The sequence below is a fragment of the Streptomyces blattellae genome (genome assembly GCF_009709555.1).
GTDB classification, from domain to species: domain Bacteria; phylum Actinomycetota; class Actinomycetes; order Streptomycetales; family Streptomycetaceae; genus Streptomyces; species Streptomyces blattellae.
The window spans coordinates 1-47,506 of sequence record NZ_WJBG01000240.1; the positions used below are offsets into that span (position 1 = coordinate 1).

Consider the following 47,506-nt stretch of genomic DNA (forward strand, 5'->3'; position numbering starts at 1 on the left):
GTAAGCATTCAGCAGGTCGTGATCGGCTTCGCTGTCTGACGATGTGACAGGTTGCGGGTGGGTGCGGCAGGATCCGTGGTCATGTCGTCGGGGTGGGAGTCTGCGTCGCGTGAGGACCTCCTCACGGTGATCGGGCTGCTCCAGCGACAGAACGAGGAGCTGGCCGCGGCGAATGAGCGGTTGACGGCGCGGGTGGCAGAGCTGGAGCGGCGGCTTGGCCGGAACTCGGGGAACTCCTCGATGCCACCGTCCTCGGACACCTTCGGTCGGCCGGAGAAGAAGCCGGTACCGAAGAGCGGCCGCAAGCGGGGACGCCAGCCGGGTGCCGACGGATCTGGGCTGTGCATGGTCGCTGATCCCGATGTCACCGAGGACCACCTTCCAGCGGCCTGCACCGGGTGCGGCCGGGCGCTGGGCGAGGACGACAGCATCGGCTTCGAGCGCCGTCAGGTCCGTGACATCCCGCTGACCACGGTGAAGGTGACCGAGCACCGGGCCCATCGCTGCCGGTGCGCGTGCGGGACGGTGACCGCCTCGCCGATGCCCGGCCAGGTCGCCCGATCGCCCTCCTCCTATGGCCCCAACCTGCGTGCCCTGGCCGTCTACCTGCTGGTCTTCCAGCACATCCCCGTCGAGCGGACCACGATCCTGATCCGGGACGTGACCGGGGCCGAGGTCTCCACCGGCTGGGTCGCCTCTCTGCTCCCCGAGGCCGCCGGCCTGGTCGAGGACTGTCTGAACCTGATCCGTGCCCTGCTGATCATGGGACACGTGCTCCACGCGGATGAGACCACCACCCGCATCGGCACCACCCGGCGCTGGCTCCACGTGGCCTGCACCGACTTCCTCACCCTGCTCCACCTCGCCCCGCGCTCGCGCGCCGGAGCAGATGCCGGCAAGGTGCTCCCGCACTACCGGGGCGTCCTGGTCCACGACTCACTGTCCCTGTATGCCGGCTACGACTCCTGCACCCATCAGCTGTGCGGAGCCCACCTGATCCGCGAACTGACCGCCGCCGAAGAGGACTTTCCCGACCAGAAGTGGCACCAGCAGATCCGCTGGGCCCTGGCCGGACTGAACACCCAGGCCGTACGCGTCCGGAACCAGGAGACCGCCGAGATCACCCCCGGTGCGCTCCTGCTGCACTGCGAAGCGTTCCACCAGGGCATCAAGGTCGGGCTCAGTCTCCATCCCAAAGTGCCGGGCCGGAAGCAGAGCCCGGCCCACAACCTCCTGACCCGGCTTCGCGATCAGGCCCACGACGTCCTGCGCTTCGCCGACGATCCCCGGCACGTGCCGTTCACCAACAACTGCGGCGAACGGGCCCTGCGTCCGGTCAAGACCCAGCTGAAGATCTCCGGCTGCCATCAGTCCGACACGGGCGCGACGGCCTGGCTCGCCGTGCGCTCCTACCTCGACTCCGCCCGCAAGCACGGCCTGACCACCTTCGAGGCCATCCACCGCGCCTTCACCGGCAAACTCTGGATGCCACCCATCGCACAGACCACCTGACCAGCCACTCTCACCGACCGTCACCGATCAGGCCCATTCCTTCTGAATGCGTACGACCTGACACCGCCGTATGGCTGTCTCTGCGGTGACCGTGGAGCGGGCTGGGCGGTTGCTCGTACGGACAGCCGAACCGTACGAGGAGTGAGCGATGACCGTCAGTGCCGGCGGGGTGTCGGTGGGCGCCCCGCTGAGGAGCGTGTCGGCGAGGCGGACGCGGCGGGAGGTGGCGCGGGGACTGTTTGCTTCCGCCGTCGTCGCGCTTGCCCCGTTCGTCGTCGCATCCCGGCGCGCGTGGTCGGCGGACGGGCCGGAGGAGACCGGTACCGCCTTCGACGAGATCTATCAAGGCCGCCGTATCCAGGGCTTCCTGATGCCACTCGGCGGCCTCAGCGGCATCGACGTCGCATGGCACGTCACCGTCGACGGCCACCCGCTGCACCTCATGCGCCGGGCCGACGGCAGCTGGCTGAGCATGCTCGACCACTACAGCTGGTTCCGGACCCCGCTGGAGGCGACCCGCGCGGCCGTCGACGAACTCGGGCCCCGCCGACGGCTGCGCGACCTCGCCCCCGGGCCATTGGGCGGCGGGCATCCGCATCAGGGGGCAGAGCATGACGTACACGCGTAAGAACGTCAGCAAGCTGACGCGGACCGAGCGGCGGCGGTTCGTGGAGGCGTTGCTGGAGCTCAAACAGAGCGGCGAGTACGACGAGTTCGTACGGCTCCATGTCGCGCACTTCGTCGGGGACGGCCACCGCGGTCTGCGTGCCGCCCATATGACGCCCTCCTTCCTGCCCTGGCACCGCCGGTTCGTGCTGGACCTGGAGCGTGCCCTGCGCCGTGTCGACTCCTCGGTGACGGTGCCGTACTGGGACTGGACCCGGGACCGTACGACCACCTCGGTGCCGTGGACCGACGATCTGCTCGGCGGCAACGGGCGGCGCTTCGACCGGCAGGTGATGACCGGGCCGTTCGCCTACCGGGCGGGCTACTGGACCATCCGGGTGGGCATCACCGACGACGAGTTCCTGACCCGCGACCTGGGCCGCCCCCGGAAACCGATCGCCTTGCCCACCAAGGACGATCTGGACCGGGCGCTGGACGACCCCGTCTACGACGTCTCCCCGTGGGACTCGACCGTGACCAGAGGTTTCCGCAACCAGCTGGAGGGGTGGGGCGGCGGCAGCAACCCATGGCTCAACCACAACCGGGTGCACCGCTGGGTCGGGGGCGCCATGCTCGGCGGCGCCTCCGTCAACGACCCCGTCTTCTGGCTGGTCCACGCCTTCGTGGACCTGCAGTGGCAGCGCTGGCAGCGGCGTCACCGCAATCACCGCTACCTGCCGGACCGGCCGCCCGGCGAGGACAGTCCCCAGTACGGTCGTATCGTCGCCCGGCACGAGAGGCTGCCGCCGTGGGATGTCACTCCGGACGAGCTTGAGGACGTGTCGCGGATCTACCGATATGCATGAGGTGCGTATGAGGTACGTATGTGGACGGGCTGCCCGACTCGCACCGGAAGAGTCCCGGCGCGCGGGGGGAAATTCGCTCGGTCCCGTGCCTGGCGCCCATTAGCCTCCGGGCATGGCAACCGAAGCAACGGAGCAACTGGTCCAACTGTTCGCCGAGGAGAGCCGGGTGCGTGCCTTCGCCGCCGTGGCGCTGGGCGCCGGGAGCGCCGAGCAGGTCGCCCGCGCGGCGGGTCTGTCCCCCAAGGAGACGGCCGTGGCGCTGCGGCGGCTGCGGGAACAGGGCGTCGTGACAGCGGGGGATGACGGCCAACTGGGTGTCGCTTACGGCCTGTTGAAGGAATACGCGCGAGCGGCGGCGCAGCGGGCGGACGACTCCGGGGCCGCCGAGAGCCCCTCCTCCGGCAGCGACGGGACCGATGTCGTCCTGCGGACGTTCGTCCGGGACGGGCGGCTGGTCCGGCTTCCCGCGCAGTGGACCCGCAAGAAGCTGGTGCTGCGGCACATCGCCGAGCAGACCTTCGAGCCGGGCGTCGAGTACCCGGAGCGGGCCGTCAACGACAAGCTGCGTGCCTGGTGCCAGGACAGCGACGACATCGACCATGTGACGCTACGGCGCCATCTGGTGGACCTGCGCCATCTCCGCCGGAGCGAGGGGATCTACCGTCGGCCGGCCGAGGCGGCGCAGGCCGAGGGGCAGGCCGAGATGGGGCAGGCCGAGGGGCAGGCCGAGACGGGGCAGGCCGAGGCCGTCGACAGCGTGTGATCGCGACCTCGCCTGTCCGGCAAGGCAGCGCCTGTCCGGCGGCATCGCTCGACCACCGGGGTCAGGGCAGCCGTCGTACCGGAGAACCCGCCAGGAACGCCTGGATGTCCTCCACCGCCTGGCCGTAGTACGTCGCGTAATTGGCCTGCGAGACATAGCCCAGGTGGGGTGTGGCGAGGAGGCGGGGAGCCGTGCGCATCGGGTGGTCGGCGGGCAGGGGCTCGATGTCGAAGACGTCGATGCCGGCGCCGGCGATGCGTCCCTCGCGCAGGGCGGTGAGCAGGGCGTCCTGGTCGACGATCGCCGCGCGCGAGGTGTTGATCAGGTACGCCGTCGGCTTGAGCAGGGCGATTTCGGCGGCGCCGAGGAGACCGCGGGTGCGGTCGCTCAGAGCGAGGTGGATCGACACGAAGTCGCTCTCGGCGAGCAACTCGTCCTTGGAGGCGGCCAGTCGCACGCCGAACTCGTCGGCGCGTTCCTCGGTGAGGTGCCGGCTCCAGGCGCCGACCTGCATGCCGAAGGCGAGAGCGACCTGCGCCACGCGGCTGCCGATCTTCCCGAGGCCGAGCAGCCCGAGGCGGCGGCCGTGCAGGTCGGCACCGACGGTGGACTGCCACGGGCCCCCGGAACGCAGGGCGTTGCTCTCCGCCACGATGCCGCGGGCGAGGCCCAGCAGCAGGGCCCAGGTCAGTTCGACCGGCGGGGTGGAGGAGCTGCCGGTGCCGCACACGGTGACGCCGTGCGCCCCGGCGGCGGCGTAGTCGATGACGGTGTTGCGCATGCCGGAGGCGATCAGCAGCCTCAGGCGGGGGAGCCGGGCGAGCAGCGAGGCGGGGAAGGGGACGCGTTCGCGGAGGGTGACCACGATGTCGAACCCGGCGAGAGCTTCGGCGAGGGCGTCTTCGTCCGGGAAGTGGATGGCGAAGGGGACCACCTCCACGTCGTCCGCGAGCGGCGACCAGTCGGCGACCTCCGTCGCCACCCTCTGAAAGTCGTCGAGCACAGCGCAGCGCAGCCGCACGGCGGCTCCTTTCCGTGGCCGGGGCCCAGCGTCTGGTGCACCTTACGTGACCGGGCCCAGACATCGGCAGGCTCAGTCGGCCGGGCGCGGAAGGGGGGAGGTAGGGGGCAGCAGGCCGCCCCTCCTGGCGGAACTGGGCTACGGTCCGGCTGAGCCCTCTGACGCCGGTCTCATCCTCTTCTGGGAGCAACGCAGTATGAGCACTCTCGACATCCTGTCCGAGGACGAGCAGTTCATGGTCCGTACCGTGCGCGACTTCGTGGACAGCGACGTCAGGCCGGTCGCCCGGGAGCTGGAGCACACCGACACCTACCCCGACGCCCTCATCGAGCGGATGAAGCAGCTCGGCGTCTTCGGCCTGGCCGTCCCGGAGGAGTACGGCGGCACACCCGTTTCCATGCCTTGCTATGTGCTGATCACCGAGGAACTGGCCCGCGGCTGGATGAGCCTGGCCGGGGCGATGGGCGGGCACACCGTGGTCGCCAAGCTGCTGCTGCACTTCGGGACCGACGAGCAGAAGCGGCGCTGTCTGCCGGGGATGGCCGGCGGCGAGATCCGCGCGACCATGGCGCTGACCGAACCGGGCGGCGGCTCGGATCTGCAGGCGATGCGTACGGTCGCCCGCGAGGACGCCGGCGGCTACGTGATCAACGGGGCCAAGACGTGGATCACCAATTCCCGCCGCTCGCAGCTGATCGCCCTGCTGTGCAAGACCGACCCGGAGGCGAGTCCCGCGCACAAGGGCATCTCGATCCTGCTCGTCGAGCAGCGGCAGGTGCTCGCCTCGGGCGGCGACGACGGTGCCGCCCACGTGTGGAACACCCACGAGGGCGAGATCGTACGCAGCGTGCGCGGGCACCGCGAGTGGGTGTTGTCGGTGGCGTTGACGCAGCTTCCGAGCGGGGCTGTCCTCCTGGCCACCGGCGGGAAGGACGGCATCGCCCGGATCTGGGGCGCGAAGACGGGCGCCGCGCTACGGACGGTGACCGGGCGCGGCCGCGCGGTCAACTCGGTCGCCTGGGCAAGCCCGCCAGGCCGGGAACCGTGGCTGGTCACCGGGAGCGACGATGCGACCGTGCGGGTCTGGGACGCGAACAGCGGGGCGGCAGAGCGCGTCTTCCCGGCTGGGACGGCGGGCGTGGATCTGGTCTGATCCGTCGCAACGGCCGTCTCGCCCGCCGGCGAAGTGCACCTCGCCGCAGCCACTGACGACAGTCAGGCGACCACCGTGCATCAGTCGATACAGAACTCGTTGCCCTCGATGTCCAGCATCGGGATGCACGAATCATTGCCGTCATACAGCGTGCGCACGTGCACCGCACCGAGCGGGACCAGCCGTGCGCATTCCGCCTCAAGTGCGGCGAGGCGCTCTTTGCCCACGAGCCCGGTGCCGACCCGCACATCAAGATGCACCCGGTTCTTGGCGGCCTTCCCCTCGGGGACACGCTGGAAGTACAGCCGCGGGCCCACACCTGAGGGATCGACGCAGGCGAACCAGGAATCCCGCTGCTCAGGTGGCTGCAAGCGCTTGAAATCGTCCCAAGTGGCAAACCCCGCCGGTGGCGGCGGTATGACGTACCCCAGCACCTCGCACCAGAAACGAGCGAGCCGCTCAGGTTCCGCGCAGTCGAAGGTGACTTGGAACTTCTTGATCGGCGTCATCGGGTAACTGTATGGGCGCGTGCCGACACCGAGGCTCCGGGCGCCAACTCCGTGCAGATCGAGGTCTCGCGTGACGTGAGTCGGTGAGGGGTGGGTGCCCGCGACCGGGAGTGGAACCACCTTGGACTCCGGCGCAGGGCAGGGCAGACGGGGCACTACCGGTCGTGCAGGATCTCGGGCCGGGTGACGGGCACGATGGTGATCAAATCGTCGAAACCCTTGAAGTCGTCGGGGTTGGTGGTGAAGAGGGGGAGTCCCTCGGCGGCCGCGACGGCGGCGATCATCAGGTCGGCCACACGGCGACGGGGCTTGCGGCCTGCGGAGACGACGGCGGCGCAGATCCTGCCGTAGATGCGGGCCGCCTCCACGTCGAAGGGGATGGGGTCGAATTCGTTTTCGGCGCGCTGCAGGACGTCCATTCGGCGGGCCCGCTCGGCGTGTTCGTCGTAGTCGCGCTGCTCGACACCGCGCACCTGGTGGGGGCCTGCGGAGAGTTCCGCGAGGGTGATGGCGCTGATGGCCATCTCGGCAGGTAGCTCGTCGGTGTCGATCCACTTGCGCAGGATCATGATGTTGGTGTCGAGCAGGCCTTGCTCGTGCTCAACGGGCATACGGGTCGTCCAACTCCTGCTCGACGACGGCGTCCTGGTCGTCGCGGAAGGCGTCCAGCGAGATGTCAGGGGCGGTACGTGACATGGCCGCGAACTCGGCGCGGGGAACGAAGCGGCGACGGCGGCGGAGCGGGATCAACTCGCCGACACGATGCCCGTCGCGGGTGACGGTGAACGCCTGTCCTCCCTGGACGGCGTCCATGATCTCTTTGGAGCGGGTGCGCAGATCGCGCTGAGTGATCTCCGGCTGCCCTGTCATGCTGTCCACGATAGCGAAGGTGTGCTACCTGGTGCTACACCGTTACCCGCGATTGTGATTAGGTGAAGGCGCCTGCTCGTAGAGCGATGTGCATCTGGACACGAAAAAGCCCCTCACGCGTTTCCGCAGGTGAGAGGCTATATGCGCCCCCGGCAGGACTCGAACCTGCGGCCAAGCGCTTAGAAGGCGCTCAGTCTAATCGTACCTCTATCCGTCTGACCTGCACTTTTGTGGTGTAGTGACGCATCGTCAGCTGTTTTGGGGGACGCATGTGGGACGATCTTGCTCGGTCGCGCTGACTGATCGGGGCCGGGGTGAGGCGTCGGCGAGTGGGATTCCAGTGACGCCCGCTGCTGGTGGGATCATGGAGGTAGAGCTCGTAGTAGCCCGGAAGCGTCGGCCCTCGTGAGGCGGGCACCGTAGGCAGGGGCGGATCGAGGTGCAGGCGATGGACACCACCTTCGACGTCAGGGTCTGGCAAATCGAGAGAGGCGCCGGGCGGCTTCGCGAGTCCTATGGGGTGCGCTGGTCCGTCGCCGGGAAACGTCATCGCAAGTCGTTCCAGACATTCGCGCTGGCCGACGGTTTCCGAGCAGAGCTGGTGACTGCGACGCACGCTGGCGAGCCGTTCAACGTGTCGACTGGCCTGCCGGAGCGGCATGAGCCGAGAGCGCCCTCGGTTGGGTGGTATGACTTCGCCGTACAGTTCGCGGACGCTCAGTGGCCCCGAGTTTCGGCGAATCACCGGAGGAACACTGCGCGCACATTGATGATCGTCACCACCGCGCTGATGGACCGGGATCCGCCCGGTGTCCCGTCTCGCCGTGTCCGTACGGCGCTGAGCGATTGGGCTTTCAACACCAACCGCCGTGGCGGTGCGCCGGAGGACATCGTCTCGCTACTTGGTTGGGTGCGACGTCACACTCCGACCATGGACGCCTGGACCGATCCGCTCGTGGTGCAGGACGTGCTGCTGGTGCTGGGTACGTTGCTTGACGGTAGACGAGCGGCGGCCTCATCCGTGAAGCGGCATCGAAGGGTTCTGCATCTGGTGATGAAGTATGCGATCGCGCGCGGAATTCTGCTGTCCGATCCGGTTCCCGAAGGGCGGAACCTCACTCCGCAGCCTGCTGGCGCGATCGATCGACGCCGTCTGCTCAATGCGCAGCAAGCGGCGCGGCTGCTCGACTGGATACGCGATCAGCCGCGGAGCGGGCGAAGACTGCATGCGTTCTTCGCCACGCTGTACTTCACGGGGCTGCGACCGGAAGAGGCTGTTGCGCTGCATGTCTCAGACTTTGTCATGCCTGCGTCGGTCGAGAGTCGGTGGGCAGAGATCGTGGTGCACACCGCCGAGCCTGAGATCGGACGCACGTGGACTGACAGCGGAACCCGACACGATCAGAGGTATTTGAAGGGGAGGGCAGAAGGCGAGACGCGCATAGTTCCGTGCCCTCCCGCGCTTGTCCATGTCCTGCGGGCGCGCATCAAGGACGCGGGCCTGCTCCCTGACGACCGCCTCTTCCCTGGGGAGTATGGCGGAGTTCTCGCGGGCTCCGTCTACCGCCGCATGTGGGACCACGCCCGCAGGGCAACCCTGCCACCCCACGTATATGCATCACCGACAGGACGACGCGTATACGACCTTCGGCACACCCGACTGACGATGTGGCTGAACAGCGGCATCCCGCCTGCTGAGGTGGCCGCGTGGGCCGGCACCAGTGTCGCCGTGTTGTTCGCCACGTACGCGCAATGCATCAGTGGCCAGGAGCAAGATCTGCGGCGGCGGCTCGACGAGGTGCAGAACACCTCGGCCACCCTGGCGGCATAACCATCGAGAATGGGTGGGTCACCGCTCCCGCCGGTAGGGATCCGTGTACGGCTCCATGGACTGGCGGACCTCGTCCCGGACCGGGTCCATGAGGGGCCCGGGGGCGTAGTAGCGGGCGCGGGCCTTGCCATGGGGGATGAGCCAGCCGCGGGCGACGAGCTCGCGGATGTCGCGGATGGCCTGTTGGTCGCTGAGGTCGGCGTCCTGCTGGTAGACGGTGCGGCGGACCTTCGCGTCCGAGAAGGCGGGCAGCAGGGCGTAGACGACGCGCTCGTCCAGGCCGGTTGCTTCGACGGATTCGACCAGACGGGTCCAGGCGCGGGACATCACGTCGAAGCGTCGCTGGGCCTGCTGCGCCTGGCGGTGGTGGGCGGTCAGGCAGAATCGGATCCAGGGGCGGGTGTCCCGCTCGGGACTCCAGTGCGGGCCGCCCACATCCTCCAGCACTTGGTAGTAGGCGTAGGTGTTCTGTCCCCGGCCGAGCCACTCCTCGATGGAGGAGAACTCGGGTGGCATCAGGGCCTCGCGGGAGAACACCAGGGTGGACAGGGCGCGGGACATGCGCCCGTTGCCGTCCTTCCACGGGTGGATCTTGACGAGGTTGAGGTGGGCCATCGACGCGCGCACGTGGACCGGAGCGTCGACGTCGCCTTCGTTGAGCCAGTCGATGAACTCCGACATCAGAGCAGGAACGTCTGCCTGGTCCGGAGCGGTGTAGGCGGGGACCAGGGGATCGTCGGGGCTGGTGACGTAGACGGGGCCATCGCGCCAGCGGCCGGGGCGCTTGTCGAGGTGGTGGCCTTGCAGCATGAAGTGCAGGCCGTTGAGCAGGCCGGCGTCGTACCGGAAGTCGTCCCCGGCGTCGGCGAGAGCCTGGATGTAGGTCATGCCGCGCTGGTAGCCCTCCAGCTCGGCGCGGGTCCGTTCACCGGTCTCCAGGGGCTCCTCGCCGGACATGAGGGCTTCCACGTCGTCGACCGTCGCAGCGTATCCCTCGATGGTGTTCGATCCGGCGATCGCGCGGGCGGTGAGGTTGCGGCGCAGCTGGCGGGTCCAGCGAGGAGTGGCGCGGAGCATGTGGCGCAGGGAGCGGCGCATGCTCTCGATCTCGTCGAGGGCTCGCTGGTCGTCGGCGTCCAGGGAGGGAGTCACGTACAGCATGGCTCCATGACATGATAATTGTGTCATCAAGTCAAGCATGTGTGTCTGGATCGGTTCCTCGCTCCAGTCGTTCCCTCCGGCGTTGGCAGGCTTTCGGTGCCGGGCCTGTGGAGCACCGCTGTGGGCCCGAGCCGAATCTGGCGCAGGGCTGAGAAACGGGGAACCGTAAATCCCTGCCGGGCGGGTGCTGGCGCGGCAACCGGTCAGGGCGCTCGGAATCCGCGCCCTGTGCCTCGCGGGGGAGGCGTTCCACCGCGTGGCGGATGCTGGATGGGCGCTTGTGTCAGCCCGGTCGGCTGGCCTGTGGGGACCTCGCCCATGAGCGCACCGGGCGCGCTTCCGGCCCCATCGGGTGCCGGAAGGGCCGCAGCGGATCGACCTCGGCCCAGGGTGTGAGTGCGGCTGCCGGGTCGCCGCGTTCGGGGAGCCAGGCGGCCAGTCGCCGCCAGACCTCGCCGGCGTGGGGCGGGCGGTCGTTCGGTGTCTTGGAGAGGAGCTCGAGTACGAGGGCTTCCAGGTCCTCGGGGGTGTCGGGGCGCAGGTCGCGCAGAGGGATCGGCGAGTGGTCGAGGATCAGGCCGGGGAGCATGAGTTCCGACCGGTGCTCGAAGACGGGTTCGCCGGTCAGCATCTTGTGGAGCAGGCAGCCGAGGGCGTACAGGTCGGTGCGGTGGTCGACCGGTTTGCCCAGGATCTGTTCGGGCGCCATGCACTCCAGGCTGCCCGGCCGCTCGCCGGTGGTGGTGAGCTTGGCGGTGCCGGGTTCGAGGAAAGCGGCGACGCCGAAGTCGAGGACCTTGACCACGCCGTCGGTGCGGATGATGACGTTGCGTCCCTTGAGGTCGCGGTGGACGACGTCGCGGGCGTGCACGGAGCCGAGGACGGAGGCGATCTGCACCCCGACCGAAGCGGCTTCCTCGATGCTCAGTCGTTCCTGTTCGGCGATCCGGTCTTCAAGGTCGATGCCGGTCACATACTGCATGACCAGGAACCGCGTGCCGCGCTCCTCGCCGAGGTCGTAGACCGTCGCGATACCGGTGTGGTCGAGGCGGGCGGCGGCGCGGGCCTCGCGGCGGAAGCGTTCGGCGTCCCGGGTGCGCTGGTCCTGGGTCAAGCCAGGGGGCATGTTCATGGTCTTGAGGGCGACGTCGCGGCCGAGGTGTTCGTCGTGGGCGAGCCACACGACGCCCATGCCGCCGGATCCGATCTCCCGCTTGATCCGGTAGCGCTTGGCGATCACAGGTCCGATGTCCATGTGCGGGGCGACTCCGTCCGCGTCCGTCTTCGTGGCCCGGCGCGTCCGCCGGGCGGGCGCCTCGGACAGAGTGTGGCATGAACACGTTGTTCCGTGAACCAACCCCTCCACCTTTGACGTCTATTGACTTAGTTCACAATCGCATGCTGTGATGTGCGACGTACGATCAAGGGGAGTATGGCGCACCGCGGCCGGCGGGTGGCTACCGTTGCTCCGGACTGTCTCGGGAACAAGTGGGGAACACGTGGACGTCTTCAAGGTGCACCAGCGGCTCATCCGGGACTACAAGGAGTACACATCCGGGTCGGTGGTGATCGACGACCGGCGCATCGACGCCAAGGTGTCGAAGTCGCTCGCCGACGGAGACCAGTGGCCCGACCCCTATCTCTCTCTCAACCCGAGTTTCGAGCCGGGCGGTTCGGTCGAGGACCTCGCGCGGCCGGGAGGACTGCTTCACCCGGCGTGCGCGGACATCTTCCGTACGGGCAAGGACGAGCGAGGCGCCACCGTCCGCCCGATCCGCTTCCACCAGCACCAGCTGGAGGCGATCAAGGCCGCCGACTCCAGGGACTCCTACGTCCTGACGACCGGCACCGGTTCCGGCAAGAGCCTCGGCTACATCGTGCCGATCGTCCACCGGGTGCTGCGCGAGAAGGAGACCGGCGCCGCGCCCGGCATCAAGGCGATCATCGTCTACCCCATGAACGCCCTCGCCAACAGCCAGGAGCGGGAGTTGGCGAAGTTCCTCACCGCCGGATACGGCGAGGGGAACGAGCCGGTCACCTATGCCCGCTACACCGGTCAGGAGAAGGAGGACGAAAAGGAGGCCATCCGCGAGTCCAAGCCCGACATCCTGCTCACCAACTACGTGATGCTGGAGCTGATGCTCACCCGACCCAAGGAGCGCGAAGAGCTCATCGGGGCGGCCAAGGGGCTGCGCTTCCTCGTCCTCGACGAACTGCACACCTACCGGGGGCGGCAGGGCGCCGACGTCGCCATGCTGGTGCGACGCGTACGCGAGGCATGCCAGTCGCCCGATCTGCAGTGCGTGGGCACGTCCGCGACGATGGCCACCGGGGGCACGCCCGCCGCGCGCCGCCGCGAGGTCGCCCGCGTCGCCTCGACCCTCTTCGACACGGAGATCTCCCCGGAGCGCGTGGTCGGCGAGACCCTGGTACGAGCGACCGGGGCCGCTGTACCCACGCCGTCCGAACTCGCCGAGCGGGTACGGGAGAACAACCCTCCGGCCGAGTACGGGCGGCTGGCCGCCGATCCGCTGGCCTGCTGGATCGAGACCACCTTCGGCCTGGTGGAGACCGAGGACGAGGACGGCAGCACGCTTCTGGTCCGTGCCGAACCTGTCACCGTGGAGGCCGCCGCTCTGCATCTGCGCTCCGAGGCGTTCGGCATCGAGGAGAGCGAGCCCGAGGAACGCTGGTACGAGGCGTGCACGGAGGCCATCCGGGCCACCCTCCAGGCGGGGGCGGCAGCCCGCAAGGAGGAGGGCGACCGCCCGCTGTTCGCCTTCAGGCTGCACCAGTTCTTGTCTAAGGGCGGATCCGTCTACGTCTCCCTGGAGGGAGAGGCCGACCGCCACATCACCCGCACCTACCAGCAGCGTGTCCCCAACGCCCCCGAGAAGCTGCTGCTGCCGCTGTCCTTCTGCCGTGAATGCGGACAGGAGTACCTCATGGTGGCCCGCGACCAGGACGGCGACGGCAGCGTCGCCTTCCGTACCCGCGAGGACGAGGACGACGAGCAGGGGTATCTGTACATCTCGGCCGTCAACCCGTGGCCGGAACAGGTCGGCGACGCCATCGAGCAGCGACGCTTCCCCGACAGCTGGCTCACTTTCGACGAGCGCAAGGGCGCCCCGGTGCTCACCGCGAGCCGCAGGAAGCGGGCGCCGCAGCCGGTGTGGGTGCGCCCGGACGGCACCGGCGGGGGAAAGGCAAACGGTGGCATCTACGCGGCCTACCTGCCTGCCCCGTTCCTCTTCTGCCTGGACTGCGGTGTCGGCTACGAGCAGGTCAAGGAGCGCGACTTCGCCAAGCTGATGACCCTCGATCAGGAGGGCCGCTCGACCGCCACGTCGGTCATCAGCGCCTCGATCGTGCGTCACCTCAAGAGCATCCCCGAGGGCGAACTCAAGAAGGACGCAAGGAAGTTGCTCACCTTCGTCGACAACCGGCAGGACGCGAGCCTCCAGTCGGGGCACTTCAACGACTTCGTCATGGTCACGCAGCTGCGCGGCGCCCTCTACAGGGCGATGGTCGCGGCCGGTGACAAGGGGCTGCGCTGGAAGCGGCTCGGCGAAGAAGTGGTGGCGGCGATGGGGCTCTCCCCGCACGAGTACGCGGCCAAGCCCACCGAGATCGAGGAGCTCGCCGAGAGCACGCTCGAGGCACTGGCCGCGGTCGCCGAGTACCGCCTCTTCCTCGACCTGGAACGCGGCTGGCGCGTCACCATGCCCAACCTGGAGCAGACCGGGCTGCTCGGCCTCGAGTACGCGGGTCTGGAGGCGATCGCCGGTGATGAGGACCGGTGGCAGGACACCGCGGGTCAGCTGCGTACGGCCACCCCCGAGGTGCGCCACCGGCTGTCCACGGTCCTCATGGATGAACTGCGCCGCCAGCGCGCCGTGGACACCCCGTACTTCACCGAGGCCAAGTTCGCCGAACTGCGCAAGGAGTCGGCCCGGCTCAACGACGCGTGGGGGATCGCCGACACGGAGGCGGCGCCGCCTCCGGCCGGTGTCGCCGTCGCCCGCGCCGGACGCCCGGGCCGTACCGGGCGTGTTCGTAGCGAGCTGAACCTCACCGGCCGAGGCGCGTTCGGCCGCCACGTCCGAAAGGGCGGCACCTTCCCCGACTGGGGACAGGGACTGTCCCTGGACGAGGCCCAGGACGTCATCCGCGACCTGCTCCGGGTCCTGGCGGACGGCGGAGTACTGACCGAGGTCTCCCAGGGGCGGGGCGAGGAGCCCGGCTACCGGATCAACCACACGGTCATCCGCTGGCACGCCCGCGACGACGACCACGGTGCTGTCGACCGCCTGCGCCGCACCTACCGCGACGAGCGCGGCCCCCGTGTCAACGCCTTCTTCAAGCGGCTCTACCAGGACATCGCCGCCACCTTCGCCGGTCTGCACGCCGCCGAGCACACGGCCCAGGTCCACCCCGACGTCCGCCAGGAGCGCGAGGACCTGTTCGGCGAGGGCACCCGGCTTCCCCTCCTGTACTGCTCGCCGACGATGGAACTCGGCGTCGACATCAAGAGCCTCAACGCGGTCAACCTGCGCAACGTACCGCCGACCCCCGCCAACTACGCACAGCGCTCGGGCCGCGCCGGCCGCAGCGGGCAGCCCGCGCTGGTCACCACGTACTGCGCGACCGGCAACAGCCACGACCAGTACTACTTCACCCGGCGCAGGCAGATGGTGTCCGGTGCCGTCGCCCCGCCCCGGCTCGACCTGGCCAACGAGGATCTGCTCGCCTCCCATGTGCACGCGATCTGGCTCGCCGAGACCCGGCTCGATCTCGGCACCAGCATGGCCAGGCTGATCGAGTCCGACGGCGACAACCCCTCGCTGGAACTGGCGTCGTCGGTCGCTGCGGCCATCGACGAGCCGGCCGCCCGGCGCCGCGCTCTGGCGCGGGCCCGTACCGTCCTCGACGGCTGTGGCGACCTGCTGCGCGCCACGTCCTGGTGGCACGAGCAGTGGCTGGAGCAGACCGTCGAGGCCGCGCCGGGCAGCTTCCGCAGGGCCTGCGAGCGCTGGCGGAATCTCTTCAGGCGGGCCCTCGAAGAGCGCGAGATCCAGCACCGCAACATCCTCAACCGCACCGCCACAGGCCGCTCCAAGGACCAGGCCAAGCGCCGCCGCGCCCAGGCCGAGAGCCAGCTCGCGCTGCTGCGCAACGAGCAGGGCGGCGAGCGGACCGTGATGTCGGACTTCTTCCCGTACCGCTATTTCGCCTCCGAGGGCTTCCTGCCGGGTTATTCCTTCCCCCGGCTGCCGCTCGCCGCCTACATCCCGGGCACCGGCCGCACCAGCCGCGGCGGCTACGACGGTGACTATCTGCAGCGTTCCAGGTTCATCGCGATCCGGGAGTTCGGGCCCGGTGCGCTGATCTACCACGAGGGCAGCCGCTACAAGGTGGACCGGGTGCAGCTGCCGCCGGACACCGCGGGCGAGCTGACCACCGAGAGCGCGAAGGTCTGCGGGCGCTGCGGCTATCTGTCCCCGGAGGAGCAGCGCGAGGACGTTTGCGGGGGCTGCGGCAGTGGCCTCGGTGACGCGCGGACCGGTCTGCTGCACCTGCACACCGTCTTCACCCACCGCCGCGACCGGATCTCCTCCGACGAGGAGGAGCGTCAGCGCACCGGCTACAAGGTGGAGATCTCCTACCGCTTCAAGAAGCACGAGGACGGCCGCGACGGATCACTGCGGGCCATGGCGCAGACTGCGTCCGGCCGCGCCCTCGCCGAGCTGGCGTACGGCGACAGCGCCACCGTCCGGCTCACCAACCTCGGCTATCGCCGCTCCGTCGCCAAGGGCGAGATCGGCTTCTGGATGGACCCGGTGACGGGCGAGTGGCTCGCGGGCGGCGCCGCCAAGAAGGACGGCCGGGAGACCCCCCAGGAGCAGGAAGGGCTCGCGGACGCCGAGAAGGCGGGCCGCAAGATGCCGGTGATCCCGTATGTGCAGGACACCCGGAACATCCTCGTCCTCCAGCTGGCCGAGCCGGTCGACCGGGACACCGCCGTCACCCTCCAGTACGCCCTGGAGCGGGGCATCGAGGCCGAGTTCCAGCTGGAGGACGCCGAACTCGACACCGAGGAACTGCCGCCGTACGACGGGCCGCGCGAGCGGCTGCTGTTCATCGAGAGCGCGGAGGGCGGCGCGGGCGTGCTCCGGCGTCTGCAGGCCGAGCCCGGTGCACTGGCCAGCGCCGCGCGCAAGGCCCTGGAGATCGCCCACTTCGACCAGCTGGGGCGTGACCGCGGCGACGAGAAGACCAACGGTGACCCGTGCGAGAAGGGCTGCTACGACTGTCTGCTCTCCTTCGGCAACCAGCGCCACCACCGCGTCATCGACCGGCAGTTGGTGCGCGACCTGCTCCAGGCGTTCGCGGACGGCACCGTCGGCGAGTCCACCCCGGGCCGCTCGCGCGACGAGCACGCTGACGCGCTGCGGCAGGGCGCCGACTCCACCCTGGAGGAGCGCTTCGTCGAGTACCTGCGGTCGCACGGGCACCGACTCCCGGACCACCAGCAGATCACGGTGCGTGAGGCCCTGTCCAAGCCGGACTTCGTGTACGACACCGGGTTCGGCCCAATCGCGGTCTTCGTCGACGGCCCGCACCACGACCACGACGACGTCGTGCTGCGCGACGAGGAGGCGGAGGAACGGCTGAAGGATTTCGGCTGGGAAGTGGTCCGCGTCCGCTACGACGACGACTGGTCCAAGAAGGTCGCCGAGTACCCTCAGGTGTTCGGCGAACCCCGCCGCTGACCTGCTTCTCCAGGCACGTCGGCCGACAGGTTCAGCAGCCCGTCGGCCTGCCGCTCCGCTCCGTACACACCCCACGTCCCCGCCCCCGCACCACCCGGAAGGCCCGTATGACCACCGCCGCTGCGCCGGCCCCGAAGTACGCCGTCGGCTCCCTCGTCCACGCCCGGGGCCGTGAATGGGTGGTGCTGCCGGACTCCACCGAGGACCTCCTCGTGCTGCGCCCGCTGGGCGGCGCCGACGTCGACATCGCGGGGGTGCTGCCCGGCCTGGAGACCGTGGTGCCCGCCACGTTCGCCCCGCCGACGCCCGGTGATCTCGGCGACCAGCACACCGCCGGTCTGCTGCGCACCGCCCTGCGGATCGGGTTCCGGGCCGGGGCCGGTCCCTTCCGGTCCCTCGCCTCGATCGCCGTAGACCCGCGCCCGTACCAACTGGTGCCGCTGATGATGGCGCTTCGCCAGGACACGGTGAGGCTGCTGATCGCCGACGACGTGGGCATCGGCAAGACCGTCGAGGCCGGTCTCATCGCGGCCGAACTGCTCGCCCAGGGCGACGCCCGCGGCCTGGTCGTGCTGTGCTCCCCGGCGCTCGCCGAGCAGTGGCGGGCCGAACTGCGGGGCAAGTTCGGCATCGACGCGCGTCTGGTGCTGCCCGCCACGATCGGCCGGCTCGTACGCGAGACGCCGTACGGGCAGTCGGTGTTCCGCCCGGACGGCGCCTACGTCGTGTCGACGGACTTCATCAAGTCGCCCCGCCACCGCGAGGACTTCCTGGACAACTGCCCCGACCTGGTGATCGTCGACGAGGCGCACACCTGTGTCGCGGACTCCACGGCGCAGGTCTCGGCGCGTACCTCGCAGCAGCGGTACGGACTGCTGCGCGCGCTCGCCGACGCCCCTGACCGCCACCTCCTCCTGGTCACCGCGACCCCGCACAGCGGCAAGGAGGAACCCTTCCGAAGGCTGCTCGGGCTCCTCGACGCCCGCCTCGCCACCGTGGGCTTCGAGTCCCGCGCGGGCCGTGAGCTGCTTGCCCAGTTCTTCGTGCAGCGCCGCCGCGCCGACATCCGTGAGGACTTCCAGGACGGCGCGCACTTCCCCTCCGGCCGGGACAGCGCCGAGGTCTCCTACACCCTGCACCGCGACTACCGCGCCCTGCTCGCCGAGGTCCTCGCGTACGCCCGCGAGACGGTGCGCTCCGCCGACGGAGCACTGCAGCAGCGGCAGCGCTGGTGGTCGACGCTGGCGCTGCTGCGCACCCTGTCCTCCTCGCCCGCCGCCGCCGTACGGTCGTTGAACACCAGGGCCGGTGTCCAGGAGGCGGACACCCCCGACGAGGCGGACCGCACCGGGCAGTCGACTGTCTCGGACCCGGCCGACACCGACAGCGCGGAGTCAGCCGATGAGGTCCCGGGCAGCCTGCTGCCGTCCGCCGCGTCCACGGTCGAGGAAGCCGACCCCGACGGCCTCGACGCCGATGAGAAGGCCCGACTCGTCGCCATGGCCGAGGCCGCGGGCAGGCTCGCCGGGCCCACCCGCGACACCAAGTTGAAGAAGCTGGTGGCAACGGTCACCGACCTCCTCGACTCCGGCTACCGGCCGATCGTGTTCTGCCGCTACATCGCCACGTCCGACTACGTCGCCGAGCACCTGAAGAAGGTGCTCAACAAGAAGGGCACCGAGCACCCGGTGGCGGTCGCCTCCGTCACCGGCGAGCTCTCGCCCGACATGCGCCTGAACCGGATCGCCGAACTCACCGGCACGGACGAGAACGGCGAGCCGGCCCCCGAGCGGCGCGTCCTCGTGGCCACCGACTGCCTGTCCGAGGGCGTCAACCTCCAGGAGTCCTTCGACGCCGTCATCCACTACGACCTGGCCTGGAACCCGACCCGCCACGAGCAGCGCGAAGGCCGGGTCGACCGCTTCGGGCAGCGCACCGACACCGTGAAGGCCCTCACCCTGTACGGGGCGGACAACCCGGTCGACGACATCGTCCTGAAGGTGCTGCTGCGCAAGCACGAGCGCATCCGCCGCGCCACCGGCATCTCCGTCCCGGTGCCGCAGCAGGCGGAGAGCGCCATGCAGGCGGTCTTCGAACAGTTGATCCTGAACGTCGAGACCCCCTCCTTCGAGCAGGAGGGGCTGTTCGAGCGCGAACAGCTGCCCGCCGCCGAACAGTTGGAGCTCGCCTGGGAATCCTCCGCCGAGCGGGAGAAGGCGTCCCGGTCCCTCTACGCCCAGAACCGGATCAAGAAGGAGGACGTGGCCGCAGAGGTCGCCGAGATCCTTGCCGCGCTCGGCACCGGCGAGGAGGTCAGGGAGTTCACCCGCCGCGCGCTCGGCGCGCTGCGCGGCGCGCCCGCTGGCCGCAAGCAAGGCGGGTTCACCGCGCACACCGACGCCCTTCCGCAGGGCCTGCGCGACGCCGTGACGGCGTCGCTCGGCCCCCGCCATCCGCGCCCGGTCGTCTTCCACGACGCGCCGAGCGCCCCACGCGGCGAGGTGGCGCTCACCCGCACCGACCCGGTGGTGGCCGCGACCGCCCGCTTCGTCCTGGACACCGCCCTGGACGAGAAATTCCCCGCATGGCAGCGCCCGGCCCGCCGCTGCGGCGTGATCCGTACGAGTGCCGTACGACGGCCCACCACGATGCTTCTCGTCCGGCACCGCTTCCAGCTGAGCCTGCCCACCCGCGACGGCGGCGTACATTTCCAACTCGCCGAGGACGCACGGGTAGTGGCCTTCCACGGCAGACCCGAGGCGCCCCAGTGGCTGCCCGACGAGGAGGCCCTGGCCCTCCTGGAGGCCCGCGCCACCGGCAACTCCGACCCGGGTTTCGCCACCGACCACATCACGTCGATCCTCGCCGCCCTCGACACCGGCCTCATGGACGAACTGCGGCTGCGTTCCAAGGCGGCCGCGAAGGAGCTGGAGGCTTCGCACCACCGGGTCCGCACCGCCGCCCGGGCTCGCCTCGCCGGCCTGAAAGCCGTCCCGCAGGGCGACCCGGACATCCTCGGCGTCTTCCTCTACCGCCCGGCCGCCACGATCCAGCTCGGAGCCGACGCATGAGCACCGCGAGGACCCTGGTCACCGACACCGTCGCTACCGTTGGCGGACTGCTGCCGTACGACCTCCTCGTCCGCATCAAGGAGGGCAAGGAGCAGTCCGGCGCGAAGCCCGCCGACTACCGGCTGTTCGCCAAGGGCGAGTCCGTACGGGACGCCGCCGAGCGCTCCTGGGGCTACCTGCGCGGCGTCTGGGCCGCCTACCAGGACGCCCTCGCCCGCGACGGAGCGGACGACGATCCCGGTGTGCACGCGGTGGGGCTCACCACCGAACGCTGGCTGCTGCCCCTGTTCGAACAGCTCGGCTTCGGCGCGCTGTCCGCCGTGCCGGAGCCCGGCCTCCCCGCCCACGACGGGACGAAGAACTTCCCGCTCAGCCACGCGTGGGCGCATGTACCCGTGCACCTCACTGGCTGGAACGTCCCGCTGGACACCCGCACCCCCCAAGTGGCGCCGCAGGCACCGCAGTCCATGGTCCAGGAGTACCTCAACCGCTCCGGCGACAAGGCCCTGTGGGGTGTCCTGTCCAACGGCCGCCAGCTGCGGCTGCTGCGCGAGTCCGCGTCGCTGACCGGCGCCGCGTTCATCGAGTTCGACCTCCAGGCGATCTTCGAGGGCAAGCGCTCCGACGACTTCGTCCTCCTGTGGCGCCTGCTGCACCGCACCCGCTTCGAGGGCGACCCCGCCGCGTCCTGCCCGTTGGAGAAGTGGCGCACCGAGGCCATCGACTCCGGCACCCGCGCCCTCAAGGAGCTCCGCAAGGGCGTAAGAGACGGCCCTCACGGTGATCGGCAGCGGGCTCATCGCCCACCCCGACAACGCGGACCTGCGCGAGGCCCTGCGCACCCGCTCCCTCACCGTCCGCGACCTCCACCCCGCCCTGCTGCGGCTCGTCTACCGGCTGCTCTTCCTCTTCGTCACCGAGGACCGCGGCCTGCTTCTCCACCCTGACGCCGACGACGTCGCGCGCGACCGTTACGAGAAGTACTTCTCCACGGACCGCCTGCGCCGCCTGGCCCACCGCCCCGGCAGCCCGCACGGTGACCAGTGGGAGGCACTCACCCTCGTCATCAAGGGCCTCGGCAAACCCGGCGGGCGTCCCGAACTGGGCCTGCCCGCACTCGGCGGCCTCTTCGAACCCACCGCTGTGGACGGGAGGCTGGACGGTCTCGCCCTCACCAACGAGTCCCTGTACGAGGCGGTCCGCGCCCTTGCCGTCATCTTCGACACCAAGCTCGGCCGCCCCCGCAAGGTCGACTACCGGCACCTGGGCGCGGACGAACTCGGCTCGGTCTACGAGTCGCTCCTCGAACTGGAACCCCGCCAGGACGACGACGGCTCCTACGTCCTGACGAAGCTGGACGGCAACGACCGCAAGACCTCCGGCTCCTACTACACGCCCTCGCCGCTCATCGACTGCCTCCTGGACTCGGCCCTCGACCCCGTCATCGAACGGGCCGTCCGCTCGGGCACGACGAAGGAGGAGCGCAAGGCGGCGCTGCTCGCCCTGACCGTGTGCGACCCGGCCTGCGGCAGCGGCCACTTCCTGGTCGCGGCGGCCCGCCGCATCGCCCGCCGGCTCGCGGAGATCGAGACCGACGATCCGGAGCCGACCGCCGAGGCCGTCCGCGACGCCCTGCGCGAGGTCATCTCCCGCTGCGTGTACGGCGTCGACCTCAACCCGATGGCCGTGGAACTCGCCAAGGTCTCCCTGTGGATCGAGGCCATGAAGCCGGGCCGCCCGCTCACGTTCCTTGACGCGCACATCAAGCACGGCAACGGACTGCTCGGCACGACACCGAAGCTGCTCGCGGGCGGTCTGCCCGACGAGGCGTTCAAGGTCCTTGAGGGCGACGAGTCGAAGGCCGTCAGGAACCTGAAGGCCCGCAACGCGAGCGAGCGGGAGCGGTGGCTGGCGGCGCTGCGGCACCACGCGAGCCAGGACGGCCGGATCAGTCGCCGAACTCGCCGGCCTTCACGCCGTCAAGGAAAGCGGCCCACCCGGTCGGCGTGCAGAACTGCATGGCGCCGGGGTTCTTGCTGTCGCGTATCGCGCGGCCCCCGTCGGCGGTGTGCGCGACCTCTACGCAGTCCTGTGTGCCCCCCTGGGAGGCGCTTGCCTTCTTGAACTCGGTGACGATGTCCCGATTCTTCATGCTGATTCCCTCTCGTCGTCCGGGAGTTCCTTTATTGCGTTGCTGATGAAGTCCAGACTTTGATCCGGAGTCAGTGCGGCCGATCTTAGGGCTTCGAAGATCTGCGCGTGATGAGCCATGTCCTTCAGATCTTCGAGAATCACCGTGCTTGTTGTGGTGTCATACGCGACAGCCTCGGGCGAGGGTTCGGGGCCGAAGCTGAACATCACGAAGTGGGACGTCAGATGTGCGGCCCGCCACTCGGAGAGCGGCAGCACCTGGATGCTTACGTTCTGCCGCTGCCCGACGCCGAGGATGTGCAGCAACTGTTCGCGATGGATCTTCGTGGACGGCATGGGAGCGGTGAGCGCAGGTTGCCAGATGACCGCCGCGAACCGTGCGCCGTTCTCCTCGATCGTCTGCCGACGCGCCTGCCGAATGGTCACCATTTCGTCAACGGCTTCCGGGGTGTGCACGGTCAGGCTCGAACTCAGCAGAGTCCTGAGGTAGTTGTCGGTCTGCAGGAGACCGGGGACGAACAACGGCTGCCATGTGCGGATGTACGTGGAATCCGCCTCCAGGGTGATGAAGTCGGTGTATCCCTCGTCCCGTGATGCCCAGGGGTAGTTGAGCCACCAGCCCCGCTTGTTGGAGTCCCGCGCGAGCTGTTCCAGCCTCATGTAGATGTCGCGGTCCTCGACGCCGTACAGCTCAAGCATGAGCCGAACGTCACCCGGACGAGCGGAGACCTGACCGGCCTCGATCCTGCTGATCTTGGTCTTCGACCCGGCGATGTGCTCGGCCGCATGCTGCTGGTCGAGCTTCGCGGCCTCGCGGTACCGCCTCAGGGCGGCGCCAAGCCGTCTGCTGCGCACGGTAGACCGTCCACCTGCGGGCATGTCCCCCTCCTCTACTGCGTGTAGTCAGTCTGCACGGGATCAGTTGCCACACGCTAGCTCATTGGCGACTCAAGGTTAGTCGCAACTTTGCGTATTGAGATTGATTGCGAATCTATCCAGTGGCGGTCTACCGTGGATTGCGTCACTTGGTGTTGCCTGAATTGGACGGTGAGTGACCTTGGTTCCGCATGTCCACCGACCCAGGAGGACCCGTGTCCGGACGCACGCACAGCAAGAGGTTCCGCTTACGCAAGGACGCGGTGCCGGTCGCCCGCGACCATGTCCGGGCGATATTGACCTCGTGGCTCCTCGGCGAACTGGCCGACGACGCCGAGTCGATCGTGGGCGAGCTGGCGGCGAACGCCGTCGTGCACGCCAGAGGGATCGGCGAGTTCTTCGAGGTGGGGCTGCGCCGCCTGGACGGTGTGCTGATCGTCGAGGTGTCCGACTCGTTCCAGTGGCGGATGCCCGAGAGACGGGATGCGGACCCCGCCGACGACTGCGACGGGCGCGGGCTGGCCATCGTCGAGGCGCTGTCCGACAAGTGGGGCGTGCGTCCGAGGGAGGCAGGCAAGACGATCTGGGCGCATCTCTCGGTCACTCGCGAGGAGGCGGCGTGCTGAGCGCCCGGTTCGCGCCTTCCGCCGCCTTCGACGCCGACCGTGTGGCGTACACCGTCTCGGGCCGTCCGCTGTGCGGACTCGTCCGCTGTCGCTCGCACTCCGTCCGGCTCGCCGACCGAAGTGGAGTCGATGAACATGGCCGAGCGTAGAGCGGTGGCGCCGCACAGACTCGGGCTGGCCCTGGGCTTGGCCCTGGTCCTCTGGATCCTGGTCCGGCTCTTCCCCGCCACGGGCGGGCACCGGAAGCCGGCGGCGCCGGACCGGAACGCCGTGACCTGCGAAAACGCAAACGATTATGTCGGCCTGGTCGCCACCCCCAACCCCGGTCGGGGGTGGGGTGCGATGACCCGTAAGGCCAGCGACGGCGGAGAGCGTGCAGGTACGGAGTTCATGTCGGCCGAGTGCGCGTTGGCGCAGCGTCCCGAGTTCGGGACCTTTCACGGCGGGTGCCGTCAGACCCGGGACATCCCCCTGCCGTACAGCCGGGGACTGCTGCTGATGCGCCGGTGCCCGTGTGCCTGCCACGCCGAGGGAGCCGCGCGGTGAACTCCCTTGGCAGAGAATCGAGTTGGTCGCCGGGGCCGTCCTGCCGTTCACCCCGGTGCGTGGTCGGCCGGCACTCCCACTGAGGGGCGGCGGCTCGTGATGTCGCACCAGGGGTGCGGGAAGCGCCTTGGGCCGGTCGCCTTCACGGCGGCCCTCGTGGCGGCCTGGGCGGTCGTCCTGATCGCCGCACTCACGACGATCACCCATCCGTAGAGCCCGCCTCCCGAGACCCTGCGGATCGCCGTCAACCTGGCGCCCCGTACGCGGACGGTGGTGGCGGCGACCTCTACGCACGCGCCGCCCCCGGCCCCGCTCTGTCAGTCGATACGACGGACGCGCTGGCCCGTGATACCGGCGATGGCGTCGAAGTCCTTGTCCGCGTGCAGAACGGTCAGTTTGTGGTGTGCGGCGGTGATCGCGACGACCAGGTCGACGGGGCTGGCGGACTGGTGCCAACTGCGGTCGGCGAGGTCCCGCTGTAGCTGAGCGGTCTTTTGCCAGGCGTCTTCGGGTACTTCGTAGTGGGGGAAGGTCTCGTGCAGTACGGCGTCGGCCTCGTAGTAGTCGGCGCGGCCACCGACCGCGCGCAGGTATTCCTGGCGGATCGGCTCGCACAGGCCGACCAGGCCGGCGGTGACGGTGTCGTCCCAGCCGGGGGAGGTCTGGCCGCGGTAGAAGCGGATGAGGGCGGAGGTGTCCGCCAGGAACCCTTCCCTCACGCGGCGTCGACTCCCGCCGAGTGGTCGCCGGAGTCGGCGTCGTCCTCGTCGATCAGGTCGAGGTCGACCTTGCCCTCGCTGACCATGTGCCGCATGCGCTCGATGGCGGCAGCGCGTCGCCGCCGGTCGTTGATCTCGTGGAGGGCGGCGTTGACCGTGTCCTTCTTGGTGGTGGTGCCCAGGTAGCGGGCGGCTTCGGCGAGTGCGTCGTCATCGACGTCGATCACGGTACGGGCCATGTGGACCACCTCCGAAGAGCCTGATATCTAGATTCGCAATAAGGATATCAATGCACGGGACCTCTGGCCCGCCTCGACGTGGGCGAACTGCGGATCGATGTCTCTGACGCCTGCGGCGAGCGGTGGCCGACCCCACAACGCCCCGGCGGCGGTGAGTCGGGGCGTAGCCTGCTGCTCGTCGAGGCCCTGACCGACGACTGGGGCGTGCGCCCGCACCACCCCGGCGGCAAAACGGTGTAGGCCGTGTGTCGCCGGTGAGGTGCGACGGTCGGGTCAGAAGCGGAATCCGAACAGTCCGCCTTCGTCGTAGGCGTCGGTCAGGCGTGGCTCGATGAGATAGGGGGAGGGGTCGAAGCCGCCCAGGCGGGCTCGTTCCAGCTTGTCCGAGTTGAACGTCACGATGTACTGGAGGCCTTCCTCCTCGGCGACCTCGGACGCCAGCGTCAGTGCCTCGGTCACCTGGCGGTCGTCCACCCCGTCGAAGAGATGGCTGTCATGGACCAGGAAGTCGGGTCCGCGGTCGTGGCGGTGGGCGATCACCGCGGCCGTGAGGTCGAGACAGAAGATCACCATCTTGTTGATGCCGACGCTGCCCTGACTGTCGACATGGGCGGAGATCTCCAGGCTGCTGGTGCCGGCCTTGATGGTGAGGTAAGCCTGTCGGTCCTGCCCGTAGAGGCGGCGGGCGAAGCGGGCGAAGAGCCAGGTGGCCTCCCGGGTCTGCTCACCGCGTTCCTCGAGGTCGAGCTCCAGTTCCTCCTGGAGCTCGACGCGCTGTGCCGTGATCTCCCGCTGGCTGGCCTCCATGAACTGCGCCGTCTCATGCTGCTTGCGCAGCGCTTCCAGCGCCGCCTGCTTCTGGGCGAGCAACTGCTGGAGTGCCGTAAGGCCGTCGAGGGCGCCTCCGTCGCGCAGTGCGCTCAGGGTCTCGGTGAGCTCCTCGCCGAGACGGGCGCGCTCGTGTTCGCGCGCCGTGAGTCTGGCCTGCGTCTCCTCGATCTCGTCGGCGAGGTAGCGGCGGCGGTTGCGGACGATCGAGGCGTGGAAGCCGCGTACGTCCTCGAAGGATCGGTGTACCCGGTCGGGGAGGACGACGCCAAGCTCCCGGTACACGGCGTCCACGTATGCCGTGTCAGGGTCGTTCGCCTCGTCCACCGCGCGCCGCAGTTCTGCCAGGTTGCGGCGGTCGATGACATCCTGCTCTGGCAGCGAGCGGACTCTTTTGTCCAACTCGTCGGCCCGCAGTTGGAGTTCCTCATACGCCGGCAGCACGCGGAAGGCGGCGATCTGCTCGCTGAGCCGCTTCACGTCACCCTCGGCGACGATGATTCGGCCGCGCAGGTCCGCCGTCGTACCGACGACCTGGTGCCAGGACGGATCGTTCATCGCCGACCGCAGCTGCCTTCGGGTCGCCTCCCGTGCGGCGATGTCGCGGTAGCCGGCGGCGAGCCGCCAGTCCAGACCGAGGAGATATGCAAGGTTGGCCGCGGCCTCGGCGGTGGGCTGCTGCGGGTAGGTCCGCACCGGGTCGTTGAAGGCGTGCGATCCGACGCGGCGTACGAGGAGAGACAGCAGGGCACGCCCTGAGATGCCCGGGTGGTCGGCGGGCAGCCGGAAGAGGTCTGCCTCTATACGTGTTCTCCACTCCGGCACCGGCATCTCACGGGCGAGGCTCATCTCGAAGAGCCCTCCGGCCTCACCCTCCGTGCCACCGGGAGCATCAGTCAGGACGATGCCCTGCTGGGCACCGCGCCTGCTTACCCGTACCGGCTCCTCGCGCCCGGGCCAGTCCAAGGTCAGCGTGAAGAGGGTGTGCCGAAGCCGGTTGCGGGTGGGCAGACTGCCCTTGCCGGCCTGGGCACCCAGGGCGAAGTGCAGCAGCTCCACAAGGCTGGACTTGCCGGTGCCGTTGCGGCTGTCCGTTTTACTTGCCCCGGGGCGGGTCTCGGCGACCAGAAGGTTGAGGCCACGCCGGAACTCGACGGTACGGAACCGGGGATCGTCAGCGCTCAGACGACGCAGCATCGTCCCTCCTCCTGATCGGCGAATCGGCTCGCCTTCTCGTCAGCAGATCGTCGCGGAATTCGATCACACCGAGCGCGTACAGCGCATCGAGCCCGAGGACGAACCACTGGAAGGAGACCAGAGAGTGGTGGCCGAGCCGGGCACGTTCGGCGCGGAACCTCGACCAGGTCTGGGTGACGGTCAGAGGCATGTCGAGGACCCGCAGGATCTGCGCGCCGACGGCCAGCAGAGAGCGGTCCGGGGAGATGCCCTTCGTCGGAGTGATCACGCCGCGCTCCGGTCTTCCGTGCCCGGAACCCAGCCGTCGGGCGGCACGTCGAAGACGTCGCACCGCTGGAAGAAGTGGGCGATGACGATCCAGGCGCAGTACATCGAGTTCAGGCTTGGCGCGGCGTTTCCGAGGATGTACTCCTGCAGCGCGGCCCACAGCTTGTCCTGGTCGTCGGTGTCGGTCCGGACCTGGTCGTAGTACACCCGGAAGCCCTGGGCGACCCGGTCCGCTTCGTCGGGTGCGCCGAGCCCGGCGTAGTACCCGTCGACGAGGTGGCTGTGCCCGATCCCCTGTATCAGTGCGCCACGGACGTCGCCGGTCAGGCCGTTCCACTCGATCTTGTACTTGTTGACCTCGGGGAGGGCAGCGAGCGGTTCCGATGTGTGCCGCTCTTCGCCGAGCCGGGCGAGCAGCGCCTCGAGATCGGTGAGTCCGATGCCGTACGTCCTGTCCTGGACCGGCAGTTCACGACCCAGCAGGTCCTCTGTGGCGATCAGGTCGAGTCGCATGACGTCGTTCCACAGTCGGTGCCAGCCGTAGGGCTCCACCCGGCGCGGGCGCAGCTTCTCCTGTGCCTCGGACATCATCACGCTCAACTCCGGGTGCACGCCCTTGAGATCGTTGACCGCGAAGCGGAAGGTGTCGAAGGCGTCCGGCCGTTTGGCGAGGGCCTTCTCCAGGTCGGAGGCGAACTTGCGCTTGACCCGGCCGATGTCGTCAGTCTGCGGCGAGTAACACGCCCAGAGCACCCGGTCCCACAGAAGGAGCCCGTCGGCGCCCAGGTCGCCGAGATTTCCGTGGGTGCGTACGGGTACGAAGTCGGGGTGCCGCAGGCTCAGCAGGTGGTGGATCAGCTGCTCGAAGCTCTCGCCCGGCATGTCGGTGAGCTGCTGGCGCAGGGTGAGCTGCGCCAGCATGCGCTGGGGGAAGTCCATGTGGTTGATCCCCCCCCGTCGAAGTAGTCAGGCTCGGCTGCGAAGAGCGCTCAGGGAAGTGCCGTCGTCCGTGTGCCAGGCGTCCCAGCCGTTGGCCTTGGCGCCGGTCACCGCCTCGCACGCCCCGGACGGCGATGCGCAGATCCGGCCGTCCTCCAGGCGAAGGCTTCCCTCGGCGGTGACGCGCGCGCGGTGCTCCTGCCCGAGGTTGCGGCGGCGCCAGGTCAGCCCCTGCCCCGGCTGCAGCAGTCCTGCGGCGAGCAACTTGGCGAGCGCGCCTGGCTGGACCGTCGCCTCGTCCAGGGCGAGCAGACGCCGCAGCACGCTGTTGGGTGTGTCGATCAGCGGCTTGGCCTCGCGCTGCAGGCGCGCGAAGACTTCGGCGTCAACGGTGATGTTGTGCTCTGGCACCGCTCCCCCTTTCTTCGGATGATTTTTTCTCTCGACTTAACAAGGAGAAAAAAAATTACCCGACTCCGAGGTTGGCTGTCAATCCCCAGTTGCACGGAAGTGCGCTGTTGCCTGCATGTCGGGCGGCTGTAAACTCAGTCAACGGTCATTTGTTGGCTTGAGGGAAGGGGCGAGAGTGCCGCAGATCGCGATCACCAACACCTTCTGGGAGGGCGTCGACCGGCTCGACAAGCCGTCCCGCGCCCGCGTCCACAAGGCGATGGCGAAGTTCCAGCAGCTGACGGTCCACCAGTTGCACGCGGACAAGGGCCTGCACCTGGAGTCCGTGGTCGGCTCCCGCGATCCGCGCATGCGCACGATCCGGGTCGACGACGGACAGCGCATCGTCCTGCTCGCGCCCGACGACGGCAGCGACGTGTTCGTCTTCGTCCATGTGGTCTCGCACGACAAGGCGTACTCCTGGGCCAAGCGGCGGCTGTACACCGTCAACGAGGTCACCCGCTGTCTCGAAGTGCGTGACCTCACCGCGATGGAGCAGATCACCCCGCTCTTCGCCGAGGAAGCCGAGGCCGCGCCGAAGCTCTTGTTCGCCGGCTGGTCGGACACCGTGCTGCGGCACCTCGGCGTCGACGACGTCACACTGCGTGCCGCCCGCGTCATCACCAGCAAGGCGCAGTTGGAGGCGTTCGGGTCGCTGATGCCCGAGGACCAGTTCGAGGCGCTGTGGCTGCTCGCGGAAGGGTTCGACCCCGACGACATCTACCGTGACCTCGTCGCGGCACGGCAGACGGTCGTCGTCGAGGAGACCGAGGGGAAGCAGGGCGAGCTGGCCGCCGCCGTCAGTCGTACCCGCAGCCGGATCGCTCTCGTCACCGGGCCCGAGGAACTCGCCGACATTCTCGCCAAGCCCTTCGACGCGTGGCGGATCTTCCTGCACCCGACTCAGCGGCGGGTGGCCTACCGGCCCGCGTACGCGGGCCCCGCCCAGGTCACCGGCGGTCCCGGCACCGGTAAGACCGTCGTCGCCCTGCACCGCGTCAGGCATCTGCTCGGGCGCTCACCCGACACCCGCGTCCTGCTCACCACGTACACCGGCGCGCTCGCCCGATCGCTGCGCTCCGGGCTCGCCCTGCTCCTCGACCACGACCAGGCGCTCCTCGACCGGGTCACCATCACCACGGTCGACGCCACCGCGCACCGCATCGTGCGGGAGCTGCACGGGAACCCGGGGAGCGTCCACGGCGACAAGGACGAGCGGCGGCGCTGGCAGCGTCTGGCCCGCAGGCTCGAACTGCCGTGGACCGACGCCTTCCTGGCCCAGGAATACCGGCATGTGCTGCTCGCCCAGGATCTGCGCACCCGCGAGGAGTACGAGAAGTGCCTCCGGCGTGGGCGCGGCAGCAAACTGGCGGCCGGGCAGCGTCCGCGGCTCTGGCAGGCGATGGCGCAGTTCGAGGAGGAACTCGCCCGCGACCGTGCCTGCACCTGGCTGCAGTTGTGCGCCCGGGCCGCCCGGCTGCTGAAGGACAGGCCGGGGGAGGGCCCCTCGTACGACCATGTGGTGGTGGACGAGGCGCAGGACCTGCACCCCGCCCAGTGGCGGCTGCTGCGGGCCCTGGTGCCGGAGGGGCCCGATGACCTGTTCCTCACCGGCGACCCGCACCAGCGGATCTACGACTCACGGGTCTCGCTGCGTTCCCTCGGTGTGTCCGTCGCGGGGCGTGGTGCGCGGCTGCGTCTCAACTACCGCTCCACGGAGGAGATCCTGCGCTGGTCGCGGGCGCTGCTCGACGGGGAGCCCGTGGCGGATCTGACCGGTGACGCGCCGGATTCGCTCTCCGGCTACCGGTCCCTGCTGCACGGGGAGCGGCCCGTGTGCGAAGGGCATGGGACGGAAGCGGCCGAGGCCGATGCCGTCGTGCGCACGGTGGGCGCGTGGGTGGCGGCCGGGGTCGCGCCGTCCGAGATCGCGGTCTGCGCCCGGTTCCACACGCAGACCGCGCGGATCGGCGACCGGCTCGCTCGGGCCGGGCTGCCCGTGGTGCGGGTCAAGGACGGGGAGTCAGACGACGCGGCCGGGGTACGGGTGTCGAGTCTGCACAGTCTGAAGGGCCTTGAGTTCCGCTGTGTGGCCGTGGCCGGGGTGACCGCCTCGGCGTTCCCGTTCCCGCCGGCGGTGACGCCGGCCGACGTCGATCCCCTGCAGAACGCGACGGACCTCGCGGCGGAACGGTGCCTGCTGTTCGTGGCGAGCACCCGGGCGAGAGAGGCGCTGTACATGTCGTACAGCGGGCGGCCGAGCATCTTCCTCGACGGGGTGAGATAGCGGGAAGGGCGACGCCCGCGGTCGGCCTGTGAACAATGTCAATGCTCGCGTCTTGTCGTAGTAGTCTGCCGGACGCGCGGGAGGGGGAAAGTGGCTTGAACACGCGCCCGTAGGTGGGGGAGTGTCCGCAGTCATTGAGAAACGTCCAGGGAGTCCAGATGTCCACGCCCGGTGCCGTACCTGTGTCTCTGGCGGAAATCGCTCGTCTCGCGGGCGTCGGGCGGGCCGCCGTCAGCAACTGGCGGCGGCGTCATCCGTCGTTCCCCGCCCGGATCGCCGGCACGGATGTCAATCCCCAGTTCTCCCTCACCGACATCGAGAACTGGCTGCGCGACAACAAGAAGCTCAAGAAGTCCGCCGAGCGGGAATGGCTCTGGCCCCGCTTCGAGGCGCTCGGCGGACGCGACGAGACGGGGGCGGCGGTCGCGGAGGTGGGCAGGAGGCTTGCCCGTCGGCACCCGGCAGCTGAGCCCGCGTTCCCCGAAGAGGTGGCGGCGCTGATCGAGCGGGCCGTGGACCTCGGGTGGCGCGAAGGACGCTCCGAGATTTTCGCCTTCCTGCTGCGCCGCTGGCTGGACGTCCATGTGCGCCAGATCGCCACGACACCCGAGCCCCTGGCCGAGCTCATGGCGGAGCTCGCCACCCGCGTCGCGGCCGTCGGCGGCAACGTCACGGTGATGGACCCCGCCTGCGGCACCGGCCATCTCCTGATGGCCGCGACCGAGGCGGTCAAGACGGCAGGCGGTGAGGCGCCGACCCTGCTGGGCGGCGACCGTGATCCCGTACTCGCGGCACTCGCCGAAGCCCGTCTGTGCCTCGCCGGGGAGCTGTCGGGGACAGAGCCCGCGCGCATCGACGTACGCGAAGGGGACTCTCTGCGCGACGACCCGTTCGCCGGCGTCCCCGCCGACATCGTCCTGTGCAACCCGCCGTTCAACGAACGGGACTGGGGATACGAGGAGTTGGCTACGGACGCCCGCTGGAGTCACGGGCTGCCGCCGCGTACCGAACCCGAACTCGCCTGGGTCCAGCACTGTCTGGCAGGGCTGCGGCCCGGCGGCGCGGCCGTGCTGCTGCTGCCCCCCGCCGTGGCGGCGCGTAAAGCGGGTCGGCGCATCCGCGGGTCGCTGCTGCGCACCGGCCAGTTGAAGGCCGTCGTCGCGCTGCCGCCGGGATGCGCCGCGCCGCACAGTGTCTCCCTGCACCTGTGGGTGCTGCGGGCGCCCGTACCAGGTGAGGAGCTACATACGGGAGGCCACCTGCTGGTGGCCGACGGCGTGTCCCGCTTTCCCCGCGACCCGGGCCGTGAGTGGGCCCCCGACTGGACGGCGATCGGCGACTTCGTGCGCGAGGCCGTCGGACGGACGGATCCGGCCGAGGTCTCTCCCTTCGTACGGCCTGTACCCGTCATCGAGCTCCTCGACGACGAGGTCGACCTCACTCCGGGACGCCACATCACCCCGTCCCCGGCGGACACCGCGCCCCGGCTGGCCGCATCCTGGCGGGAGTTCAAGGACCTGACTGCCAGGGTGTCAAAGTCGGCCCGGCTGCTCGCGTCGCTCGAGCTGACTTCTGCCGCACAGGACTCGCCGGCGGCGACCACTGTCGCCGAACTGGCGCGGGCGGGGGCGCTCACCCTGCGCGGCGGCCAGCAGCCATCGGAGGCGGCGGTCCGCACCGGGGAGGCGTCCGCCGAGGACATTCCGCTCCTGACGGTTCCCGACCTGCTGTCGGGCGGCGAACCCAGAGGGCACCTCGCCGTCGACGACCCCGCGGTGCGCGAGGCCGTGATCGCCGAACCTGGGGACATCGTGGTGGTGGGGGTGGCGCGGGCGTTCTCCGCCTGGGTCCACGAAGGGCCGCCGACCGCCCTGGGGCCCCAACTGCACGCCGTGACGGTGCAGCCCGAGCAGCTCGACGCCTGGTTCCTCGCCGGTTCGCTGCGCGCTCCGGCCAACGTCCGGCAGGCCGGGACGCACGCGACGAGCTCCTCCCGCATCGACGTCCGGCGCCTCCAGGTCCGCCAGGTGCCGCTCCGCGAACAGCGGCGCTACGGTGAGGCGTTCCGCGAGCTCGCCGCCTTCGAGCAGCTGGCGCGGCGCACCGCCGACCTCGGGGCCGACCTCGTCCACGACCTCGGCGACGAACTGGCGGCCGGGCGGCTGGCGGGCGGGGTGTAGCGCGTCCGGCCGCGTGACCGGACGCGCTACCACCCCGCCGTGCGATCAGGTGCTCCGGCCGCCCTGGTCGTCCGCATCCGCGAGCCGGGCAGAGAGCTGGACATCGACCTCGCGCCGTACGGACTCGACCTGCACGGCGAGTTCGCCCGGCAGGCCCGCGGCCGTACGTCCCGTGGCATCGACGGCGGCGACGGCGGCGTCCAGCTCACCGAAGGCGAGGCGGCATTCGGCCAGCCGCAGCCGCACGACCGCGCGCTCCGCCCGCTCGGCCGGACCTTCGCCGTGCAGGAGAGTGCTGTCGATGCCCTGGTAGAGACGGGCCGCGGAGCCGAAGTCCCCGGCCAGCCGGAGCCCGTCCGCCGCTCCCCGCCATACGCGGCGCACCAGCGGGCGGCGCGCTCCCCACTCCGCGCGCACCCGCTCCGCCAGTTCGCGCAGACGGCCGACCGCGTCCCCCGGTTCACCGGCGGCGATCTCCGACTCGGCCCGTGTGCAGAGGAGTTCCACCGCGCGGGCGTCCAGCCACTCCTCCTCGCCCGCCACCGGGGACGCGACCGGCGGCGCGGCGGGAGCGCGGTGGGGGCGCGGAGCCCGGTCCCCGGGCCGGCGCAGCGGGGCCGTGGGGTCGGGGCGGGTGCGCGGCCGGGGTTCGGGGTCGCCAGGCTGGGGGCCGAGCGGGGCGAGGACCGCCAGGACCTCGTCGACGGGCGGACGCTGTCCGGGCTGCTTGGCGAGCATGCGGATCACCAGGTCGTCGATCGCCTCGGGGATGCCCGCGGCGTACACACTCGGCGGCAGGGGATCCTCGTAGAGATGTCTCTCGGTCAGACCGGATTCCGCGCCGAGCGGGAACGGCGGGCGTCCGGTGAGCAGTTCGTAGAAGACACAGCCGAAGCAGTACACGTCCGTACGCGCGGTCGGCTCGCGCTCCAGGAGCTGTTCGGGTGCCAGGTAGCCGCGGGTGCCCAGCGTGGAACCGTGCGCGGTGTACCGGGTGGCGTCGGCCCGCAGCGGCTTGGCGATACCGAAGTCGATGAGGACGACCGCCCCTTCGTCGTCGATCATGATGTTGGGAGGCTTCAGGTCCCGGTGCACGACGGGCAACGTGTGTGCGCAGGCGAGTGCGCCCGCCATCTGTACGGCGACGGCGATCGCCGACATGAGCGGCAGCGGCGTGTGCTCGTCGAGGAAGGTCCGCAGACTCACCCCGGTCACCAGGCGCATGGCGATGTACGGCACACCCCGGTGCGATCCGCTGCCGTACAGCTCCGTGATGCCCGGGTGGTCGAGCGTGCCCAGCAGGGTGGCCTCGCGCCGGAACCGGGCGTTTCTGACAGCGAGTTCGGCCGCCCGCTCCTCCGGGTCCAGGGCGTACAGGGCCTCGGAGTCGTGGCGCAGGAACTTCACCGCGACCTCGCGCCCCGCGGCAACCTCGTGATTCTCGGGAGCCTCGTGGCCCGGGAAGACCTCGCGGGCACGCCAGACGTGGGCCATCCCGCCCTTGCCGAGCGACTCCGTCAACTCGTAGCGTCCGTCGATCAGATCGCCCGTGCCGGGCTTGTACATCTCCGCGTACGAATCCGCGTCCACGCCGCGCAGCTCCTTCGCCTCCCGCACCATTCAGCGCACCAGAGTAGCGTGAAGTGACGCTCCTGCGAGATGTTCATGGACTCAGTTCACAGATGTATGCCATGCTGGTTTTGTGTCCGGGACTTCGTGCGGCGGTGTGCGAAGCCCGACGGTCCTGGACGCCCTCCTGCCCATGCCGCCCTCCACGGGGGTCACCATGCAGAATCCACCGGGCGTCACCGGAGACGACTGGCTGATCAGGGCGAGTCCCCGGATGGCCCGGCCCGCCGGCGCGGCCTGTCCCACGCACCGCCGCATTGCGATGCGGCCCCAGCTCGTGGCCGAACCGGCCGTGCCGTTCCTGTCCACGCCGTACGAGGAGTTCTGGTTCGTTCCGCTCTTCACGGCGCTCGACCTCGTGGAGCACCAGGGCTGGTCCGCCGAGCGGGTGCGTACAGAACTGCGCGGCACCCGCGGGCCGTTCCGTGGCCGGGGCGTGCCGGTCCACCCCGTCCACCTCGCGTGGACCGCCCACGCCCTGGAGCGGTACATCGCGGCCCGCGCCCGGGAGCAGGCCGCCGCCGAGGAGTCGGGCCTGCCGCCGACCGCGGCGGTCAAACTCTCGTGGACGTGGCGCACCCGCCGCACGGACGCCCCCGATCCGCGCGGTGCCCGGCAGTACGAGCACACCCTGTGGGGCCGCATGTACGCCTCCGCCGACGGGACGGTGCGCGATCTGTGGCTGCCCTCACTGGGCCGGGCCAAGAGCAGCCGCCCCGAGGCCGAACTCGGTGCCGTGGCGCAGGTGATGGCGTACGGGGCACCCACGCCCCGACGCAGGGCGCGTGACGAACCTCCGGCCGAGGCCACCGACACCACCCGCTCACCTGCCCTGGTGCGTGTCTTCGACGTGGGATGCGCCGACGGCTCGGTGGAACCGCTGCTGGGCGTGGCACCACGGTTCGGCGAGGGTCCCGGCGAGGCGAGGAAGCGGTTCGAGGGCGACACGGTGCCCGCGTTCCTCGCCGCCACGACCGCGACCGGCACCCGCCCCGGCGAGAGCTGCGTCGACTGCAAGGCCGTCGCCGGCTGTACGGACCTGAGGCGCACCCCGGGTCTGTGGGGCGGGCGGCCCCCGTCCTTCGCACGCAAGCGCCGCTCTGTTTCCGCCTGGGACCTGAGGCTGTACGCCGAATGCCCCGCCCAGTACTACCTGGTACGGCGCCTGCATCTCAACGATCTGTCCACCGAGAACGAGGGAGCGCGGCGCGGCAGGGTCGTCGACTCCTGGCTGGACGCGCGACACGGCGAACGGCCGGTGCGCGGCTGCCGGGACAGCGCGTCCCCCGACCCGGCCGCGCTGCGGTCTGAGACCGGTCTGGACGACGCGTCCGCGCGTGAGGCCGCCGGAATGCTGGCCGAGCACCGGCTGCTGTGCCCGCTCAACGGACTCGACGCCGACGAGCGCGTACTCGTACAGCATCGGGTCACGGCCTACGTGCCGGAGCTCGACGTCGTCGTCCTCGCCGTACCCGATCTGGTGTACTCCCATCGCGGCCGGTGGATCTGGCGCGAGACGAAGACGTCCGCCCGCCCGTTGTGGGATCGGGAGCCGCTGCTGCGCACGTACCCGCAACTGGCCCTCGGCGTCCTGTTGTTCCACGCGGGGGCGCTGGGCGACGACCCGCGCCGCTCCTGGGTCGAACTGGAGCATCTGCGCGAGGGCCACGGAGAGAGCAGGCTCGAGCGCGTCGACCCCGGCCGCGCCGAGATCGTCGACGAGGCCCGGGACGTTATTGCCGGCCTCGCCCAGCCGCTTCTGGACGACACCACGTACGAACCGAGGACCGGACGTCACTGCCACGGCTGCCAGGCGCGGACCTGGTGTCGGCCCGGCACCGCCTACGTCACCGACCATCCGCTGCCGCGCGGCGCCGACGTGCCTTCGCAGGCCGACGCTCCGAAGGCGAGCGTCCCACCGCAGTCGCGAGGAGGTGTTCCGGTCCATGACTGACCAACAGCTCACACCGGACTGGCTGTTCAACCCGGACGTCGTCCTGCTCCGGGACGTGGCCACCGCCGTCCTGCATCTGGCCGCCGTCGACGACCTCGACGCCTTCACCCTGCCCTACCCGTCCAGCGCGCAGCGCGCCCTGGACGCCCTGGTCCTCCAGTGCCTGCGCAACGAGGCCAAGCCCCCGACCGGTGTCCCCGAGATGATGCGCTGGGCCCGTGCCCGGCCGCTCGGTAACTGGCCCCTCGACCAGCTGCCCCCCGACCTGTTCGACACCGCGGACCGGCTGATCGACGAGGACTCGGGGGAACCCGCACAGCTCTGCCACGAACTCGCCGTCCGCGGATACGGCGACAGCACCGGACGCCAGTACGACCGCATGGTCATCCACGAAGCCCTGCGGGCTTGCCGCGCCATGTCCTCGCCCGAGTCGTACACGGCCTTCCGTCGCCTCCTGGTCACCCGGCCGGTCCTCACCGAGGAGGAATGGGCCGAGGTCAGCTGCGACCTCTTCCTCGACCCGGTCCGGTTCCTCGTCGAGGAGATCTACGCCCCCGTCCCCGCCGGGTTCCGGCGGGACGGCTCCTATCTGTGCTGCCGCCGCTGCCTGACCCTGCTGCATCCGGTCTCCGACACCGAGTGGTGGTGCGAGCGGGACCAGTGCCGGCACCGGGGTCCCGCGCCGCACGGCCGGGAACTCGTGGCGGCGCTGGTGGGAGAGGTCCGCCAACTGCGCAAACCGCTGCGATTGTCCGTCACCGGGCCGGGACAGGCGGAGACCTCCCTGGAGGGCGAGCTGCGGGCGCTGGGGCTCACTGTCGAGATGTGGCCCAACTTCGACTCGTACGACGTGCGCGTCACGTTCCCCGACGGCCACGTGTGGGCCGTGGACGTCAAGGACTGGGCGCATCCCGCCTTCCTCGGCCGCAGCGCGACCGCGGTGCGCGCCGAACCTCCCTACGACGAGGCTTGTTGGGTCGTCCCGGAATTCAGGGTCCGCGCACGCCACGACTACCTCGACAGTTACGCCAGGGAGCGGGGCGCTCAGGCGGGCGGACTGCGGCTGCTGACGGACAGGCAGCTGGTGCGGGCCGCACGGCTGCGTCTGGCAGGTGACCGCGGGCCGGACGCCTTCATCGGCCCGCTTCGTACCGGAGCGGGCGGACCGTCGGGCCCCGGCCGGCGAGCCACCGGGAACCGTCCCGCGGACAACACGACACCGGCCGAGGGCGCCGGGCAGGACGGAGTGGGCGATGCGTGACCGCAGCAGCTGGTACCAACCGGTCGTGGCCGCGTTGGGACCCTGGCCCGAAGAACACGCCAGGACCCGGCCCGCCCTGCTGTGCCAAGTCGAACTCGCCCTGCGGCTGATGGAGACCGTGGCGCCCGGCCATGCCGCCGACGGGGCGTGGACGCTCCTGGGCGGCTACGGCCTGGCCTTCGCGCGCGCCGCGAAGCTGTCCGTCGGCGAGGCGGAACAGGTCGCGCTCACCGCGGCCCGGCACCTGCTCTGGCCGATGCGCCGCGCCCGGATGTGGCACCAGTCCCTGGACGCGTACCTGCGACTGCCGGAGAGACTGCGCGCGTACCGTGTCCCGGCGGAGGGGGAACCGGCGTACCGGCTCCCCCTCGTGGTCGCCGCCGACCGCTTCGCCACGTACGACGAAGCGCTCGCGCACCTGCCCGGCTTCGCCGTCAAGCCGCTGGAGCAGGTGGGGGAGGGCGAGCACCGCTTCATGGACCGTCGCCACCGGCGCACTTCCGTCACCATCCCGGCCGACCTGCTACGAGACCCCCTCCCGGGCCACCCCCTCACCACCGAACGCCCCGCCACCGCGGGCCCGCTGGACGTACCGATCGACGAACTCGCCGACGTGGCGCGCTGGATGGACGAGGAGGAGCGGCGGCTCGGCCGAAAGGCGGGCAACTGGGCCCAGCGCCTCCACGACCTCGACCTCGACACCCGCACCCCGGACGGGACCGCCTTCGCGCCGGCGTCCGCGCTGCCGCTCGACCGGCTCACCCACCTCGTCGGCATGGTCGGCGCAGGCAAGTCGACCCTGATGACCCTGCTCGCAGTCTGGGCACACCACAACGACCTGCGCATCACACTCGTCGTCGGTGACGTGGCCGAGCAGCTCAGCCTGACCGAACTCTTCCGCGGTCTCGGCCTGAAGGCCGCCTTGATCCAGGGCGGCACCACACGGCCTCAGCACACCCAGCGGCTGCACCGCAGGCTCGCCGCGCGCGGAGCGCACTCACTCCTCGCCCACACCGACGCGGCCTTCAGACACCTCAGCACCGCCTGCCCGCTGGACGCGCTGCGCGCCCTCGACACATCGGAGCCGCTGCGCTACAACGACGCACCATGCGGCGGCCTGCACCCCGTACGGCGAGCCACCGACTCCGGCGACGCTCCCCAGGAGTCGGCGGCCGAACACGCCGTACGCGAACTCGAACGCGCCCGTGGCGCCGCCGGGAGGCAGCCTCCCGAGGACGACAGTGACGAAGAGGAGGAGTGGGGCACCCCGCACGCCTGTCCGCTGTGGAGTGCCTGCCCTCGCCACTCCGCCGCGCGTGACCTCGTGGACGCGCTGATCTGGGTGGCGAACCCCGCCAGCCTTGTGCAGACGGCCGTACCGCGCCAGCTCAACGCCGAACGTCTGCGCTACCTGGAACTGGCCTGCCTTCGCAGCGACATTCTGGTCGTCGACGAGGCCGACCGCGTCCAGATGCAGCTGGACCAGATGTTCGCGCCGTCGGCCACTCTCGTCACCACCGGTGTCTCCGAATCCTGGCTCGACCAGTTGCAGACCCATGAGATCGCCGAACTCGCCCGGCAGGGACGGCTCCAGCTCTCAGACCAGGACGTGGAACGGTGGTCCGCCGCCCTGGACATCGTCGGCTCCGCGGCGGACCGGCTGTACGCCATGCTCATCGACGACGAAGGGCTGCGGAACTGGGCGCAGATCGACTACTTCAGTGCATGGACCCTCCAGGAGAAGCTGCTCAACGCCTGGTATCCGCTGACGCCCGGCCGGTCCGTCCGGCGCCCCGACGGCACGGAGGCAGGTGACGTTGAGGACGAGAACGCGCTGTACGAAGACGAGGACGACAGCGGCGGCGAGGATCAGCCGGGAGGGCGCGGGGTCCCCGAGCCGCAAGTGCCCTGGGCGCACCGCCGTAGCGAGATCACCGCGTTCTTCGACACCTTCCGAGACGATCCGCTCGGTGGGCGGGGCCCCTATCTGACGCCCGCAGACGAGCTCACCGCCCTCGCCCACGACGTCCTGCACACCCTCGACGAGAAACGGACACGCAGCCGGGTCCGCGCGCTCCTCGACTCCTTCCTCGTCGGAGCACCGGGTCCTCAGCAGCGCCCGCCGTCCGCCGCCCGCCAGGGCAAGGAGCCGGCGCGCGAGGAGGTGCCTCTCACCGAGGAGTGGCGTGAACTGAACGCGCGGCGACTGGAGTTCACCCTCGTGCTCGCCGCGTTGCACCAGCGCCTAGACCGGGTGACGTTCCTGTGGCCTCAGGTGGAGGCAGCGCTGCGGCTCGATGCGGCGAGCCACGAACTGACCCGCCGACCCCCTCTCGACTATGCGCCGCTCCTGCCCGAGGCGCCCATGGGCAACGTCCTCGGTTTTCAGTACCTGATCGACGAACGGGCCGCCGCCCGCGACAGGGACGGCCGTCGCACCGGAACCCTGCGCTTCTTCCGCTGTGCGGGCGTGGGCCGAGAACTGCTTCTCGGCCTTCCCCAGCTCGGCGCCGATCCCGCCCGGGAGGAGGCCGGCCCGCACGTTCTGCTGATGTCGGGCACCAGCTGGGCCGGCACGTCCACCCGCGCCCATGTCCTCGCCCCCGTCCGGGCGGTCCTCAAACCGCAGAGCAGGGCGCTGCGGTCCATCCGGGACACCGTGTTCCGCACCGAGTTCGTCCACGATGCGGCCGGACAGCCGATCCGTCTCTCCGGACAGGACCTGGACAAACGCGAGGACGTCCTGCGTCTGATGATCGACCGACTGGCCCGTCCCCGCAGGGACGGAACCACCTCCCCGCTGCAGAGCGAACTCGCCCAGATCCCCGACCAGCGCCGCAGGCGCGCCCTCCTCCTGGTCGGCAGCTACGCGGAGGCAGGAGTGGCCGCCGCGGCCCTGGACGAGATCCCGCGCTGGCGCGGGCGGGTACGTGTCCTGGCCGCCGACGACGCGGAACTGGAAGCGGCGGTCGACGGCGCGGCACCGGCGGGGAGCCGGACACGGAGCACGGGGGCGGTACGGCGTGGAGACCTCGCCTCCTTCGCCGAGGACCCGGACGCCGAACTGCTCGTCGCCCCCCTGCTCGCCGTCGAGCGAGGGCACAACATTCTCACCACCCCCCAGCGTCCCGGCGAGGAGAGAGTGGCGGCGTTCGGGACGGTGTTCTTCCTGGTCCGCCCCCACCCTCGCCCCGATGACCTGTCCCTGGCGGTGTTCGCCATCAACGACTGGGCGAGCCGATTCGTACGCGGTCAACTGACCAGCCCGGAGGGAACGTTCGGTGAGCTGGTGACAGAGGCAGACGGTCTCGACGCGGCGGGCGGCACCTTCCGGACCGTCGCCCGCCGTGTCTGGCGGCACGTACTGTCCCGCCCCTACATCTACTCCGCGCTTCCCGACGACGAGAAGGAGTCCTTTGTCTGGGACCAGCTCGTCACCATCTGGCAGGTCATCGGCCGCCTAGTCCGCGGTGGTGTGCCCGCCCGCGTCGTGTTCGTCGACGCCGCCTTCGCACCACGGCTGGCGGCGGCACAGGCACCCGTCGCTGACAGGAGCGGGCGGTCCCGCACCAGCGACCCGGGACTCCTGGTACGCCTTCGGGACGTCCTCGCCCCGTACTTCACCGACACCGGCACTGAGAACACCACCGGCGGCACCGATCCCGACCCGGCCGACACCGAACTCGTCAAGCTGCTCTATCGGCCGTTGTACGAGGCGCTGTGCGGTCTGGATTCTGTGCCCGAGCCGCGCGGCTCCGGCTGACACACCGAGACCCGCCACTTCCAAGGCCGTCGAAGACGCGGCACGCGACCGACCACGTACGACATCGCAGGGAGAACGGACATGTACCAGAACATCCGCCGATCCGCGTACCACCTGGCCGAGGGCGGCGAGCCCTGGACCGAGGACTTCCGCGCACTCGCCTTTCCCGAACACTGGCACGCGGAACTTCTCACACTGCACAACCACGGGCGCGACGAGGAGAAACGGCAGCTGACCCTGCCCACTCGCCGGCTCGACGGCGTACTCCAGACCCTCGCCCCCGACGTGATCGTGCGCCCCCGCCCTCGTATCCCCGTCGAGCCGGGGCCGGAACAGAGCCATCGGATCGACGAAGACTTCTGGATGTACGTTCCTGCCTCGGCTACCGATCCGCTCCCGGAGCTCTCCATGCGGCAGCTCCTGGACGCCTGGCTGCGCACACTCGGCCCCAAGGGCGCGGGGCAGGATCCCGGGTTCCGTTCGCTGCTGCTCGCGACCAGCACCGGCCTCAAGCAGAACCTGCCCGAGTGGCAGCCGGTCACCGGCGTCGAACTGCTCACCGCCCCCGTCACCGACGGCGGTACCGCAGCCCCCGACCCCCGGCAGTTCCAGCTCGCCACCGACGCGTTGGCCCGCCGCATCCTGTCCCTCGACCCCTACCCCTTCGAAGGCGGCGAGCTGCGCTTTCGCGCCGTGCCTCGCGGGCCCCGCGACCAGGGCGCCGAACTCATGTCGCAGCCGCTGTGCCGAACCGTCAAGCGCAAGGAGTGGTGGTTCTCCGTCGTACTCAACATCTCCCTGCACACCACGCCGTTCGACGCCAGGCCGCGCCTCCATCTGCACTGGGGCGTACGACGATGGGCGACGCAGCCGCGGGCCGCCACCAAACGCCTCAACCTGTCCTACCGGGAGGCCACCACGGTCTACTTGCGGCCCACCATCCCATGGCTGCCCGGAGCACCGGCCACCGAGCGCTACGCACTCGCCCGGCTGCGCCGGGACCGGGCGGCCGACACCTTCGCCTGGTCGGAGAACGACACCGCCGGCATCCTGCGCGGGCTCAGCCTCGCCGGGAATTTTCCCGACCCCGAACAACTCCTCGCCGAACCGGGTTCCTGGATCGGCGAGGGCCGCGGCGTCCGCGCCGCCGTTGTGCACAGCACCAGGATGGGGAAGCACGAGATCGGTACCGGCTTCATGCCCAACCAGCGAGCCCAGCTGACCGAGTGGGCCGAACAGGCCCTTCCGGAGACGGTGGTACGAGTACCCGATCTGAGGCGGGGGCGCGGCAAGGGCATCGGCGCACCGGACAACCGGCGACCCAAACCGAGGACCGACGAGGCCAAGAAGACCGAGCTGCTGCGCGAAACCCAGGCGCGCAGGGCGAACCTCGCGGCGCAGGCGCGGATCGTTGGCGGGCACTCGCACCGCAATGGCCCGCCGCTGGTGGAGGTCCGGTTGCTGTGGCAGTCACCGGAGGTGCGGAAGGAAGCAGTGGCCCAGTTCGCACACGCCCTGGGGCTGGACGGTGACGGCGGCGCTTCCGCCGCCGCGATCACGGACCGGGACTTCGACGAAGCCAGGCCCGGAGCCCCGGTCGTCCTCGAATGGCGGACGGAGGCACTCACCCTACGACTGCGGTGCCTGCCGCTGGCCGACGGACTCGGAGACCGGTTGGTGCCCGACCCGGCCGTCGGCGCAAAGGGAGCGGCCATCGCGACGGCCATCGGCGAGCGCCGGCGCGCCCTGCGCTCATGGTTGAGCGCAGACGGCGCCGACCCCGACCGCCCTGAACTCGCCCTGGTGGAGATCGCCCACCGCAGCACCTTCCGTCCGTCGACGACCGACCCCAAATTCGCCGTCCGCCTGGGGTGCGCCGACGCAGGAATACTGACCCAGTTCGTCGTGACGCCGTCCACCGACCGGCAGATCGACAATGCCGACAGCATCGAGCACCGCACCCACAGCTCCTGGCTCGACGGACTGCGTCAGCTCGGCGTCCGCGTACTGCCGCAGCACACACTCGGCGACGACCTGCCCGACGGACTTCAGTACGCCGCCGTCTGGATGGTGAAGCGCCGCAAGGACGGCCCGACCCGGCTGCCCAAGCACCTGCCTGTGGCCGTCCTGACCACCCCTCTGCCGGACGCGGTCGGCCTCGCGGCCGTACGCGGATGGGACGACGCCGCGGGGAAGTGGGTGCCGTATCCGCGCTTCCTCCTCGGCCTGGTCAAGCAGGCCGAGATCGACCCCGACGCATGCGCCGAGCCCGACGCACAGGACGGCGACCCGTACCCCGCGAGCTCCCGTGTGACCGGCAAGCAGTGGCGTACCAACCTCGCCCAGCAGCGCAAGGAGACGTCGGCATTCCTCCAGCGCGTACTGCACTCGCTGCGCGGTCAGCCCACCGCGCTGATCACCCACGCGCAGAACAGCAGGCTGCACTGGCCGTGGCTGCAGGACGGCCGGATCGAGCGGGATCTGATCCAGACGGGCCACGCTCCCGCGGGCCGGCTCGACGACGAACTCCGCCTTGTGCGCGTCCGCGGGTGTGGCGGACGGGAGACCGCGCAGTGGTGGGGTCTAGCGGAACCCGGTAAGCCGCACGGACAGCCGGCCGGCTTCTGGGCCCAGACCACCCTGCCGCCGGGCGGGGCCCCCTCACGTGACCGGATCTTCTACAGCACCACGGAACGCCCCGGTACCCATGCGGTATCGCCCGCTCTCGACCGCCTCGCCACCCGGGTGAACGCTGCGGGCAACCTCACCTCACAGGCTGGCACCAGCGCCTGGAACCCGACCTTGGTCGAGATCTCGGTTCTCGGCTGTCACGCGGACGGCGACCCGGCCGTCCCCGCACTGGGCAAGCCGGATGAGGCCGAGGCTCTGGCCCTCGCCGTACACCAACTGCGCCAGGCGCCGGACTATGCCGCGGCGCTGTCCCTGCCGCTCCCGCTTCACCTGGCGGGACTGGCCCAGGCGTACGTCCTTCCGATGCTCGTGGAGAGTGATGTGACTCCAGGAGGGGATACGGCGGAGCCCTCTGACGAGCGGCGGCGGAGCGTGACAGGGGACGACCTGGACCCGGACCTGATGGACGCTGCCGGCTTGACCACGGAACCCGAGACGGAAACGGAAGAAGGCGATGGGTGAAGCTCTTCTGCGGCGACGCGTTGAGCTGCGGGACAACGCGGTTCTGCGTGTAGGTCTCCATGGTGATGAAGCTTCCAAGTGTCCGCGCTGCCAGGCGTCTTCATCCTGAGGGGCGCGCGGGAGAAGGTCCTCCGCCTCGGTGATCGACGCGCGGCCGCTCAGTCCATCGGCTTCCTCCCAGCTGGTGATCACCAAGCCTCGTCGAACGCCTGGGTTTCGCACTCTCCGTACCGGCCCCGCGCCAGCGAACAAGAACAGAGCAGGTGCCGCTTTGGCGCCTGCTCGATGTTTTCCCAATGGGCCGTCAAAATCGCTCTGACCAGGCATTACTCGCTCGCAGACGGTGATTGGCCGTGGAACTACTCCCGAACCGGGGGACGTATGTGGGACGGAGAGCCCGACTCGGGGGTGCAAATCGGCATGAAACTCCCTCCCTGGTGTCGAAAAAACCCTCCACGACTGATCTCGTGAAGGGCTAAAAAGCGGCTCTGACCTGCAAAAATAGGCGCCCCCGGCAGGACTCGAACCTGCGGCCAAGCGCTTAGAAGGCAACGTGACTAGCCAAGACTCTAACCTGCGGAAACGTGCTCTGACTACCCCTCAACACCCCATCAGGCAGGTTGCGTAGGAGTCCCTAGTGAAGTTGCCTACCCGTCTCCCTGGCGCAGTCTCGTACACCTTGGAGGCACCCCCCTACCTTCACGGGCCGACTTCCCGAGCGGGGTAGCCCGGTCTTTCGAGTGCGTAGGGCTTCAGAGGGTTGGGCAGTAGCCGACAGAGCCTTACAGGGGCGCTCAGGGGCTCTCTGGGGGCGTGTCGGTCACGTAGTTGCCCTGTCCGACTTCCAGACGTAGCCAACCCTCCGCCCGTAGGGCTACGACGGCTTTGGTCGTGTCCCTTCCCGTGGTGTAGCCGATCATCCGGCGGTCGTGTTGGTGGTGTTGGGTAGCGCGGGGGCGCTTTCGGGGCGCTCGGCGGGGTAGAGCTGGTCCATGCTTCCCTCGGGGAGGTAGCGGCGGGGGAAGGCGATCCACTCGTCGTGCAGTTCGAAGAGCACGGCGGTGACCAGCCGTAGGAGCGCGTCATCGTTGGGGAAGACCTGGACGACGTCGGTGCGGCGCTTGACCTCGCGGTTGATCCGCTCCAGCGGGTTGGTGGACTGGATCTTCTTCCAATGTCGCTCCGGGAAGGCGGCGAAGGCGGTCAGGTCGTCCTTCGCTTTCAGCAGCATCTCCTTGACCTTCGGGAACTGCTTGCCGAGCATGTCGGCGACGCTGTCGAGCTGGGTGCGGACCGCGTCGGCGGTGGGCTGAGCGAAGATCGTGCGGATCGTCGCGGCGACCATCTCCGCCGCATCCTTGTTGATCACGCTGAACACGTTGCGCAGGAAGTGAACACGACAGCGCTGGTAGGCGGCCCCGAGCATGACCTTGCGGATGGCCTTGACCAGCCCCAAGTGGTGGTCGCCGATCACGAGCCGGACCCCGGTCAGACCGCGTTCGCGCAGGTGGCGCAGGAACTCGGTCCAGAACACTTCGGTCTCGCTGTCGCCGACCATCACGCCCAGCACCTCCCGGCCGCCGTCCTCGGTGATCCCGGTGGCGATGACCACGGCCCGGGAGACGATCTGGTGCTCGACCCTGGCCTTGCAGTAGGTCGCGTCCAGGTACACGTACGGGAACCGGAGGTGGTCCAGGGGACGGGTACGGAACGCGGTCAGTTGGCCGTCCAGGTCCTGGCAGATCCGTGAGACCTCGCTCTTGGATATCCCGGTGTCCGCGCCGAGGGCCTTGACCAGGTCGTCGACCGACCGCGTGGACACGCCGTGGACGTAGGCCTCCATGATGACCGCATACAGAGCCTGGTCGATGCGGCGGCGTCGCTCCAGCAGCGCGGGGAAGAAGCTCCCCGACCGCAGCTTGGGGATCGCCAGGTCCAGGTCGCCGGCCTGGGTGCTGATCGTCTTGTCGCGGTGGCCGTTGCGAAGCGCGGTGCGCGTCTCGGTGTGCTCGTTCCACTCCGCGCCGATCCGGGCTGTGGCCTCGGCCTCGATCAGTTCCTGGAGCATCCGCTCGGCCACACCGCGGACGAGTTCGAGCCCGTCCGCCGAACGTAGTGACTCCAACAACCGGAGTAGGTCATGCTGAGACAGGGCCACCCTGCACCTCCCGCGTTGAACTGGCCGTTCATTACGGAGAGTTGCACGGTGGCCCGCCCTACGGGCAGGGAGCGGAAGCCACGTCGACACACGCCCCCGGCGCACTCCCTAACCGTGATCGGCTACACCACGACAAGGGACGCCATC

At 69.8% G+C, this 47,506-nt stretch carries 33 protein-coding genes, 1 tRNA gene and 1 pseudogene; 18 read left to right on the forward strand and 17 right to left on the reverse strand.

The annotated features are described in order from the left end of the window. Positions 1-81 precede the first annotated feature (81 nt). The 4 genes from tnpC to GFH49_RS35255 all read left to right on the forward strand — a co-directional run bounded on the left by tnpC (position 82) and on the right by GFH49_RS35255 (position 3,747). On the forward strand, positions 82-1,512 hold the full coding sequence (tnpC, locus tag GFH49_RS35240; RefSeq protein ID WP_155054304.1) for an IS66 family transposase: 1,431 nt from the start codon (positions 82-84) through the stop codon (positions 1,510-1,512). A gap of 148 nt (positions 1,513-1,660) precedes the next feature. After that, complete coding sequence (locus GFH49_RS35245) at positions 1,661-2,140, forward strand: tyrosinase family oxidase copper chaperone (protein WP_155060128.1); 480 nt, start codon at positions 1,661-1,663, stop codon at positions 2,138-2,140. After that, the gene (locus GFH49_RS35250; RefSeq protein WP_155060129.1) at positions 2,124-2,984 is read left to right on the forward strand and encodes a tyrosinase family protein; all 861 of its coding nucleotides are present in this window, start codon (positions 2,124-2,126) and stop codon (positions 2,982-2,984) included. Before GFH49_RS35245 ends, GFH49_RS35250 begins: the two co-directional genes overlap by 17 nt. Positions 2,985-3,096: 112 nt before the next feature. Further along, positions 3,097-3,747, forward strand: a complete 651-nt coding sequence (locus tag GFH49_RS35255; protein ID WP_155060130.1) for a DUF2087 domain-containing protein — start codon at positions 3,097-3,099, stop codon at positions 3,745-3,747. 61 nt (positions 3,748-3,808) lie between these two features. Here the strand turns inward: GFH49_RS35255 and GFH49_RS35260 are convergent, their stop codons facing one another. Then, positions 3,809-4,768, reverse strand: a complete 960-nt coding sequence (locus GFH49_RS35260) for a D-2-hydroxyacid dehydrogenase family protein (protein WP_155060131.1) — start codon at positions 4,766-4,768, stop codon at positions 3,809-3,811. Between the two features lie 196 nt (positions 4,769-4,964). Between GFH49_RS35260 and GFH49_RS39590 the strand changes: the two genes are divergently transcribed. Beyond that, positions 4,965-5,921, forward strand: a complete 957-nt coding sequence (locus tag GFH49_RS39590) for an acyl-CoA dehydrogenase family protein (protein ID WP_196218233.1) — start codon at positions 4,965-4,967, stop codon at positions 5,919-5,921. A gap of 80 nt (positions 5,922-6,001) precedes the next feature. On the opposite strand, the gene GFH49_RS35270 is transcribed toward GFH49_RS39590, so the two are convergent. From GFH49_RS35270 to GFH49_RS35285, 4 genes are all read right to left on the reverse strand, one after another. Beyond that, on the reverse strand, positions 6,002-6,430 hold the full coding sequence (locus GFH49_RS35270) for a VOC family protein (protein WP_155060132.1): 429 nt from the start codon (positions 6,428-6,430) through the stop codon (positions 6,002-6,004). A gap of 155 nt (positions 6,431-6,585) precedes the next feature. Then, the gene (locus GFH49_RS35275) at positions 6,586-7,041 is read right to left on the reverse strand and encodes a type II toxin-antitoxin system VapC family toxin (RefSeq protein WP_155060133.1); all 456 of its coding nucleotides are present in this window, start codon (positions 7,039-7,041) and stop codon (positions 6,586-6,588) included. Further along, entirely contained in the window at positions 7,031-7,300 is a 270-nt protein-coding gene (locus GFH49_RS35280) for a type II toxin-antitoxin system Phd/YefM family antitoxin (RefSeq protein ID WP_196218234.1), read from the reverse strand. Before GFH49_RS35280 ends, GFH49_RS35275 begins: the two co-directional genes overlap by 11 nt. Positions 7,301-7,447: 147 nt before the next feature. After that, positions 7,448-7,522 (reverse strand) — tRNA-Arg (locus tag GFH49_RS35285). Between the two features lie 226 nt (positions 7,523-7,748). On the opposite strand from GFH49_RS35285, the gene GFH49_RS35290 reads away from it, so the two are divergent. Beyond that, positions 7,749-9,131 carry a tyrosine-type recombinase/integrase gene (locus GFH49_RS35290; protein WP_155060135.1) on the forward strand — a complete coding sequence of 461 codons (1,383 nt, stop codon included), beginning with the start codon at positions 7,749-7,751 and terminating at the stop codon, positions 9,129-9,131. Positions 9,132-9,149: 18 nt separating this feature from the next. Here the strand turns inward: GFH49_RS35290 and GFH49_RS35295 are convergent, their stop codons facing one another. Beyond that, the gene (locus GFH49_RS35295; protein ID WP_196218235.1) at positions 9,150-10,292 is read right to left on the reverse strand and encodes a Fic family protein; all 1,143 of its coding nucleotides are present in this window, start codon (positions 10,290-10,292) and stop codon (positions 9,150-9,152) included. Between the two features lie 283 nt (positions 10,293-10,575). After that, the gene (locus GFH49_RS35300; RefSeq protein WP_155060136.1) at positions 10,576-11,547 is read right to left on the reverse strand and encodes a serine/threonine-protein kinase; all 972 of its coding nucleotides are present in this window, start codon (positions 11,545-11,547) and stop codon (positions 10,576-10,578) included. Positions 11,548-11,791: 244 nt separating this feature from the next. Between GFH49_RS35300 and GFH49_RS35305 the strand changes: the two genes are divergently transcribed. The 4 genes and pseudogenes from GFH49_RS35305 to GFH49_RS40825 all read left to right on the forward strand — a co-directional run. Beyond that, positions 11,792-17,065 carry a DEAD/DEAH box helicase gene (locus GFH49_RS35305; protein WP_155060137.1) on the forward strand — a complete coding sequence of 1,758 codons (5,274 nt, stop codon included), beginning with the start codon at positions 11,792-11,794 and terminating at the stop codon, positions 17,063-17,065. A 107-nt stretch (positions 17,066-17,172) separates the two neighbouring features. Beyond that, entirely contained in the window at positions 17,173-20,136 is a 2,964-nt protein-coding gene (locus tag GFH49_RS35310; RefSeq protein ID WP_155060138.1) for a DUF8741 domain-containing protein, read from the forward strand. Continuing rightward, positions 20,133-21,083 carry a hypothetical protein gene (locus tag GFH49_RS40820; RefSeq protein WP_230396677.1) on the forward strand — a complete coding sequence of 317 codons (951 nt, stop codon included), beginning with the start codon at positions 20,133-20,135 and terminating at the stop codon, positions 21,081-21,083. Before GFH49_RS35310 ends, GFH49_RS40820 begins: the two co-directional genes overlap by 4 nt. 196 nt (positions 21,084-21,279) lie before the next feature. Beyond that, positions 21,280-21,798, forward strand: a pseudogene (locus tag GFH49_RS40825) (N-6 DNA methylase); the annotation flags it as partial. A gap of 286 nt (positions 21,799-22,084) precedes the next feature. Here the strand turns inward: GFH49_RS40825 and GFH49_RS35320 are convergent. Together GFH49_RS35320 and GFH49_RS35325 are read right to left on the reverse strand one after the other, a co-directional pair. Beyond that, complete coding sequence (locus tag GFH49_RS35320) at positions 22,085-22,288, reverse strand: DUF397 domain-containing protein (RefSeq protein WP_155060139.1); 204 nt, start codon at positions 22,286-22,288, stop codon at positions 22,085-22,087. Then, the gene (locus GFH49_RS35325; protein WP_230396678.1) at positions 22,285-23,142 is read right to left on the reverse strand and encodes a helix-turn-helix domain-containing protein; all 858 of its coding nucleotides are present in this window, start codon (positions 23,140-23,142) and stop codon (positions 22,285-22,287) included. Before GFH49_RS35325 ends, GFH49_RS35320 begins: the two co-directional genes overlap by 4 nt. 236 nt (positions 23,143-23,378) lie before the next feature. Here GFH49_RS35325 and GFH49_RS35330 point away from each other — a divergent pair, with 236 nt between their 5' ends. Together GFH49_RS35330 and GFH49_RS35335 are read left to right on the forward strand one after the other, a co-directional pair. After that, positions 23,379-23,789, forward strand: a complete 411-nt coding sequence (locus GFH49_RS35330; protein ID WP_230396679.1) for an ATP-binding protein — start codon at positions 23,379-23,381, stop codon at positions 23,787-23,789. 135 nt (positions 23,790-23,924) lie between these two features. Then, a complete protein-coding gene (locus tag GFH49_RS35335) occupies positions 23,925-24,335 on the forward strand; it encodes a hypothetical protein (RefSeq protein WP_155060142.1) in 411 nt (136 codons plus the stop codon). A gap of 317 nt (positions 24,336-24,652) precedes the next feature. Here the strand turns inward: GFH49_RS35335 and GFH49_RS35340 are convergent, their stop codons facing one another. The 6 genes from GFH49_RS35340 to GFH49_RS35365 form a co-directional block, all read right to left on the reverse strand. Next, positions 24,653-25,054: a PIN domain nuclease gene (locus GFH49_RS35340; protein WP_155060143.1), complete on the reverse strand. Its 402-nt coding sequence runs from the start codon at positions 25,052-25,054 to the stop codon at positions 24,653-24,655. Next, on the reverse strand, positions 25,051-25,293 hold the full coding sequence (locus GFH49_RS35345) for a type II toxin-antitoxin system VapB family antitoxin (RefSeq protein ID WP_155060144.1): 243 nt from the start codon (positions 25,291-25,293) through the stop codon (positions 25,051-25,053). Before GFH49_RS35345 ends, GFH49_RS35340 begins: the two co-directional genes overlap by 4 nt. 273 nt (positions 25,294-25,566) lie before the next feature. Continuing rightward, positions 25,567-27,318: an ABC-three component system protein gene (locus tag GFH49_RS35350; protein WP_155060145.1), complete on the reverse strand. Its 1,752-nt coding sequence runs from the start codon at positions 27,316-27,318 to the stop codon at positions 25,567-25,569. Then, positions 27,296-27,586, reverse strand: coding sequence for an ABC-three component system middle component 6 (locus GFH49_RS35355; protein ID WP_155060146.1), 291 nt, complete (start codon positions 27,584-27,586; stop codon positions 27,296-27,298). The genes GFH49_RS35350 and GFH49_RS35355 overlap by 23 nt, the downstream gene beginning before the upstream one ends. Then, complete coding sequence (locus GFH49_RS35360; RefSeq protein ID WP_155060147.1) at positions 27,583-28,524, reverse strand: ABC-three component system protein; 942 nt, start codon at positions 28,522-28,524, stop codon at positions 27,583-27,585. Before GFH49_RS35360 ends, GFH49_RS35355 begins: the two co-directional genes overlap by 4 nt. Positions 28,525-28,551: 27 nt before the next feature. After that, on the reverse strand, positions 28,552-28,935 hold the full coding sequence (locus tag GFH49_RS35365) for a DUF4357 domain-containing protein (protein ID WP_155060148.1): 384 nt from the start codon (positions 28,933-28,935) through the stop codon (positions 28,552-28,554). A gap of 175 nt (positions 28,936-29,110) precedes the next feature. Between GFH49_RS35365 and GFH49_RS35370 the strand changes: the two genes are divergently transcribed. Further along, positions 29,111-31,261, forward strand: a complete 2,151-nt coding sequence (locus GFH49_RS35370) for a UvrD-helicase domain-containing protein (protein WP_155060149.1) — start codon at positions 29,111-29,113, stop codon at positions 31,259-31,261. Positions 31,262-31,419: 158 nt separating this feature from the next. Next, entirely contained in the window at positions 31,420-33,441 is a 2,022-nt protein-coding gene (locus GFH49_RS35375; protein ID WP_155060150.1) for an N-6 DNA methylase, read from the forward strand. Positions 33,442-33,486: 45 nt separating this feature from the next. On the opposite strand, the gene GFH49_RS35380 is transcribed toward GFH49_RS35375, so the two are convergent. Next, a complete protein-coding gene (locus tag GFH49_RS35380) occupies positions 33,487-35,061 on the reverse strand; it encodes a serine/threonine-protein kinase (RefSeq protein ID WP_230396680.1) in 1,575 nt (524 codons plus the stop codon). Between the two features lie 82 nt (positions 35,062-35,143). On the opposite strand from GFH49_RS35380, the gene GFH49_RS35385 reads away from it, so the two are divergent. The 4 genes from GFH49_RS35385 (at position 35,144) to GFH49_RS35400 (ending at position 45,201) form a co-directional block, all read left to right on the forward strand. Further along, on the forward strand, positions 35,144-37,024 hold the full coding sequence (locus tag GFH49_RS35385) for a PD-(D/E)XK nuclease family protein (RefSeq protein ID WP_230396681.1): 1,881 nt from the start codon (positions 35,144-35,146) through the stop codon (positions 37,022-37,024). After that, complete coding sequence (locus tag GFH49_RS35390) at positions 37,017-38,285, forward strand: pPIWI_RE_Y domain-containing protein (RefSeq protein WP_196218236.1); 1,269 nt, start codon at positions 37,017-37,019, stop codon at positions 38,283-38,285. Before GFH49_RS35385 ends, GFH49_RS35390 begins: the two co-directional genes overlap by 8 nt. Further along, a complete protein-coding gene (locus GFH49_RS35395; protein WP_155060151.1) occupies positions 38,278-42,048 on the forward strand; it encodes a pPIWI_RE_Z domain-containing protein in 3,771 nt (1,256 codons plus the stop codon). The genes GFH49_RS35390 and GFH49_RS35395 overlap by 8 nt, the downstream gene beginning before the upstream one ends. 81 nt (positions 42,049-42,129) lie before the next feature. Further along, positions 42,130-45,201 (forward strand): pPIWI_RE module domain-containing protein, encoded by a 3,072-nt coding sequence (locus GFH49_RS35400; protein WP_155060152.1) that lies wholly within the window; start codon positions 42,130-42,132, stop codon positions 45,199-45,201. Between the two features lie 916 nt (positions 45,202-46,117). On the opposite strand, the gene GFH49_RS35405 is transcribed toward GFH49_RS35400, so the two are convergent. Then, positions 46,118-47,359, reverse strand: coding sequence for an IS256 family transposase (locus GFH49_RS35405; protein ID WP_155055961.1), 1,242 nt, complete (start codon positions 47,357-47,359; stop codon positions 46,118-46,120). Positions 47,360-47,506 lie beyond the last annotated feature (147 nt).

Coding starts and splice junctions, on each gene's coding strand:
- GFH49_RS35335 (WP_155060142.1), top strand. CDS start 23,925: ATGGCCGAGCGTAGAGCGGTGGCGCCGCACAGACTCGGGCTGGCCCTG.
- GFH49_RS35300 (WP_155060136.1), bottom strand. CDS start 11,547: ATGGACATCGGACCTGTGATCGCCAAGCGCTACCGGATCAAGCGGGAG.
- GFH49_RS35345 (WP_155060144.1), bottom strand. CDS start 25,293: ATGGCCCGTACCGTGATCGACGTCGATGACGACGCACTCGCCGAAGCC.
- GFH49_RS35380 (WP_230396680.1), bottom strand. CDS start 35,061: ATGGTGCGGGAGGCGAAGGAGCTGCGCGGCGTGGACGCGGATTCGTAC.
- GFH49_RS35400 (WP_155060152.1), top strand. CDS start 42,130: ATGTACCAGAACATCCGCCGATCCGCGTACCACCTGGCCGAGGGCGGC.
- GFH49_RS35280 (WP_196218234.1), bottom strand. CDS start 7,300: ATGACAGGGCAGCCGGAGATCACTCAGCGCGATCTGCGCACCCGCTCC.
- GFH49_RS35390 (WP_196218236.1), top strand. CDS start 37,017: ATGACTGACCAACAGCTCACACCGGACTGGCTGTTCAACCCGGACGTC.
- GFH49_RS35360 (WP_155060147.1), bottom strand. CDS start 28,524: ATGGACTTCCCCCAGCGCATGCTGGCGCAGCTCACCCTGCGCCAGCAG.
- GFH49_RS39590 (WP_196218233.1), top strand. CDS start 4,965: ATGAGCACTCTCGACATCCTGTCCGAGGACGAGCAGTTCATGGTCCGT.
- GFH49_RS35375 (WP_155060150.1), top strand. CDS start 31,420: ATGTCCACGCCCGGTGCCGTACCTGTGTCTCTGGCGGAAATCGCTCGT.
- GFH49_RS35295 (WP_196218235.1), bottom strand. CDS start 10,292: ATGCTGTACGTGACTCCCTCCCTGGACGCCGACGACCAGCGAGCCCTC.
- GFH49_RS35350 (WP_155060145.1), bottom strand. CDS start 27,318: ATGCTGCGTCGTCTGAGCGCTGACGATCCCCGGTTCCGTACCGTCGAG.
- GFH49_RS35395 (WP_155060151.1), top strand. CDS start 38,278: ATGCGTGACCGCAGCAGCTGGTACCAACCGGTCGTGGCCGCGTTGGGA.
- tnpC (WP_155054304.1), top strand. CDS start 82: ATGTCGTCGGGGTGGGAGTCTGCGTCGCGTGAGGACCTCCTCACGGTG.
- GFH49_RS35250 (WP_155060129.1), top strand. CDS start 2,124: ATGACGTACACGCGTAAGAACGTCAGCAAGCTGACGCGGACCGAGCGG.
- GFH49_RS35290 (WP_155060135.1), top strand. CDS start 7,749: ATGGACACCACCTTCGACGTCAGGGTCTGGCAAATCGAGAGAGGCGCC.
- GFH49_RS35275 (WP_155060133.1), bottom strand. CDS start 7,041: ATGCCCGTTGAGCACGAGCAAGGCCTGCTCGACACCAACATCATGATC.
- GFH49_RS35255 (WP_155060130.1), top strand. CDS start 3,097: ATGGCAACCGAAGCAACGGAGCAACTGGTCCAACTGTTCGCCGAGGAG.
- GFH49_RS35310 (WP_155060138.1), top strand. CDS start 17,173: ATGACCACCGCCGCTGCGCCGGCCCCGAAGTACGCCGTCGGCTCCCTC.
- GFH49_RS40820 (WP_230396677.1), top strand. CDS start 20,133: ATGAGCACCGCGAGGACCCTGGTCACCGACACCGTCGCTACCGTTGGC.
- GFH49_RS35245 (WP_155060128.1), top strand. CDS start 1,661: ATGACCGTCAGTGCCGGCGGGGTGTCGGTGGGCGCCCCGCTGAGGAGC.
- GFH49_RS35270 (WP_155060132.1), bottom strand. CDS start 6,430: ATGACGCCGATCAAGAAGTTCCAAGTCACCTTCGACTGCGCGGAACCT.
- GFH49_RS35320 (WP_155060139.1), bottom strand. CDS start 22,288: ATGAAGAATCGGGACATCGTCACCGAGTTCAAGAAGGCAAGCGCCTCC.